Raw genomic sequence first — 42,500 nt, forward strand, 5'->3', positions numbered from 1 at the left:
AATGGCATTGCCCGGTAGCTAAGTTCGGAATCGATAACCGCTGAAAGCATCTAAGCGGGAAGCGAGCCTTGAGATGAGTTTTCCCTGGCGCTATAAGCGTCCTAAAGGGTTGTCGTAGACTACGACGTTGATAGGCAGGGTGTGTAAGTGCTGCGAGGCATTGAGCTAACCTGTACTAATTGCCCGTGAGGCTTAACCATACAACACCCAAGGGGTTTTGTGGACTCAATAGAAATACCAAACGCTTGAATGAGTTTGAAGAGAAACTTTTAAAGCTCTATTAAATAGAGAAGCAGCTTTCCGAATTTTAAAATTTGCTTGGCGACCATAGCATTGTGGACCCACCTGATTCCATGCCGAACTCAGAAGTGAAACACAATAGCGCCGATGGTAGTGTGGGGCTTCCCCATGTGAGAGTAGGACATCGCCAGGCTTTAAATTAAATCTTTAGGTTGACCAACCTGGAGATATGGACGCTCACTTAGTGAGTTGACCACTGCGGAGTGGTAGTTCAGTTGGTTAGAATACCGGCCTGTCACGCCGGGGGTCGCGGGTTCGAGTCCCGTCCACTCCGCCACTTATTCGATAACCTCGCCTAGTGCGAGGTTTTTTCGAATCTGAAGTAGTAAAAAGTTTTAGGGGTGTAGCTCCAATTGGCAGAGCAGCGGATTCCAAATCCGCGTGTTGGGAGTTCGAATCTCTCCACCCCTGCCATATCAAAGCCTCAGCAGAAATGCTGGGGCTTTTTTATATCTGTTGCTTCTACGAAGCAATGTTGTGAGCAGAATCGCCAGCCCGGTCAAATCTCCGGAGTGCCGGCCCAGTCCACCCCTGCCATATTTAAAGCTCCATCAGAAATGCTGGAGCCTTTTTGCTTTCTGTTTGTTCGATTTTTTTGTCGACAATTCCTATCTTTAACAGAACCTAGCCTGAAAAGTGTAAGTGCTTACTTATCTCAGCTTCTTTTATAAACAATCGACAGCACAAACCATACTTCTTTATGAGAATTATTCTCAATATTTTGTTACATTTTGGTCGTTATTACTAAAAGGCAACAAATATGGATATTTCCCGTCGTAAGTTTATTCAATCATCTCTCGCTATATCTGCACTAACCGTCCTACCAGCTTGCTCAATGAAGCGGTCTGTTGATGAGCAAGGAAAGTTCGTTTATGACTTAACAGCTGAGCCTTCAACCGCTGAGTTGGTGAAGGGATTTAGTACTAATGTTTTAGCCTTTAATGGACAGACTCCAGCGCCGATTATTCGCTGTCGACAAGGCGAAAAGGTAACGATTCGATTTACCAACAAGCTATTAGAACCGACCACAATTCATTGGCATGGCCTGAGAATTCCGATTGAAATGGACGGGGTTCCTTTCTTAAGTCAGCCTCCGATTATGCCCGGTGAAACGTTTGTCTATGAGTTCACGCCACCAGATGCGGGTACATTCTGGTATCACCCACACATGAACAGTGTTAAGCAACTTGGTATGGGCTTGGTCGGGCTTATTATTGTCGAAGAGAGTGCGGCAGTTCAGTTCGATGAAGAGCATGCTCTGATGCTTAAACATTGGCATATCGACAAACAAGGTCAGTGGAAAGACTTAATGATCCCTCGCCTCAGCGCTCGTATGGGCACGCCGGGAGAGTGGAGTAGCGTTAATGGAGTACATGAACCTATCTATCAATTGAAGCAGCATGCAACGACTAGGCTGCGTATCGCTAATGTTGATAACACGATTACCTATCCTATAGCCATTGAGGGGGCTGAGGCATGGGTCATTGCTATTGATGGTAACCCTGTAAAGACACCTTATAAGCTGACTCAACACAAGATTGGCCCAGGTATGCGTGTCGATCTCGGGCTGATTGCTCCCAAGGCGGGGGAGCGAGTGAGTGTCCTTCAAATGAAAGGGCGTTTTCCTTTTTCCTTGTGTGAGTTTGAGGCTGTTGATTCAACGTTAATCGAAGGCCAAACACTTCCTTTATTGCCCCTCAATCCTGTGCCTAACTTAAACCTCGCTAATGCAGAAGAAATCGATTTTGTGTTTGAGTGGGAAGGGGCGGTATCACCGGTATCTAAAGATGGGAAGTCGATGCCTAAGTTTTGGCTTACGAATAAACGTGCGTGGGAGGGAATGAGTAAAGACAGTGTTCCAGACCCGTTGGCGACTTTGGAGTTAGGTAAAACTTATATATTCGACCTCAAGAACGTCACTCAGTACCATCACCCAATTCATATTCATGGTCATACATTCACTGTATTGGAACTTGATGGTAAAAAAATAGAAGAGCCCTTCCATACCGATACTGTGTTACTTGGAAAAAACGGCCGTGCTAAAGCTGCATTTGTTGCCGACAACCCTGGCCGCTGGATGTATCACTGTCATGTTATCGAACACATGAAAACGGGTTTGATGGGATATATTGAAGTTAAGTGACACCTGTAACGTTTAATATTTGCGCATGCATTCTTAGTTTCTACCCTCGCTTTTATCGGCGTTAAAGCTAGAATATAGGGATTATTGTTTGGGAGGATTCATGGGTCAGTTATCTATTCTAGGTTTTATTGCCATCGGTGGCGCGTTTGGTGCTTGTTCACGTTACTTGATTTCAGAGTTATGCGTTGTGATGTTAGGGCGTGGTTTTCCTTACGGTACGCTGACTGTTAACGTAATTGGCTCTTTGATTATGGGATTGCTCATCGCCGCGTTTGAAAATGAGATGGTCGCGACGGAGCCATGGAGACAAATTATTGGTCTTGGTTTCCTTGGAGCCCTGACAACATTTTCTACGTTTTCGATGGATAACGTGCTTCTTATGCAGCAGGGCGCGTTCTTCAAGATGGGACTCAATGTACTGCTCAATGTGGTTCTCAGTATTTCAGCCGCATGGATCGGCTTCCAACTTTTGATAAAGTCTTAAAACTTTCTTACGATTTGTTAACAACTCGGCTTGGTTTATCCAAGCCGTTTTTATATACTCGATCGTACTTGTCGGAGTGCCATATGGCTGAGACCGTTAACTCGGGATCCGTTGAACCTGATCAGGCTAATACCTGCGAAGGGAACAAGAGTAGATATCTAACTAGAATCCTTCTAGAGATCTATCTCCAGATCACAACTGTATTTCTTACCGTGATCCCTCTTGTAGCATCTTATCCGTCAAGCATTTTTATCCCTATAAATAATGGCTAAAAGCCAAGGAAAAATGCTATGTCGAGTCGTAAACAAGCAAGACTGGAAGCGAAGAATTTCATTGATTCTTTATCCGTACAACCTTATCCAAATTCAAAAAAAGCTTACATCCAAGGATCTCGAGAGGACATTCAAGTCCCTGTACGAGAAATTTCACTCGCAGATAGCCTTGTTGGTGGTACCAAAAAAGAGCCTGTATTCGAACCTAATGAGCCTATTCATGTCTACGACACCTCCGGTGTTTATACCGATCCTACGCATGAAATAGACCTTTATAGCGGCCTTCCTAAGTTGCGAGAGCAATGGATTGAAGAGCGTGGTGATACGGAATTGCTTGATGATGTAAGCTCTGTTTACACCAAAGAACGTTTAGAAGATGAAACCCTAGACGACCTTCGTTACGGAAACCTGCCTCGAATTCGTCGCGCGACTGGCGACCAATGTGTTACTCAGCTGCACTATGCTCGTCAGGGTATTATCACACCTGAAATGGAGTACATTGCCATACGTGAGAACATGGGACGTCAGAAGTTCGCTGATGAGCAGCTTAACCATCAACACCCTGGCCATAACTTTGGTGCAAACCTGCCGAAAGAAATCACTCCTGAGTTCGTGCGTAAAGAGGTTGCTGAAGGTCGAGCTATTATCCCTTCAAACATCAACCACCCAGAATCAGAACCGATGATTATTGGTCGAAACTTCTTAGTGAAGGTGAACGCTAATATCGGTAACTCTTCAGTAAGCTCTTCGATTGAAGAAGAAGTTGAGAAGCTAGTCTGGTCGACTCGCTGGGGTGGCGATACCGTGATGGACCTTTCCACCGGCCGTAATATCCACGAGACTCGCGAATGGATCCTACGTAATAGCCCTGTACCAATTGGTACGGTTCCTATGTATCAGGCGCTTGAAAAAGTGAATGGCGTTGCGGAAGACCTTAACTGGGAAGTAATGCGTGATACCTTGATTGAACAAGCAGAGCAGGGTGTTGATTACTTCACTATCCACGCAGGTTTACTGCTTCGTTACGTACCAATGACCGCTAAGCGTGTGACTGGTATTGTCTCTCGTGGCGGTTCCATCATCGCGAAATGGTGTCTTGCTCATCACCAAGAAAGTTTCCTTTATACCCACTTCCGTGAGATCTGTGAGATCTGTGCGAAGTACGATGTTGCTCTGTCATTAGGTGACGGTTTACGCCCGGGCTCAATTGCAGATGCTAATGATGAGGCTCAATTCTCGGAGTTACGTACTCTAGGTGAGTTGACTAAAGTGGCTTGGGAATATGACGTTCAGGTGATCATTGAAGGCCCTGGACATGTACCAATGCACCTGATTAAAGAGAATATGGACGAGCAGTTAGAGCACTGCCATGAAGCGCCTTTCTATACATTAGGCCCGCTGACTACAGATATCGCACCGGGTTATGACCACATTACCTCTGGAATTGGCGCGGCGATGATTGGTTGGTACGGTTGTGCGATGCTTTGTTATGTAACGCCTAAAGAGCATTTAGGCTTACCAAACAAAGAAGATGTGAAGACCGGCTTAATTACTTACAAGCTGGCAGCACATGCTGCGGATTTGGCAAAAGGACATCCAGGCGCACAAATCCGAGATAATGCATTATCTAAAGCACGTTTTGAATTCCGTTGGGAAGACCAATTTAATCTAGCTTTAGATCCGGAAACAGCCCGTTCTTTCCATGATGAAACTCTGCCACAAGAATCCGGTAAGGTTGCTCACTTCTGCTCAATGTGTGGACCTAAATTCTGCTCGATGAAGATCTCTCAGGAAGTCCGAGAGTATGCGAAAGATACAGAACAAGTAGCCGCGGATCAGGCTATTGAGATTAGGATGCTAGATAACCCGTTGGAAGGGATGCGTCAGAAATCACAAGAGTTCCGTGATACTGGGTCTGAACTTTACCACCCTGCAATAGGTGCAAAAGAAGCTCAATTAGAGGAATAGTGACAGTGAAGATACTCATCCCATCTCAAAATATTGAGTTAACGGGAGAGGTGCAGAACTGTCTATTGGTTGCTAAGCGACAAGGCTTGGCAACCGATGCAGTTGAGTTGGGTGTAAGCCCAACTCAATACTTCTCTATCGTTGACACTCAGCAGGCGTTATCTATTGGCTTTGCTCATGATGTTGGTTCATTGGCGGAGTGTCAGTTAGCGGAACTGAACCATGTTGTTGATTACAGTAATTCAGTTGCGTTAACCGATGTTTGTGCTGCTTTGACTCAAGCTTCGAACACCGTCTATATCGGAGTCTCCGATGATTCAGCTGTGTTAGATATCTGGTCACACTTAGATGCTAATCGTGTTATCAAGAGTGAAACTACAGCTCATCAAGAATTAGATAATCGTGGCCACTTTGCTTGGTTACTTACGTTATTAGCATTAGAGTTTCCATTGGAAGATGCGTTGGTTTTGGCTCGCGCTGCATCGAATGTTTCACGTGGAACATGGCCAGCACATTATCAAAGTTTTCCTATCCCTGTCCTTGAAGATGAACGACTGAATATAAGCGTTGGTTGGGCTAACCAAGGGACATCACTTTCTTTCCCTGAGTTGACTAAGAATAGCCTCGGCTTATACCCGGTGGTTGATGATGTCGAGTGGATAGACAGGTTGCTCAAGCTCGGGATTAATACCGTCCAGCTGCGTATTAAGAACCCTCAACAAGCCGATTTAGAACAACAAGTCGCGCGATCTATCGAACTTGGTCGAGAACATAACGCTCAGGTTTTCATTAACGATTACTGGCAGCTTGCGCTCAAGCATGGCGCTTTTGGTGTACACCTGGGGCAAGAGGATATTGAAGAGTCAAATCTGTCCCAACTGAGCCAAGCGGGTATTAAGATCGGTCTGTCGACTCATGGTTATTATGAGTTGCTACGTATCGTCCAAATCAATCCAAGCTACATTGCACTAGGCCATATATTTCCGACCACGACGAAACAGATGCCATCAAAGCCTCAAGGCTTGGTGCGTTTATCTCTGTACCAACAACTAATTGATACCATCCCATACACAGAAGAACTTACTGGTTATCCGACGGTTGCTATTGGCGGTATTGACCAATCGACAGCTGCGCAGGTTTGGGAGTGTGGTGTATCGAGCTTAGCGGTTGTACGTGCGATTACGTTAGCCGAAGACCCCAAACAAGTGATTGAGTTCTTCGAAGTATTAATGGCTGACAGTTCTACAAGTGCTGCTAAAGAGATAACTCAGGAGCTAAGTCATGCTGAGTGATTTCGAATTCATTCGTTATCAACGCCAAATCGCATTGCCTGAGGTTGGTGAACAAGGACAACGAAATCTACTAAACGGTCATGTGTTGGTGATTGGTTGTGGTGGTTTGGGGAATGCTGCGGCTCTTTATCTAGCAGCGTCTGGCATCGGAAAAATCGTGTTGGTTGATGATGATTGTGTCGACTCATCCAATCTACAACGACAGGTCGCGTTCAAAGAAAGCGATCTTGGTACAGCTAAAGTCGATTCATTGAAACTACAACTGAGTGAGCTAAATGGTAGAAGCCAAGTTAGGACCATCAACAAGCGAATGGCCGAAAGCCAGTTAAAGCTTGAAGTGATGCTAGCTGATGTTGTGTTGGACTGTACCGACAACTTCGCCACACGCCAGCAAGTTAACCAAGCTTGTTTCAAAGCTAATACACCTTTGATATCAGGTTCTGCAATCGGCTGGAAAGGTCAATTTATTGTCTTTGATTATCAGAACCAGGAAGGGTGTTACCACTGCCTTTTCCCGTTCGACCACCATCCACAAACAACGCGCTGCGGTGATAGCGGCATCATTGGCCCAGTGGTTGGAACTATAGGCAACCTCCAGGCTCTCGCTGCTATTCAGCGCATTAGCAGTGGCGAGTTTAAAGTCGCGACGCATCAGCTAAAGCTGTTCGATGGCCAGGCCATGAACTGGCAAAGCCTAATGGTCACGCAAGATAGCGAATGTCCGGTTTGCAATACAGATGCGATCCAACACCTAGAAGAAGAAACACAATGAGCCAGATAACTATTTCTATAAACGAGCAACCAGAGCAGGTCGCGCAATCGTCGTCTCTTTCAGACATCATCCAAGCACTATCGCTACCTGATTTGGGATGTGTATTTGCTATCAATAATGCGGTTGTACCGCGTAGCCAGTGGCAACAAACCATCGTCAATGAAGGCGATTCTGTCTCTCTTTTTCAAGCTATTGCAGGGGGCTAACCATGTTAACCATCGCAGATAAAACATTCCAATCACGACTGTTCACTGGTACAGGCAAGTTCGCAAACAAGTATTTGATGACGAGTGCTATCGAAGCCTCAGGTTCGCAACTGGCAACCATGGCACTAAAGAGGGTCGATATTCGTTCTGAACAAGATTATATTTTACAGCCAATTATTGATGCTGGCGTTAATCTACTTCCAAATACCTCTGGTGCGAAGAACGCGAAGGATGCGATTTTCGCCGCACACTTGGCTCGTGAAGCACTAGGTACTAACTGGCTAAAACTTGAGATTCACCCGGACCCAAAGTACTTGATGCCTGACCCAATCGAGACACTTAACGCTGCTGAGCAGTTGGTGAAAGATGGCTTCGTTGTGTTGCCTTATTGCCATGCCGACCCTGTATTGTGTAAGCGCTTAGAAGAGGTTGGTTGTGCTGCGGTGATGCCACTCGGTGCACCGATTGGTTCTAATAAGGGAATCGCGTCAGCCGACTTCCTAGAGATCATTATCGACCAAGCTAATGTTCCTGTGATTGTTGATGCTGGCATTGGTGCTCCTTCACACGCGGCGCGTGCAATGGAAATGGGTGCTGACGCTGTGTTAGTGAATACGGCGATAGCTGCTTCTCAACAGCCAGTTGAAATGGCGATTGCTTTCAAGTTGGCAGTTGAAGCGGGTCGTATGGCTTACCTTGCTGGTCTCGCTGGTCAGGTATCTCACGCGGTTGCTTCCAGCCCGCTAACCTCATTCCTAGACGAGTAGTATTGCCATGACGTTTGTTGATCGATTTAAACAGCTCAACTGGGATGACATTGGTATGTCCATCTTCAGTAAAACGGCGGCGGATGTTGAACGTGCTCTGAGTAAACCTAAACGTGACTTAGAAGATTTTAAGGCTTTGATCTCTCCAGCGGCAGAACCTTACTTAGAGCAGATGGCACAACAATCGTTGGCGCTAACGCGTAAACGGTTCGGTAATACGATGTCGCTATATATTCCTTTGTACCTATCTAACTTGTGCGCGAATGCGTGTACCTATTGTGGTTTCTCGATGGAGAACCGCATCAAGCGTCGCACATTAACTTTGGATGAAATTGATGCCGAGAGCGCGGCCATCAAAAAGATGAAATTCGATAGTGTATTGTTGGTGACCGGTGAGCACGAAACCAAGGTTGGGATGAAATACTTCCGCGAGGTGCTGCCGAATATCAAAGCGCAATTTAACTACCTTGCGATGGAAGTGCAGCCGCTTGATCAAGACGACTACGCGGAGCTCAAAACGCTTGGCTTAGATGCTGTGATGGTTTACCAAGAAACCTATAGCCCAAGTACTTATGCTGAGCACCACTTGCGTGGCAACAAAATGGATTTTGAATACCGACTCGAAACGCCTGATCGTCTGGCAAAAGCGGGTATTGATAAGATAGGGGTTGGTGCTTTGATCGGCTTGGAAGACTGGCGTACCGATTGCTTCTTCGTGGCCGCTCACTTGGATTACTTAGAGCGAACTTACTGGCAAACGCGTTACTCGATTTCATTCCCACGCCTTCGTCCGTGTGAGGGTGGTTTGCAGCCTAAGTCGATTATGAGTGATAAGCAGTTAGTACAACTTATCTGTGCCTATCGATTATTAAACCCTGAAGTTGAGCTGTCTCTTTCGACTCGTGAGTCTGCAACGTTCCGCGATAACGTGTTGCCGTTAGGTATCACTAGCATGTCTGCCGCGTCAAAAACTCAACCTGGTGGTTATGCTTCGGGTGAGGAAGAGCTTGAACAGTTTGAGATAAGTGATGAACGAAGTGCGGCTGATGTTGAGGCTATGATTCGTAAACGCGGCTTCGACCCGGTGTGGCGCGATTGGCATAGCGCTTACTCAGGCTAATTAACATCTTGGCTGATGTTCCACGTGAAACATCAATGATGTGAAATCGACAAACAAAAACGGCTACCTAAGGGTAGCCGTTTTAATATCTAACTGAGGCAACTAGTTTTGGTTCAGTTACCTGCCTAGCAATGTATTAAGCGTGAGCAAGTGGTGTTGTTGATTGACGTAGCCATTCCAACGTATCACCTTCAACTAATGGGCTAACATCGTTCCATACTTTCTGGTGGTAATCGTTTAGCCATGCAAGCTCAGGTCGTGTCAGTAGATCGACGTTGATGTTGCGCTTATCAATAGGGCAACGTGTTAGCGATTCAAACGTTAGTACTGAGAAGTCACCTTGAGTAGGAAGCTCAACGACCAATTCTAGGTTCTCGATGCGGATACCAAACTCATCAGCACGGTAGTAACCCGGCTCGTTTGATAACACCATACCTTCAACAAGAGGTACGTCGATAAGCTTCTTAGAGATACTTTGCGGACCTTCATGAACACTTAGGAAATGACCAACACCGTGACCAGTACCATGATCGTAATCGAAGCCTTCTGCCCATAAGTGCTGACGCGCTAGGATATCAAGTTGGAAACCACGAGTACCTTGTGGGAAACGCGCACGTGCAATGCCTATGTGACCTTTAAGCGCTAATGTGAACTGCTGAATCATTTCGTCGCTTGGTTGGCCAATTGCGATAGTACGGGTGATGTCGGTTGTACCATCTAAGTACTGACCGCCTGAATCGACTAGGTACAGAGTATTCAGTTCTAGCTGACCTGGTTCAGGTTGGTTCTCATGGTTGTAGTGACACATAGCTGCGTTTCCGCCTGCTGCAGAAATGGTGTCAAAACTTAGGTCCATCAGCGTTGGGTCTTGCTCGCGGAACGATTGTACTTTGTCAGCCAATACCGCTTCGTTGTGTAGGTTACCTTGCGCGACTTCAGCATCAATCCAAGACAAGAACTTGGCCATCGCAACGCCATCTCGAATGTGACACGCTTTCATACCTGCAATTTCAGTTGCGTTCTTAGCAGCCTTTGGCATTAAGCATGGGTCAGCTGCTTCAATGATATGAGCGCCAGCGTTTTGTAGAACAAGCGTGTACCAAGCATTGCTTGTGCCTGAATCAACTGACACATTCTTACCTTCTAAAGAGTAAAGACGTGCTTCAAGTTCGGATGGGTGAGAAACACGAATGCCATTACCAACGTGCGCTTCAAAGCCAGCAGGGATACGAGCCGGGTCTAAGAAGAAATCGACACTTTCATCTGCGTGAATGATGGCATTAGACAAGACAACCGGCAGGCGAGACACGTCCAAACCGCGAACGTTGAGTAACCAGCAAATAGAGTCTAGTTCAGTAAGGATAGCGGCATCCGCACCTTTGGCTTTTAGTAGACCTGCAATTTCAGCGCGTTTGCTTTCACTTGATTGACCAACGGCGTCAGTAGCCATTAGGCGAACATCAGATACAACAGGCTCAGGACGATCAGACCAAAGCTCATCAATAGGGTTTGCTGTTAATGTGGTGAGTTCGACTTTATCAGCCAGTTTCGCTTGTGCGCCTTTCAACCAAGCTGCTGTATGCATCCGTGGGTCAAATGCAACCTTGCTGCCTTGGGCTAGTGAATTGATGATCCAATCTAAAGCCGGCTCTTCAATAAGGTGGCGATACTCAAATAACTCTGCTGGTACCTGTTTACGAACTTGAACGGTATAGCGACCATCAACAAAAATAGCAGCGTTTTCACGAGTGATAACCACTGCACCTGCTGAGCCAGTGAAACCAGTTAACCAGTGAAGTCGCTCGTTATGAGCTGGAACGTATTCGCCTAGGTACTCATCTTCGTGTGGGATGATAACCGCATCTAGTTGGTTTACTTCAAGCCAAGCTCGAACCGCAGTAACGCGTTCTGCAGTGATATTGTGCATCTGTGTTTATCCTTATTGTTAGGGTCCTTGTTAACACTCACAGTAGATATACATGTGAGGGGACTTATTAGGTCAATAAGCTAGCGCTTTTGTTCGTTTGCTGCAAACGCTGTACGCCATTTTTATCTAAGGTGCAGAGTTTTTTCTTTGATGATATCTCGCAACCAAGTTAACGCCGGGTCATTTTCTCTATCGCGGTGCCAAAACAGAGTGTATGCCATCGGTGGAAATTCCATCGGCAGAGGGACAACAACTAAGTCGAGTTGCTTGGCGACAAGGTAGGTGAAGTGACTTGGTGCGGTAAACACAAAGTCAGTGTAGGTGCACAGGCTTGCGGCGCTATTGAAGTCAGGAACAGAAATAGCGATATCACGTTGGTGGCCAAGGTCGGCAAGTTTGTAGTCGAGTAACCAACGATCGTTACCGTCACACCTTACTTGTACATGACGCTGTGCAAGGTAGGTTTCCAGATCCCATTTGCCACTCAGAGCAGGGTGGTTGCGTCTTAGCACACACATCTGTGCATCTCGGTAGATCTCTTGTTCGCAAATATCATCTGGCGGCAACATGGTTAAACGCGCGTCGTTGATGTCGATGTCTTTACCCGTGAGTCCGATATCCAGTTCACCAAGCTGCAATTTTTTAAAGGTTTGCTCTGTCCAAGCATGGGTGTTGATATTCACCTTAGGGGCTTGTCGAAAGATTGCAGGTAAGAAGTGAGGAAGAATCAACGGGTAGACACTTTCAACCGCTGCAATGTGAAAACTGTGGTCACTGTTGTTGGGAATAAACGTCTCTGGTTGGGTGAGCACATCAAGTTGGTTGATCAGCGTTTCTAATCTAGGTTTGAGAAAGACTGCCTTTGGTGTTGGTCGCAGACCATGAGCACTTCGCGTAAAAAGGGGGTCATTAAATTGCTCACGAAGTTTGGCCAATGACTTACTCACTGCTGACTGGCTAAGGCATAATCGATGCGCAGTGCGAGTAACACTCAGCTCTTCCATCAGTACTTGTAAGCAAACTAATAGATTTAGGTCGAGGCGCGATAGTTTCTCGATATTCATGTGAGTTTCCTATTTGGAATAATGCTAATGAGTATATGCCATTTTTGTTCATATCTTTAGTTGGTTATTATGCACCTAAATTAACTCATTCGGAGAATCTTGTGCCTTCTAACGCGCTTCCTACCCCTAGTAAACTGCAGGTTGCTTTATTGGCAATGCTGGTTCTATTTAGCCCTTTGGCTATTGATATCTACCTACCAGCTCTGCCACAAATTTCGACAGCGTTTCACGTGGAACATGCACTAGCACAAGATACGATTACTTGGTTTTTATTTGCCATGGGTGTCGGCCAACTGTTTGCTGGCCCTTTGGCTGATAAGTTAGGACGTCGAACCGTTGCATTGGGAGGTGTTAGTATCTATGCATTGAGTGCTTGCTTGGCGTGGGCAGCTCAATCGATTGATATGATGCTAATAGCTCGGCTGCTACAAGGCTTAGGAGCTTGTGCGACTTCTGTAGCAGCCTTTGCAACGGTTCGCGATCTATTTGGCCCAGAGAAGAGTGGCCGAATGATCAGTTACCTCAATGGTGCGATCTGTTTTATCCCTGCATTGGCACCAATTCTTGGCGCTTGGTTAACGCATCAATTTGGCTGGCGCTCGAACTTCAGCTTTATGGCTGGCTTCGCGGTAGTCGTTGGCAGTATCTTATTCTTCCAAATGAAAGAGTCTAACCCGGCGACAGAGAAGGTTGCTGTGTTCAAACTAGAGCGTTACTGGTCAGTGCTGAAAACACCATCATTCATCTTCCATGCGACATTGTGCTTGATGGCGATGGCAGTAATCCTTGCTTACGTTACCTCTGCACCGGTTGTGTTGATGGAGAACCTAGGTTTGACGATGAACGAGTTTACCTTCTGGTTTGGTATTAATGCGGTTATCAACATCACGGCTGCATTCACTGCACCGAAGTTCATGGACCGTTTTGGTACTTATAAAGCACTGGTTGTTGGTATTTCAACGCTGGGCTTAGCGGGTGTGATTATGTTGGTGCTTGCTGAACACGCGACTCCAATCGCGTTCATGCTACCGATCTTCTTATCGTCGGTTGGCTTTGCTTGGATTCTTGGTGCTGCGGCGGGTAAAGCTCTGGAACCTTTCGGTGACCGTGCGGGCACCGCAGCTGCGTTACTAGGCTTGTTCCAAATGAGTGGTTCAGGACTTCTTGTGGGTACCATGCAACGTCTTGATTTAACGTCGCAAGTGATGATCGCGTTGCAAATGTTCCTGATTGTTCCTGCATTACTAGTGCTTGCGAGCAAGGCGGGTAAGTCTTGGCACGCAACGTTTGCTAAGGCATAAGTTACAAGGGTGACAAAATATACAAATGGCGGTTTGCGAAACGTTAAAACATGGTATATTTGTCACTCATTGAAACGTTAGTCCCCAACGGAAAATACTGTAATGTCATTAACAACCTACGAAATGGCGCGCGTCTTAGAACAAATGGAAGATGCACCTGAAAAGGTCATGTTTGGTAAACTGCTTAAAGAGCTAGGCAACCAAAGTGAAGAGCGTATTCGCAGTGCGGCAAAACAAGTTCCAATCGATACTTTGCGAGATATCATTTACCAATTTCAGCGAGTGGTAGAGTCTCGTAAGGGAGAGCAGGTTCAGCTACTCGCAAAAGAGCTAGCCGAGCAAGGTATCTCTGCTGAAGAGCTACAAGCTTTTCTGAATAAGTAAGCCTATCCCAGTTAAAAAGAAACCACTCAATTGAGTGGTTTTTTGCGTTTTGGGCTTGCGATGAGGACTAGTTGCTAAATTGCTTCTTTAAGATTCTATCCAATGAAAATGGTCCGGCTCCCCATACCACAACGATAAGAATCATTAATCCCCACAACTGATGATCATAGAAACCTTGTTCCCACAGCACCGGGTAAGACACGACAGCTATGATGTTGAACACGAACAGCACTGCGGCCATCGGTCGTGTTAATAAACCGAGTGCTAAAAACACTGGCAGAATTAACTCAGCGGCAGTACCCATGTAAGCTGCTAATTCCCAAGGTAACAGTGGGACTTGGTATTCCAACTCAAACAAGTAAAGAGTGCTATCCCAAGTTGCTATTTTGGTTAACCCAGAATTAAAGAAGACCCACGCCACCCATAGGCGGCAAAACAGAAGTAGGACAGGAACAAAAAGTGCTTGTGATTTCTCAATCAAATTGTCGTATTGAGCCATCATGTTCGTGACTGTGTTGTTATCCATATTATGTCTCCAATTCGGCATCGATTGAAAAACCTGAGATGACGTTAAGCGCCATGACAGTATTCAGGTGTTGTAGTCGTGAAGGGTCAATCTCAGCGAGCGTTTGACCCGATTGCAATTCAGTTAATAGTTGGTGGCATTCTTCTGTCAAACAATGACTCTCAACCTGTGAATTCTCGGCTCGGATTAACACCCCAAATTCAGGTTGGTTGATGTCTAACCCGTCGAGTTGTTGCTGATAGATAGCTTGTTCAAGCGCGATAATCGTGTAACTAGAGCTAATTAGCGTTATTGAATTTTTGAGGTGAAAGACTAAAGCGCTTTGTTGCTCTGGTGGCACATCGGCTAAACAAGAAAGAGGACGTTGGTCGACATGTGATTCTGAAGCGCACCTCATCAGGTTATCTTTCTGCCATTCATACAACGCCACTTCACTGAGATAAGGTGCAGCCTCAATAACGGCAGTAAAGGCTTGGATAGTTTGTGCAAAGTGTTCACCGTAACCACTGACATCACCAGAGGTCGATGGATAACTTAAGACATGTTGACGAGCCATCTGTTGGAAGCACTCCTCTCCAACCAACATTTCAGTGAGTGGGTAGGTTGCTGCCAAAACTTCGCTCAAGCTGATGACAAAGTTATTGCGGTAAATCTGGATTCGCTGTTCATCGGTAAAATGGTCGCTCACTATGTCGCAGTGCTCACCATTGTTTTGATAGCGCAGGGCGTTAGCAAACTCCAATTGAACATCTGCTAGGGAGTGGCTCATGATGCGCAACTCCTTTGGTTGAACTTGTCGTGTTGATACAAGATGTCACTGGCTTTGGTTGCTTCAGCCAATAAAACTTGTGGCTCTGGGATATCGAGATCCCACTCAATCAAGGTATGGCGTGAACCATGTTGTGCTATCCAGTCAGTATAGAGTTTCCACACTTCGTCACAGACAGGTTTACTGTGTGTGTCTATCCAGATCTCACCTTGTTCAAGTTTCTTTTTGGTAAAACCGGCCAAGTGAATCTCTTCCACTTTGTCTGCAGGTATTCCGCTTAAGTACTCTTCACAACTAAAGCCATGATTAAAAGATGAGACGAAAATATTATTGAAATCGAGCAGTAGGCGACATTCGGTGCGCTTCTGTACCTCGGCCAAAAATTCCCATTCTGGGATGGTTGAATGCTTGAAGGCAAGGTAACTCGATGGGTTCTCAATCAGCATAGGGCGTTGCAGGTTGTCTTGAACCTCTAATACATTTCGACAAAAGACTTCCAACGCCTCTTCGGTATAAGGCAGCGGTAATAAGTCATTGAAGTAATGACCGCCGGTCTGACTCCAGCTGAGGTGGTCAGAAACCAAGAACGGCTCGATATCATCAATCAGATTTTTTAACTGCAGTAAGTGATTTGGGTTGATGCGCTCAACAGAACCTAGAGACAATCCAACACCGTGACAACTTATATTGTGGGCACTACGAATTTCTCTGAGTTGTTGACGTTGCGGTGATTGAGCTAAGAAGTAGTTCTCGCTGTGAACTTCTAACCAACTTATTAAGGTTGGATTTTGGCTAAAGAAGTCCAAGTGTGGTGTTCTAAGGCCAACCCCTGCGTTGGGGTGAAGAGTTTGAGTCACAACGATTCTCCTAACAAGAAGTGGAGGTGAGCTGTATGTCAGCCCACCATACTAAGCTGCTCAATTAAGAAGATTGAGTGCTACCACCTGATAATTTGCCACATAGCCCTTTAGGTACGACCACGAATGCATCGGATTGGTTGTCTTCTTTTGCTGTACCCGCACATGAGCTTGTTTTGGTTGCACAATCATTTTGGCCAGCTTTTGCCACGCCGTAGCATTTTTCTTTTGCTGCTGCTTCCGCAGGTGCTGATGTAAGAACTGCACCGCCGAACGCTAGTACACTTGTGATTGCAGCTGTAACAGCAAGATTAGAATTTTTCATAGTCATTCCCTCTAGGACTTAATAGTATTTTCACATCGCAGGTTAATGGCTTGTTAACTTGCTTACTAAAAAGGATAGGAACAACCGGGAAATAATTTCACGGCATTATAAAAAATATCAATATTAATGATGTTTTATCTTTTAAGTTGTTGAATTAATGATGTTAATTTTTGATGGTTTTTTCTTCTTATTATCCTAAACGCAGCCTAGTGTTTAGGTTATAATCAACTTTTATGTATAAATACCCAGTAGTGAGCATATCCAATGATAGATCCTTCGCTTTTACTCGATGGCCTAAACGATAAACAACGTGAGGCGGTCGCGGCACCTTTAGAAAACCTACTTATTCTGGCAGGTGCTGGCAGTGGTAAAACGCGAGTGTTGGTGCATCGTATCGCTTGGTTGCAAAGTGTAGAGCAAGCATCACCGTTCTCTATTATGTCGGTTACCTTCACCAACAAAGCGGCAGCAGAGATGCGTGGTCGTATTGAAGAGTTGATGATGGGCAGCTCGTCAGGTATGTGGAACGGCACCTTCCACGGTATCTGTCATCGTATTCTTCGTGCTCACTACCTAGATGCAAAACTGCCAGAAGACTTCCAGATCATTGACTCAGATGATCAGATTCGCTTACTACGTCGCTTAATCAAGGCGCAAAACCTTGATGAAAAGCAGTGGCCTGCCAAGCAAGCTTCTTGGTGGATCAATGGCAAGAAAGACGAAGGGCTGCGCCCAAGTCACATTGACGCCTACCATGATCCAATAACTCAAACGTGGTTAAAGATTTACTCTGCTTACCAAGAGGCATGTGATCGTGCTGGCTTGGTCGACTTTGCTGAGATCTTGTTGAGATCGCATGAACTATTGCGCGATAAGAAACACATCCGCGAGCACTACCAAGCTCGTTTCAAGCACATTCTTGTCGACGAATTTCAAGATACCAACAACATCCAATACGCTTGGTTACGTATGATGGCAGGCCCGGATTGCCGTGTGATGATCGTGGGTGATGATGACCAATCTATCTATGGCTGGCGCGGCGCTAAAATCGAAAATATTCAGAAGTTCTTGGATGAATTCCCAGGTGCTTCAACGGTTCGACTCGAACAAAACTACCGTTCAACCAAAACCATTCTGCAGGCGTCGAACGAGCTTATCTCGAACAACACTGAACGTATGGGTAAAGAGTTGTGGACCGATGGTAACGATGGCGAGCCAATCTCTGTGTACTCAGCATACAACGAGCTCGATGAAGCGCGTTTCACGGTTAGCAAAATCAAAGAGTGGCAGGAGAAAGGCGGTGCGTTAGAAGATACGGCAATGCTATATCGTAACAACGCACAATCGCGTGTTCTTGAAGAAGCTTTGATCCAAGCTGGTCTACCTTATCGAATTTACGGCGGCATGCGATTCTTCGAGCGTCAAGAAATTAGAGACGCCTTGAGCTACATGCGCCTAATGAGCAATCGCGGTAATGATGCGGCGTTTGAGCGTGTGGTAAACACGCCAACGCGTGGCTTGGGTGATAAAACGTTAGAAACGATTCGTCTTGCAGCGCGTGATCGTGGTGCAACTATGTGGGAAGCAAGTGTTGCTTTGATAGAAGAGCAAGTGCTACCCGGTCGTGCTGCGGGTGCATTGAGCCGCTTTATCGAGCTGATTAATGCGCTTGAAGATGACACTTTAGAACTGAGTCTGCATGAACAAACTGACCACGTGATCAAATCGTCGGGTCTGTTTGCGATGTACGAGCAAGAGAAGGGTGAGAAGTCGAAGGCACGTATTGAGAACTTGGAAGAATTGGTAACGGCAACGCGCCAGTTTGAAAAGCCGGAAGATGCGGATGAGATGAGCATGCTGACGGCGTTCTTAACTCACGCAGCTTTGGAAGCGGGTGAAGGTCAGGCCGATGAGTTTGACGATGCGGTTCAGTTAATGACATTGCACAGTGCCAAAGGCCTAGAGTTTCCAATGGTATTCATGGTGGGTGTCGAAGAAGGCATGTTCCCAAGCCAGATGTCGGCCGAAGAAGCGGGGCGTTTAGAAGAAGAGCGTCGCTTGTGTTACGTAGGCATGACCCGTGCGATGGAGAAGCTTTACATCACTTACGCAGAAATGCGTCGTTTGTACGGTCAGGACAAGTACCACAAACCATCACGTTTTATTCGTGAGCTACCAGAAACCTGTCTGGATGAAGTGCGTATGAAAGCGCAAGTCAGTCGCCCTGCAAGCAGTGGTCGCTTTAGTCAAACCGCTGTGAAAGAGAACTTCAATGAAACTGGTTTTAGCTTGGGTTCTCGCGTGAAGCACCCTAAGTTTGGCGAAGGCACTATCATCAACTTCGAAGGAAGTGGCCCACAGAGTCGAGTTCAAGTGGCGTTTAACGGTGAAGGGATTAAGTGGTTAGTAACTGCTTACGCGCGTTTAGAGCAGCTTTAATCTATTACTTCTGCATCTAATAACCGTTCATTATTGAAAACAAAAAGAGCAGCCAATGGCTGTAATGCCAGTCAGTTAAGCTGACTGGCATTTTTTCTATTTGTCGCATATTTCTTGGGTTTCAGTTTCACCCAGCGAAGATAACTTCTATCTTCTCTTCGGGGTGGCAGGATAAACATGGATATTTTCTGTAGTAGTACTTCATAGTGTTTAGGGAGTTTCCCAGGACTCGTTAAAGGTAAAGCTGCAAAGTATTGAGTCACAGCCATGGCACTACTCGTAAAGCTTAATTGATTCGGCCAGACGCTATCTAACTTACTCGCGGCCTTTGTCATAACCTGCCTTATAAGGTTATAGGCTAACAAAATCCCCCAGAGCTCCTGTCTAACCATATCTGGGCGCTTACTTCGCAATGTATATTCACTATCAAGCAAAGTTTGCTTCATTTCCCTATAGCCTAATTCGATTTCCCAACGATAGCGATAGAGCTCTACGATGTCTTCTCCAGGAAAGCGCAACCCATCACGCATTGATGTAAGCACCTGATACTCTTTACCTTTGATGACTTTCGATACCAACCTTGCTTCTATTATCTCAGGCAGGTCACTGAACTTCTTCCTTGCCTGAAGTGATGTTTTTATAGCAACGATAGCATCACTCTGGCTGTATTTATGGACAACTTCATACTGAAAGTCTTTTCTCACAGGGAGCATCCAATGCCTTTCTTGACCTACTTTGTTCCAGCGATTAAGCAGCCCTAAAGAGTAATATCCTTTGTCAAAAATAGTCAGTGATTGATCTGGCGTTTGTTCTATAAGCTCTTCTGCGAGCCGCATTTCGCTGGTGCGATAGTCAGAGAATGCACTATCGATTAGCTGATGACTTGTAAGCTCCATCAAACAAACCATACGAACCTTAGGGTAAATATTCTCAGATGATTGATTGCGCTGCGCTTTAAACTCTTGATGATTTTCGGGTGTATCTGTCGTTCTCCAAACGACACCATCGACGGATAGAAGGTTTAGCCCACACCAAGTTTCGAAGTTAGACGATTGATAGCTATGCACTGCCATCTTCTTAAAGACTTGCTTTACACCTTCTTCGCCTAATCTCTGTCTCGCTTGAACAACAGCACTTGGTGCAACAAAGCGTTGTTTGTCTGGCAGGACAATATCGAGTTGGTTAGCAATATCCCAAACAGATTGTTGACGAAAGAGACTCATTCCAACAACAGACCAAAGTACTGCTTCTAAAGGTAACCGCCTTCTTCTAACGGTTGCTACGCCAGCTTGCTCAAAGCCTTGTTGGATAAGCTCTGGACTAAGGATGTCAGAGTATTTATCAAAGTGATGGAAGGTATTACATGACCGAAAAGTATTGGCAAGTTGGCTTTCTAAAGACATAAAAAAATCCGATATTAGTTTCCTAATATCGGATTTTGAAGCCTTTTGAGGATCGGTCAAATGATCTCACAAATTTCTTAACTGATCGGCATTACAGCCAATGGCTGCTCTTTTTTATTGTGTACCGCCTTAAGCGATCACAATACATGACTGACTAGAGGGGATCTTACAGTGCTGCAAGTGCCGCTTCGTAGTTTGGTTCTTCAGTGATCTCTGCAACCAACTCGCTGTGTGTTACCACACCTTTTTCATCCACAACGACAACTGCACGCGTTGTTAGGCTTGCTAGTGGGCCTTCAGCAATCGCTACGCCGTAGTCTGATGCGAATGTAGGAGAGCGGAAAGTCGAAGCGTGTTGAACGCCTTCAATGCCTTCTAGTTCGCAGAAGCGACCCGCAGCAAATGGTAGGTCAGCAGAAATACAAACAACCACCGTGTTCTCAAGTTCTGCCGCTTTTGCGTTGAACGTACGTACGCTCGTTGCACAAGTTGCAGTGTCGATGCTTGGGAAGATGTTTAGAACCACTTTCTTGCCTGCAAGAGAAGCAAGAGTCAGTGCAGAAAGATCGCCTGCAGTCAGTGCAAAGCTTGGTGCCTGTTCGCCAGTTTGTGGGAATGTGCCAGTTAGCGGTACAGCAGCGCCTTTGAAGGTAACGTGTGACATGAATTTGTCCTTAATTTAATTATGGTTATGAAACTAGTTGAGCCTAGTAAGACTTACGTTACTCGGAAGTGGTTAAGAAGTGAATGGTTTAAATGTCAGAATTGTAATCAAAGGTCTTTGATTTATTTGTTTTAGATGAAGAAAAGGTGAGACGACAGATAAAGAAAAACCCCGAGAGCTTGCGCTCATCGGGGTCTATAGTCTTACTCGCAGCAATCCGGCTACTAAGTGTGCTCCATGCATCAAATCCATGATAGTGTGCTGTTATCCTTCAGCGTATTCCTTTCGTCGCCTTCCTAGCGGTGTCCTTGATCTTATCCTGATCTGCCAACAATCCTCGTTAGCGCGCGTCACTTGTTCCTTGAGCGGTGTCCTTTACATCATCCTGATGTTCAGTCCTTTCCTCGTCCGGAGGTGTCCATTGTCTTTCCTTAGTAGCAACCATCCTAGTTACTATTGCGTCCATTCAATGTCCATTTCGCTATCCATGCCGATTATTCATCCTGAGTAATCGAATCTTCATCCTGAAGATAACCAAGTCCTTGGTGTTTCCTGTTCCGTGTCAGCATCCTTCCGACACCATTCATATTACCGATTCCTTATTTATCAGCAATGGTGCATAAGCGAATTTCTATATAATTATTTGAATGATAAATGTACGTATCTTTTTATTTCAATTGGTTACGATATCTAGGTGACTAATTTCGTCATCAAATATCGATATTTACTCACTGCCTTGTGAGAGATCTCGCACAAGGCAGCGAGTAAAAAGGGAGGGTTATTCCCTACTGACCAATGGCTGCACCTTCACGACGAGGGTCTGCAGCGCCTTCTAAACCATCTTTTGTGATGCGAATCGCGTGTAAACCAGAGTTAAGATCGCGAACGTTGACCTCAAATCCCATCTTTTCTAGCTCAGGTTTGAAGTTTTCCGCTGATGTTCCTTTTTCCAAATCTAGCGTACCGAAACGGTTTAGGAAGTGCGGTTGGTTGATCGCTTGCTGGATATCCATGTCCCACTGGGTATGGGCAATGATCGCTTGCGACACATAACCTATGATACGGCTGCCACCCGGAGAACCAATTGCCATGTAAGGCTTATCGTCTTGCATGATGATGGTCGGTGCCATCGAAGAGCGTGGACGTTTGCCTGGTTCTAATCGGTTCGCGATAGGCTTGCCATCGTTATGAGTTTTGAATGAGAAGTCGGTCAGTTCGTTATTCAGTAGGAAGCCTCTTACCATCAGGCGTGAGCCAAATGCATTCTCAATGGTGGTGGTCATGGATACGACATTGCCATCGCTATCGACAATATTGAAGTGGCTGGTGGACGGCAATTCAATAGATACATCTTTGCTGCGCAGCATGGCATGATCCCACGGTGGGGTACCTGATGGTGCACTGTCTAGTGCCTTTCCAGCAGTAATTAACTGGGCACGTTCCTGCAAATAGTCAGTATTCACTAACCCTTGGGTTGGCATCGGAACGTAATCTTGGTCTGCCATGTACATACCACGGTCTGCAAAGGCTAGACGAGAAGCGTCCGCTAACACTTGCCAAGATCTCGCGTCGTTTGGCCCCCATGATTTAAGATCAAACTGTTCGGTCATCGCTAAGATCTGCCCAACCGTTAATGCACCTGAACTCGGTGGTCCCATTCCGCATATATCGTAACTCTCATACGCGGAACAAACCGGTTCACGTTGCTTAATTGAATACGCATCGAAGTCTTTCTGTGCCAATACGCCAGGATTACCTTTGGCGGTTTGAACTGTATTGATGATGTCAGCGGAAATTTCGCCTTGATAGAAAGCCTTAGCACCATCTTTTGAGATAGCGTTTAACGTTGCCGCGTATTCTGGGTTCTTAAGTAGCGTACCTGCAGTTTTCGGGCTGCCATCGGCATTAAAGAAGTAGGCTTTGGTTGTGGCAAAGCGGCTTAGTCTTTCTTGGTCATTTTCAATCAAGGTGGCTAAACGTGGACTGATGGTAAAACCTTTCTCAGCCAGTTGAGCGATAGGTTTGATTAGGGATGACCATTCTAATTTTCCGTATTTCTGGTGAGTGTCCCACAATAGTTGGACTGTACCCGGTGTAGCAACAGAACGACCACCAACTACGGCATCATAAAACTTAAGTGGTTGACCGTTTTCGTCTTGGAACAGACGTGGTGTTGCATCAAGTGGTGCGGTTTCACGGCCATCGTAGGTTTTGAGTTGCTTGTCCTTGCCATCAAAATAAACAAGGAACGCGCCACCACCAATACCTGATGACTGAGGTTCCACTAAGCCAAGCATAAGCTGCACAGCAACCATGGCGTCAATCGCGTTACCACCACGAGCAAGTACATCGGCTCCCGCTTGGGTCGCCAGTGGGTTAGCCGCAGTGACCATCCAGTCGTTGGCTTTAACGAGTTGTTTGGTTTCTAAACCACTACTTTGTTCGGGAGCGACGGAATCGGCAGCTTGATTTGCCCAACTGACGTGAGAGGCAAAAAGTAGGGTAGAAGTGGCGAGGGTTGTTAGTTTTGTTTTCCACTGCATGATCTTCTCCTTTTAATATGCAGAGCTAGATTGGCAGTGGAAAGATAAGATAGCCAGTATGTTGTTAACGAATTGTAATCTTGATTCGAATTTAAGCGATTAAACCAGACAACGACTGCCAAAGAATACTCAGGCCAATCAGGCTGAATACCACGCCACATAAGCCATCAATGTATACCGTTGCTTCGCTCAGCTTTTTCTGCAGTGCTTTAGTTGAAAGCATCCAAGCCAGTAGCGAGAACCAGAATAGCGAAAGGCCGAATAGGATAAGCAGAGCAAAGCCTTTACCGGATAGAGACATGTCGGCAGGTACTAGGCTCGACATCAAGCTGATAAAGAACACTAATGCTTTTGGGTTGAGAATATTGGTCGCAAAGCCTTTCGAAAATGCTTGGCGCTTGTTGGTTAGAATTAGATCTTTCGAATTGACCGTATCGTCGTCATCGTCGTGGTTCTGAATGATTTGCCAGGTTGCTTTAAGTGCACCGTAGCCTAAGTACAGCAAGTAGCTACCGCCAGCCAATTGGATAATGGCAAATATGGTTGGTTGCTGGTGGACTAGGTAACTGATTCCCGTCAAGCTCAGTAACGAATGCAGCAAGATTCCGCAAGATAAACCAAGCGCAATGTACAAGCCTGTCTGGCGCCCGTGACGCGTCGCATTTTGCACGACTAACGCAAAGTCTGGGCCGGGGCTCATCAAAGCGATGAAGTGGATAGAGGCGAGGGTGATCAGTATGGTGACTTCGTTCATGTCAGTTCTCAATAACGTTGCCGCTATTTTTAAATAAGTAATCGTATTGAGCGTAGCTTACCGTGATTTGAAATCGAGCAATTGTAAATTATCAACACTTAGTTGATTTGTGAGGGTGGTACACCGAATGTGGTTTTGAACGCCTTGGAGAAGTGTGCTTGATCATAGAAGCCCACTTGGTGCGCGACTTTGGTACCACATATCCCAGACTTAATCAGGCGCATGCTCTGCTCCATGCGTAAACGGCTCAGCCAAGCGTATGGGGTAATGCCCATCTTGTTTTTAAAGTGGCGTTGAAACTGTGTGGTGGTGAGATCGCACAATTCAGACAGCTGCTCTAGGCGTACCGGTTGGTCGAGGTTTGCCATCAAATAGTCTTTTAGCGTGTTAACCGACTGAGTACCAAGTTGCACCTGAGTTTTCGATCCAAACTGAGCGTAACGATCAACTATTGTCGAGAATCCTTCGAACGGTAGGCAATCTTGAGCGAGTTGGCTGATGTTTGGATTGATAAGTAGCCCATGAAGGTTGCACAATTGTAAAAAAGTCGCTTGATCGGAGAGGATCAACTCCGAGAAGCCTAAAGCGTGACCATTTCCGCTGTGATCGGCAAGATCGCCCAACCATTGCGGCGAGACAGCAAACACACTCACTTGGTAGCCAGATTCTAGCTTTGAATGGCCATCGTGCAGTTCATCAGGTGGCATGATAACAACTTGGCCAGCACCAACATGGTGGCTCGTCCCTTTATAGGCGAATTTTTGCTGCCCTTGGGTAATCAAACCGATGTGAAAGTCCAAATGATAGTGGCGCTGAAAGGCAAACTCTTGGTATTGAGCTTGGATCAGGCTGATATCTTGGCTAGGTGTCGAATAGTAGTGGACTTTATCCATGGCATAAAAAAGCTTGGTTAAATTATCATCAATTCAACCAAGCTTATCTTCGTATTCAGCGATTGTCTTGTAAAAAACGATCAGTACTAGTGGTTTCTGACAGAGTTTTTATAGGGTCGATCCTTTAAAGAGAAAGAGAATAAAAGCTTTTTCTGATTATTGAAGTGTCGTGATACTAATAACCGACCACTTTGAGTTCTTGGAAGTTATTCCATAGAACTAAGCTTGAAACATCGCCATTATTACCGTTACAAGTGAGGCGAATAAACTTAACCGATGCTCTATTAACGGCTTGTTCCACCAAATTGGTTGTGGTTCCAGGCGTCAAGACGTTGGTTACCAGACCGAAGTTGATGCCATCGCTACTCACTTCGAGATCAAATAGGTATTGTCGAACATCCCCTTTAGCTTGAGAGTAGAGAAGCTTAGTGACGTTCGCTGCCGTGCTAAGTTCAATTAGATATTGAATACCTTGCCCTTTCGCCGTCCACTTGGTTGTACTGTCTCCGTCTACGGCCATTTGCGGTGTATGGTCGACGCGAGTTTCAGTGGCACTGACGTTGGCAATGGATAGTTCGTTTTCCTGTCCTTCCTGATGATAGTCTCCCAGAACGCCAAGATATCGACTAGCAAATGGATTGCTGTTGGCTGGCGAAAGCGAAGGGAAAATGACATCCACACCTTGTTCACTCAACCCCATCCAACGACATAAGGTCGCAGCAAGTTGTTCTGAGGATTGGCTCGGGATAAATTTATTGCCCCAAGCATCTTGACCATCTTTGATAAATTCGGGGTATCGCCCATAGCTGTTACCTCCATTGACGGCATTACCGACCACTAGTTGATTACTTCCCCAACCATGGTCGGTGCCTGATTTACTGTTGTTTTCTATGGTTCGCCCAAAATCTGACATGGTCGATGTCACAACACTGTCTTCCAAGCCAAGTTCAGCAAGAGAGGCATGGAAAGCGCTAACGGCTTGGTCGATGGTAGAAAGAAGCCCATCATGGCGTCCTCGTTGGTTGCTGTGATTATCAAATCCACCAATATTAACAAAAAAGACCTGACGGCTATGACCGAGATCGGATGATGCTTGGATCATTCGTCTGACCATTTTTAGCTGTGAGCCTAATGAGCTACTTGGAATGGAGCCGTCTTCTGGGTATGAATCGAGCACGAGTTGGATTTCCTGCTGGAAATCTAATATGCCTTTCAGCCGTTTTGTATACTCTTGTTTGAACGGTGAACCGTAAGGTGCATTAACTAATTTGATGAAGTTATTGTTTATTGCACTTGAATGCCCAAGAGCATCCATAGCTCTTACACCACCAGAAGACATTGAGATATCTTTAGAATTTGCGCCAGTTAATAGTTCATTTCCAGCAAATGAAATGGAGTCGGAAATGATCGCTGTTTCACTGCGAAGGACATCCATCATCATTCCTGCCCAACCGTAGCTATGGTAACCATTATCTCCCCAACTCGACTGCCAAGCGGCTTGTTGTTTATTGTGGGCCCCAAGATTCGATGGCTTCCTGACATCGTAAAGGTTGGATTTGTTGGTTGGCTCTACTAATGGTCCTACGTTAACTATGGCTGCGGCTTGGCCTGAACTCATCATGCTGGCAAGGTTAGACATGCTGGCGTTGATGCCAAGCGCTTGCCCAGATTCTGTGCTTGGAATAGCTAAGATTTCAGAGCTGGCGAGTTGGATGTTTGGTCTCGCGGTTTGGTAGTTACTTTGGTTGTTAGCGTCGGTAGGCACGATCATATTGAACGAGTCATTTCCGCCATGTAAGAAAAGACAGATTAACGCTTTATATCCACCTTGTTCATTAGCAAAGGCGCTGCTGACTGGGATGGATAAAGAGAGTGGGACCATCCCAGATACGGCTGTACCTGAGGCACCTTTGAGAAAACTTCTGCGTGTAATTGACATAATCTACTCCTGAACCATGAAATCGGGTGAAATGAACGCCATGAACAGCATCTTGGGTACTGCGTAATATTTGTTCCCATGACCGTGATAGATAGTGGATAGTAGGTCAGTAATTTCCTGGGATGCTTGTCCATTGAGAATGCGTAAATTAATCGCTTGAATAAGCTCAGTTTCATTTTCTGCCCTCGCTAAATCTTCTAAATCAGAAGGAGCAATATAGAGCTCTTTATTGTTGTTGCTATTTCCACGGTTCTGCCCAAAGTCTTTGAGTGTTCTGTAAAAAATGTTGTTCATGTCGATAAGTTGATTCCAGTCAATAATCTCTAACTCGGGTGCTGTTAGGCCTGCATCTGCAAGCGCGCCTTGTGGGCTGTGACTCGGCTGATAAAAATTAAATACCGAATTAGACCCAAGTGGGTACTGATTAAAGCTTTCTTTATAGTTCATTGGGTCATAAACAATATCTCCGCTGCCACCTACGTACGCTTCCATTGCTCTATAGAGATAGGTCATCGCTAGGATAGGCTCTCTGACTTTGGTGACATTGATATCACTAGTTTTGAGTAACTCTGAGTCGGTTAAAATTGCTTTGATCACCGAGCCTAAATTTCCACCTGAATTAATAAATTCAGCGGATACGCGAGAAACGTACGCTTGAGTTGGGTTGGAGGTCGTTAACTGTTTAATCAGCATTATTGAAATAAAAGGCGCGACATTGGTATGGGTGGTGATTTGGGCAATGAATTGGTCAAGATCTTCTTCAGCAGTTTGGCCGGGAGGGTAATACTGACCAAGTACCCATTTTTCATCCATGTCATGCAGTGAGTTGTCTGCAGTCATGGGTTCAAGCGTATTGTTATTGGTGATATCCCAACCGGTACAGACTCTTGCAGCACCTTCTACATCGACATCATCATACGTCTCGATAACGCTACCATCTGGGTAAGTGGCTTGAGTTCCATCTTGGTTTAACTCATAAAGCCCAATGGTAAAGAGTTGCATGACTTCTCTGGCGTAATTCTGATCGGGCGCTTGTCCGGTCACGCTTTCCGGTTTATTACCATTCATGGTGAGATACTGTCCCATAGCAGGAGAGAGAGTGATGTGCTTAAGTAGCGTAGCAAATGATTCAAAGGCATTGTCGGCAAGCAAATCATAGTAATTTGCTAACGCTTCTGGATCGGTAGCAAGGTTGGCATCTTTTTCACTGACTACAAATATTTGACTTAGCGCGAACGCGATCCGTTGACGTAGTTGTGCTTCGTCCCATAACGCAGTGTCAAACCATGCCCCTACACGACACTCCTGATTTGGGTTGGTGAGATTCCTTCGGTTCGCTTGATGATAAGTTCGCTCAAGATGGCGCATGTAGGGTTTAGCAATTTGTTGATCTATCCAATAAGAACGATCGTCTTGTTCTTTAAACGCATTTAACTCCGATTGACGAACCCCCATGGTTGCCAAGTCTAAGAATCGAGAAGCCTGTTGGTGAGTTAAGTTATCCATATGATTTCCTCTAGCCAAATAGTGATCCCCAGAAAATGAATAGCTGGTTTCCAGTTATATTTCTGGTGTATTAAGGATTAGTTGCTAGAAGGAGGTGAATCTAGTCAGAAGTTGAGGGCTTCCCGAGAGTGTGAACCTGTGTGAAAACCCCAATGAAATGCTCGGTGTTTCATATTAAAATGTTGAAGTGGAATGCTATCTATGTGTATGAATTTACTGGATAGATCAATTCGGTGAATGTCACTTAGAGTTACTTTGAGTCATTTGTTGTGAGTGGGCTGTAGCAGGGCTTATAGCTAAAGGGGGGCGAGCTTGGTGTGATTACCAAGCTCTGATTTGATGTTTAGGTTGATTATACGCTTGAGGTTAGAGCTGCTTTTTGCTCTTTTTATTCGCTCGATACGCATCAAAGGTAAAGACAAGCAGCGCGCCCCAGATAAAGGCGAAGGTGACTACTTTATCTTGGGTGAATGCTTCTCCATAAATCAGCACGGCCAGCAGTAGCATCAAGCTTGGGCCTATGTACTGGAAGAAACCGAGTGTCGATAGCTTCAAGCGAGTTGCAGCGCCAGTAAAACACAGCAGTGGAATGGTTGTAATAACACCTGCAGCAATCAGTAATAGGTTGAGTTGCATCGGGTTTATTGATAAGTCTGAAGTTGGGCTATCAGCAATAAACAGTAAGTAGGTAGCTGCGAGAGGTAGCATCACCAGAGTTTCAATGAACAATCCTGTTTGCGCTTCTAAGCTGACTTTCTTACGTAGCAAGCCATAAAAACCAAAGCTGAAGGCTAGGGCAATGGCGACGATCGGCACTGAGCCAAATGCAATCAGTTGGACTAATACACCAATGGCAGCCAGAGCAACCGCAAACCATTGTAGTTTACGCAAGCGTTCGCCTAGGAAGAGCATACCGAGCAACACGTTAATCAGCGGGTTGATGTAATACCCTAAACTGGCATCAAGCATGTGATTGGAGTTGACCGCCCAGATAAAGATCAGCCAGTTGGCACCCACTAAAGTAGAGGTCGCCACCAAATAGAGCATTTTTGGTTTTGATGTCAAGGTGTCGCGAACTTTACGCCAGCTGCGGCCAATGTGTAGTAAAAAAGCGAGTAGGAAAAAAGACCATACTACACGGTGGCTAAGGATCTCTAACGGGGAAACGTCACTTAAAGATTTGAAATATATAGGGGCGATACCCCACATGGTGTAAGCACCGACAGCAAGCAAAATACCTTGGCGCGTACGTTGTTGTTCTTCTGGAGTCATGCATCTTTCTCTAGCACAGAGTGCTTATTAATAAGATTTATAAGAGAGTTGGTCAGTATAGGAGCGATAACCCTTTTCACCTAACAATTTGCGGTTTAATTCACCAGCGTTCCCCTCTACAATGTGCGACTTGCTTGCCGAAGATGCTTGCTGATTTCATACCTCGATTAGGAACCACAATGACCGCCACTCTGATTGCTGAGCAAATACCAACTCCCGCGAATGATGCGCAAACCATCTTACAAGATGTGTTTGGCTATCAAAGCTTTCGCGATGGTCAGCAAGAGGTCATTGACCTGGCCGTTGAAGGCAAAGACAGCTTGGTGATAATGCCAACCGGTGGTGGTAAATCACTGTGTTACCAAATCCCCGCCTTGGTTCGTGAAGGTCTGACTCTGGTTATCTCACCGCTGATCTCGCTGATGAAAGACCAAGTCGACCAACTGAAGGCCAATGGTGTTGCAGCTGAGTGTATTAACTCTTCCATGCCCCGTGACCAGTTGCTGAATGTGTTCAATCGTATGAATTCAGGCCAATTGAAGATGGTTTACGTATCACCAGAGCGTGTGTTGATGCGTGACTTTATCGAGCGTCTGCAAGGTTTACCGCTTTCGATGATTGCGGTAGACGAGGCGCACTGTATCTCTCAATGGGGACATGACTTCCGCCCGGAATACGCATCATTAGGTCAACTTAAGCAATATTTCCCGCATGTGCCTTATATGGCGCTGACGGCAACCGCTGATGATGCAACACGTAAAGACATTATTTCGCGTCTGCAGCTGGTGGATCCACATACCTACTTGGGCAGCTTCGACCGTCCTAACATTCGCTACAACCTCGTCGAGAAGCATAAGCCCGTGTCACAGGTGGTTCGCTACTTAGAAACACAGAAAGGCAATTGCGGCATTATCTATTGTGGTAGCCGTAAGAAAGTGGAGATGGTGACTGAGAAGCTGTGCAACAACGGTATTCGCGCCGCGGGTTATCACGCTGGTATGGACACCGATGAGCGTGCTTACGTTCAAGAAGCCTTCCAACGTGATGATATTCAGATCGTTGTCGCGACTGTAGCTTTCGGTATGGGTATCAACAAACCCAATGTGCGCTTTGTGGTGCACTTTGATATCCCGCGCAACATTGAATCTTACTATCAAGAGACAGGCCGTGCGGGTCGTGATGGCTTGCCTGCTGAAGCTATGATGTTGTTTGATCCGGCTGATATGGGTTGGCTACGTCGTATGCTGGATGAGAAGGAAGAAGGCCCACAAAAACAAGTTGAGATGCACAAGCTAAACGCGATGAGTGCCTTTGCTGAAGCACAAACCTGTCGTCGTCAGGTTCTGCTTAACTACTTTGGTGAATATCGTGAGAAGCAATGTGGCAACTGCGATATCTGCCTCGATCCACCCAAGCATTTTGATGCGACCCAAGAAGCGCAGAAGGCATTGTCTTGTGTGTACCGTGTGAATCAGTCGTTCGGTATGGGCTATGTGGTTGAAGTGATGCGCGGTATGCAGAACATCCGTGTCCGCGATAATGGTCATGACAAGCTCTCTACCTATGGCATTGGCCGCGACCACAGCCATGATTACTGGATCAGTATCTTCCGTCAGTTAATCCATAAAGGTTTGTTGTTCCAGAACATCACCCGTAATTCGACTTTACAGTTAACAGAAGAAGCGCGTCCGCTACTGCGTGGTGAGATGTCTTTGGAATTGGCGGTGCCTCGTTTGGATACGGCGGTGCGTAATGCTAAGTCCGATAAACTCAGCAGCAAGAATTACGATAAGAAGTTGTTTGCCAAACTGCGTAAGCTGCGTAAGTCGATTGCTGATGAAGATGGTTTGCCACCTTATGTGGTATTCAGTGATGCGACCTTGATTGATATGGCTGAAGTACTGCCTACCTCATACGGTGAGATGCTGGCGGTTAACGGTGTTGGTCAGCGTAAACTCGATAAGTACGCAGACCCATTCTTAGATTTGATTCAAGAACACATCACGACACACGGCTAATTTTCAGGATCGTTTTCAGATAAGTCATAGTTTATAAAAACGATTGGATCATAGAACAAGAATAAGGTTGATAGGGACATGACGACACCAACAGAATTTGGCTTAAGAGAGTATTTGGCTGAGGAAGGACGTTTATTGATTACGTCTCCAAGTTTTGATTTTGATTCTTATGAAGTATTAGGTGAAAAGCTAGTGGCATTGTTATCTGCTTCTGTGGTTGAAAAACAATGGGACGCTGACATGCACTCTTGGTTGATTGATTTTGAAGATTGTCGGATGTTCTTAAAGTCTGAGCATTACAGTGAATCAATCTGGTTTGAGTCGCTAAACGCTGAAGAAAGCAGAGAAGAGTTTGATTATCTCGCGACGCTTTTCAAACGCGGTTTTTAACTTCGCTCACCAATAAAAGTGAGAATAAACGTTTGCGTCTGTTCTCACCATTGCAGCCAATATTGATTAATGTATAATCGCCCGCCGCTCGATAGAGCAAATTTTAGAAACATTTTAAATTCACATTATTGGTAAGAGCTTTCTTAGTTTATTCGAAGAAATGACTCGATTTGGGTTCCCTCACCCCCAAACCAAACTAAAAAGGTACAGCATGAGTAACTTTACCCCTGCGCAACAGCGCAAAGCCCTAGCACTATTAGTTTTGTTCCATTTAGTCATCATTGCGTCAAGCAACTATCTGGTTCAGCTACCTTTTACCGTTTTCGGTATGCACACCACTTGGGGTGCTTTCACTTTCCCGTTTATCTTCCTAGCGACTGATCTGACTGTACGCATTTTTGGTGCGCAGCTTGCTCGTAAAATCATTTTCTTAGTGATGCTACCTGCACTGGCAGTTTCTTACTTTTTGTCAGTGGTGTTCTTTGAAGGTTCATTCCAAGGGTTTAACCAACTAGGCGAGTTCAACCTGTTTGTTGCACGTATCGCCGCGGCGAGCTTCATGGCTTACCTGCTTGGTCAGATTTTGGATGTGCATGTTTTCAACCGCTTACGTCAGCTTAAACAGTGGTGGGTTGCCCCAACGTGTTCAACGTTGTTCGGTAATGCGATTGATACCATCGCTTTCTTTGCGATTGCTTTCTACCAAAGCCCAGATCCATTCATGGCTGAACACTGGACTGAGATTGCACTGGTTGATTACGGCTTCAAACTTATCATCAGCTTAGGTTTATTCGTTCCGATGTACGGCGTGCTTTTGAACTACATCGTTAAAAAGCTGACGGCGGTAAACCCAGACTTTAAAGCGACAGGCGTGAACGTTTAAGGATTCAGGTTAGAAACGCATTAATGCCAAGATAAGAAAAAGCCCAAGTTAGTCTACTAACTTGGGCTTTTTTAATGTCTAGCGTCAGATATTAATATCAGAGGCATTCAATATTCAGTGGCCAGCCAATATCGGTTTGTCTATTCGACTCGATATCTAGTTCTGCAGCAGTAAGCGGGTTATCTGCTAACCATTGCTTAGAAAGCGTTAAAGTTAGATTGTTATCATCCGTCGTCAGCTTGAACTCAGGTTCTAGCGCTGGATTACGACGGTGAGTCAACAAAATAGCCAAACGCAGAATACGTAAGATACGTTTGCTACTCGTTCCTGAGATTGCGTGCTGCTCTGGCAATGAGGTTAACTGCTCGCGGTAGCGACGAGTTAACTCACCCAAGTAGTGCTTTTGCGCTCGAGTAAAGCCTGGTAGGTCTAAGTTCTGCAGTAGGTAAGCGCTGTGCTCGCCGCCTTTTTTGAAATCGATGGTTAAACCAATCTCATGAAGCTTAGCTGCAGTTTGCAGTAGGACACCAGCTTGAGGTTCTGAAACCCACGCTTCGGCGCCCGCTTGATCTAACAGCGTTTGTGCAACTACAGCAACTTGTTCACCGTAGCTTACGTCCATTTGATAGCGCGATTGAACACTCTTGATGGTACGTGCACGGATGTCTTCTTGGCGCAGCTCATCAACCATCTCGTAGGCTAGGCCTTCACGGAGTGCACCGCCTGCGAGTGTCATTGAATCTATTTCAAGCAACTCAAAAATAGCAATAAGAATAGAAAGGCCACTCGGGAACACTAATGCGCGTTCAAGAGTCAGTCCTTCGATTTCTAGCTCTTCCAAGCGCTCAGTAATCATGGCTTGTTTTTGTAGGCGCTTAAGTTTGGCATGAGTAATTACTTCATCCATGCCTTGAGCCAACATGATTTCTTGCAGTGCCTGAACAGTACCACTGGCACCCACACACACATCCCATCCGATATCAGTGTAGCTATCGAGGATAGGAGCTAACGTCGACTTCGCCGCTTCAATGGCGTTGTTAAAGTTAGTTGCGGTTAATTGGCGATCTTTAAAGTGGCGCTCAAGCCAAGTAACACAGCCCATCTTTAGGCTGGTTAGTGCTTTCGCTGAGAAGCCTTCACCAATGATCATCTCGGTGCTTGCGCCACCAATATCAACAACCAGTCGGCGGCCGCTGCCACCAGAAGTGTGCGCTACGCCTTTATAGATAGTCGCAGCTTCTTCTTCACCAGAGATAACATTGATGTCGTAACCAAGGATCTGGTTCGCTTTCTTTAGAAAGATATCCACATTGATAGCGGTACGTAGGGTCGCTGTACCGACAATGCGGATATTTTCTTTCGGAATATCTTGCAGTCGCTCTGCAAAGAGACTCAAACAGTCCCAACCGCGCTGCATGGCTTCAGTACTAAGCGCATTATTTTCATCTAAGCCTGCAGCTAAACGCACTTTGCGCTTAATTTTAGCCATGGTTTGTACGCTGCCATCGATATGACGCACAACGAGCATATGAAAACTGTTCGACCCGAGGTCGATTGCAGCGTAAAGCGGGGGTGACACTGTTTGACTCATAAGCGACTAAGCTTCCTTGTTATGACGCGGTTGGCGTGGGCGACGGTTTTGGTTTGGCTTACGGTTACCGTTGCGTGGGCCATTGTTGTTTGAACGGCGCTGTTGCGGGTTACGTGTGCGTAAGCGCAATGGTGCTGGTAGATCTTCTAGTAGTGCAGAAGAGTCGTAGTCAGACACAGGGATAGCGTGCTCAATGTATTCTTCGATTGGTGGCAAGTTGATTGCGTAATCTTCACAAGCAAAGCTGATCGAGTGACCACTTGCGCCAGCACGACCTGTACGGCCGATACGGTGAACGTAATCTTCACAGTCGTCTGGTAGGTCGAAGTTGAATACGTGTGTTACTTGAGGAATGTGTAGGCCACGTGCTGCAACGTCGGTTGCGACAAGCAGGTCAACATCACCTTTAGTGAATTGCTCAAGAATCTTTTCACGTTTCTTTTGAGGAACATCGCCAGTTAGCAGGCCAACGCGGTGACCATCTGCAGCTAGGTGACCCCAAACAGACTCACACTTGTGTTTAGTGTTAGCGAAGATGATAGCGCGCTCTGGCCATTCTTCTTCAACTAGCGTCTGTAGCAGTGCCATTTTGTGTTCGTTTGATGGGTAGAATAGCTCTTCCTGAATACGGTGACCTGTTTTACGCTCTGGCTCAACAACAACATGCTCTGGGTTGTGCATGTGTTCGAACGCTAGTTCTTGTACGCGGTAAGACAATGTCGCAGAGAACAGCATGTTCAGGCGATCTTTTGGCTCAGGCATACGGCGGAACAAGAAGCGGATGTCTTTGATGAAACCAAGATCGAACATGCGATCGGCTTCGTCAAGAACAACAGCTTGAATGTGGTTAAGGTTAAATACCTTTTGCTTGTAGAAATCGATGATGCGGCCAGTCGTACCAATTAAGATATCTGCGCCTTCTTCGATCTTACCTAGTTGCTTGTCGTAGCTTTCGCCACCGTAAGCAAGTGCTGCCTTGATACCTGTGCTTTCAACCAGAGAGTCAGCATCGTTGTAGATCTGAATCGCGAGTTCACGCGTTGGTGCCATAATAATCGCACGTGGCTGGTTAGGCTTACGCCCTTCATGCTCAGGTGTTTTTAGCAGGTGGTTAAAAGTAGCAGTAAGAAACGCAAGCGTTTTACCAGTACCCGTTTGGGCCTGGCCTGCAATGTCTTGGCCGGTGAGCAGTACCGGGAGCGCCAAGGCTTGGATAGGGGTACAATAATCGAACCCTTTTTTCTCCAATCCTTCAATGACTTGCGGAAGTAAATCCAAGTCGGCGAACTTTTGCTCTGTGATATGCGTCTTTTTCATTGCTATAGAATATCAGCTTAAGCTTGCAATACGAAAGTAAATACATTCCAATAGGGCATCTATTTACTGGTTATCATCCAACCAGTTCTAAAAAACACATTGGAGTGGAAGATGAGTGATAAGATTTTGCAGCTAACTGATGACGGTTTTGATAACGATGTAATCAACGCTGCAGGCCCTGTTCTTGTTGATTTTTGGGCAGAATGGTGTGGTCCATGTAAAATGATTGCGCCGATTCTTGACGAAATCGCAGACGAGTACGAAGGCAAGCTCACAATCGGTAAATTAAATATCGACCAAAATGCTGGTACTCCACCAAAATTTGGTATTCGCGGCATTCCAACGCTACTTCTTTTCAAAGATGGCGGCGTAGCAGCGACTAAAGTTGGTGCATTATCTAAAACTCAACTTAAAGAGTTCTTAGACGCTAACCTTTAATCAGGTCAGCATTTGAAAAGAAACCGTGCAGTTAACAAATGCGCGGTTTTGTTTTTTCTAAGCTATGGACTAGTCTTAGTTTTAGTGCTAATTTATCGCACGTTAATTGAACGAATTTCTCTTCTTGGTCGATCCTGTGACCAAATCCTTCTTAACTTAAGAAAACAGATCCTATTTTGACTAAACAAACTTCCACCACTATGAATCTTACTGAACTGAAGAACAGACCTGTGTCTGAGCTTGTTAAACTTAGCGAAAGCTTAGGTCTTGAAAATCAAGCTCGCCTAAGAAAACAAGACATTATCTTCTCCATCCTTAAAGCGCATGCAAAAAGTGGTGAAGACATCTTTGGTGATGGTGTTCTAGAAATTCTTCAAGACGGTTTTGGTTTCCTACGTAGCGCCGACAGTTCATACCTGGCTGGCCCAGATGATATCTACGTATCTCCAAGCCAAATTCGTCGTTTTAACCTTCGCACAGGTGACTCTATTGGCGGTAAAATCCGTCCACCTAAAGATGGCGAACGTTACTTTGCACTGCTTAAAGTAAACACGGTTAACTACGACAAGCCAGACAACGCTCGTAACAAGATTCTTTTCGAAAACCTTACTCCTCTTCACGCCAACGAACGTATGGTGATGGAAGCGGGTAATGGCGCAACTGAAGATATTACGGCTCGTATTCTTGACCTTGCATCTCCGATTGGTAAAGGTCAGCGTGGTCTGATTGTTGCTCCGCCTAAAGCGGGTAAGACAATGCTTCTGCAAAACATTGCTCAAAGCATTGCTCGTAACCACCCTGAGTGTGAACTAATGGTTCTGCTTATCGATGAGCGTCCAGAAGAAGTAACGGAAATGCAGCGTCTAGTTAAAGGCGAAGTAGTTGCTTCAACATTCGATGAGCCAGCATCTCGCCACGTACAAGTTGCAGAAATGGTTATCGAGAAAGCGAAACGCCTTGTTGAACACAAGAAAGACGTAGTTATCCTACTGGATTCTATTACTCGTCTAGCTCGTGCTTACAACACTGTGATCCCTTCATCAGGTAAAGTTCTTACTGGTGGTGTTGACGCGAATGCTCTACATCGTCCAAAGCGTTTCTTCGGTGCGGCACGTAACGTAGAAGAAGGCGGTAGCTTAACGATCATCGCAACAGCACTGGTTGATACTGGTTCTAAGATGGATGAAGTTATCTACGAAGAATTCAAAGGTACAGGTAACATGGAACTGCACCTTAACCGTAAGATTGCTGAAAAGCGCGTATTCCCAGCTATCGACTTCAATCGTTCTGGTACTCGTCGTGAAGAGCTTCTTACCAAGAACGATGAACTACAGAAGATGTGGATCCTGCGTAAGATTGTTCACCCAATGGGCGAAATCGATGCAATGGAATTCCTTATCGACAAGCTAGCAATGACCAAAACGAACGATGAGTTCTTTGACGCAATGCGTCGTCAGTAATATTGATTAGCTGATCGTTATTTAATAAGCGCTGCCCTCGGGTGGCGCTTTTTATTTGCATTTTGTAGCGGTAGCTTGCAGAATGAGCAAAAGTGTTACAAGGAAGTTAAAATGCAACATGGACTGTTGTCATCATTACTCTTGTCTACTTCACTGTTATTTTCACCGGTTGGTATGAGTTATGCCACCGAGATGTCTCCACTTACAGTAGAGTCTTGGCTTGAGAATGATCAAGTAAAACTGAAAACTGCTGAACTAATCGAGCTTGTCGTACGTGACGAAGTCAATTCACTACGCTTTGCGCTTGAGCGCCTGACATTTCCCCAGCAAGAGGTGGCTCGTTACCAACTCTTGAAGAAGCTTGAACAGCAAAAAATCGTACTCACACCCAAGATGTCTATCTTCATCGAGCAGCAACTCGCTATCACGCCCACTTATCAAGTATTAGAGCGTGGAGATGGTTACGAGTTTACGGTACCTGCCTTTAATTATCCTTCAATTGCTAATCGTCTCATCAAGCAGTGGCGTCAAGATCAGAAGACACTGGTGTTTGTGCTAGATGCAGAGAAGCAGGACCTCGACTTAAAAGAGTGGTTATCTGGATCTGAACATCAAGTTCAAACGCGAGAAGCGCTGCTCATTAGAGAGCTAGATAGTTTGTCTCCTGAAGCGGTTGGTTATCTAACTAAGCAACTCACCGCATCTTCTATTGTTAGCTGGTTACCTTCCACTGAGGTGGTGGTTCGATTAGCGCAAGTGAGCGAAGATCCAGAGGCCTATAAGATTTTATGGCGAATGAAGGCCGATTATCATAGCCAAGCTGAGCTAGTTCGCCTTGCTGACACCAAACAAGCGTTCGCGTTAGAACAAGTAATGGCTGCGACTAAAAATCCGCGTTTGAAAGATGAAGCGATTACCTTGCTCACTAAGGTTAACCCGTTATCAGAAGAGGTGAAGCAGTTTCTTGTCTCTAGGATGGCGATTGCCGATGAAGCCCCATTAGTCGCGCGTGAACTCGCCAAACAAGGTCATACGCGATGGTTGCAAGATCTCGTCAATGATAACCCTCAGGTGAAGAGCTCTTTGATCGAGCAAGCATTACCGTAAAGTGGATTTTGCCTCTCAATAACCACACTAAAAAGGGGGATCTCAGTGTCACCCTTTTTGATATACTGAGCGCAGAATAATCAGCATGTAGAAGTCCTATGAGTTTTAAAGATTTACGTGATTTTATCGACCATCTTGAAAGTATTGGTCAGTTGAAACGCATTTCTCACCCAGTCGATCCAGACTATGAAATGACCGAGATTAGCGACCGTACTCTACGTGCTGGTGGCCCGGCTCTTTTGTTTGAAAATCCAGTAGGCTATGACATGCCTGTTTTGACTAATCTATTTGGTACACCTAATCGGGTTGCTATTGGTATGGGGCGTCAGGAAGTCAAAGAACTGCGCGAAGTGGGTAAGTTGCTTGCTTACCTAAAAGAACCAGAGCCACCAAAAGGCTTTAAAGACGCTCTTGATAAACTGCCTGTGTTTAAGCAAGTCTTAAACATGCCAGCTAAACGCCTTCGCAAAGCGGCTTGCCAACAAGTGGTATGGCAACGCGATGACGTCGACTTAGATAAAATCCCCGTGATGAGCTGTTGGGCTGACGATGTCGCGCCATTGCTAACGTGGGGATTAACGGTTACTCGTGGTCCGAACAAGAAACGCCAAAACTTAGGTATCTATCGTCAGCAGAAGATCGGTAAGAACAAAATCATCATGCGTTGGTTAGCCCACCGTGGTGGCGCGCTGGATCTACGCGATTGGATAGAAACCAACCCAGGTAAACCATTTCCGGTATCGGTAGCATTTGGTGCCGACCCTGCCACCATTCTTGGTGCGGTTACGCCAGTGCCGGATACTTTATCTGAGTACGCGTTTGCAGGCTTACTACGTGGTAGTAAAACTGAGGTCGTTAAATCAATCAGCAACGACTTAGAGGTTCCTGCAAGTGCGGAAATCGTGATGGAAGGTTACATCGACCCGAATGAATTTGCGGATGAAGGGCCTTACGGAGACCATACTGGTTACTACAACGAGAAAGAAAAGCACCATGTGTTTACTATTACTCATGTAACTATGCGCGAAAACCCTATCTATCACAGCACCTATACTGGCCGTCCACCTGATGAGCCTGCGGTATTGGGTGTTGCACTAAATGAAGTGTTTGTGCCTATTCTTCAAAAGCAGTTCCCAGAGATTGAAGATTTTTATCTACCGCCTGAAGGTTGTTCGTACCGAATGGCAGTCGTGACCATGAAGAAGCAATACCCAGGTCACGCCAAGCGAGTGATGATGGGTGTATGGTCTTTCTTACGCCAATTCATGTACACCAAATTTGTATTGGTGTGCGATGAAGATGTCAATGCACGCGATTGGTCTCAAGTAACCGCAGCGATGTGCGAACATATGGATCCGTCACGCGATAGCTTGATGATAGAGAACACGCCGATCGATTCATTGGATTTCGCATCGCCCGTGGTTGGGTTAGGTTCTAAGATGGGCCTAGATATCACTAAGAAGTGGGATGCAGAGTTAGCGCTATCTCCAGATATTCAATCAGCACCTACAAATAGTGAACATATAGAGGGTAGCTTGGCTGAGTTAACTAAGGCTCACCCTGAAATTATTGATATTCACCTACAGAACGACAACGCCAGTATGGTTGTGGTGTCTATTGATAAGCAAGCTACAGGTAATGGTAAGAAAATCATGGAAGCAGTTTGGTCTCAATTTGATGAAAACAAGTTTGTTATCGTGTGTGACGGCGATGTCAACGTGAGTGATTGGAATGACATTATTTGGGCGGTAACGACAAGAATGGATCCGGAGAGAGATACGTTATTCCTACAGAATGAAAATGGACACTCCAAAATGGGTCTCGATGCGACCAATAAGTGGGAAGGTGAATGCCTTCGTGAGTGGGGTGTACCAATCACAAAAGATCCTGATGTCGTCAAAAAGATTGATAGCATCTGGGAACAGCTAGGAATTTCATGAGCTACCAAGTAGTCTTATACCCAGAAAACATCAGTTTCACCGTAGAAAAAGGGCAAACGGTCTTGGATGCTGCGCTCAACAGCGATATCTATTTCCCAAACCGTTGCCAAGTTGGCGCATGCGCAATGTGTATGTGCAAAAAATTAGAAGGGCAAGTGAGTTACCACCTTGAACCCATGCTCACAGAGAAAGAGCAGCAACAAGGCTGGATTTTTGCTTGCCAAGCATTTGCAGAAAGTAATTTAGTTCTAACCTTTGCCGATTAAGGGTTAGTAAGAGGAAGAACATGACTATTAAATGTAAAGTGAAGTCTATCGAGCCTTTGGCTTGTAATACTTACCAAATCCTACTTCACCCAGAAACACCCGTCGCTTTTAAAGCGGGTCAGTATCTGATGGTTGAAATGGGCGAGAAAGATAAGCGCCCATTCTCTATCGCAAGTAGCCCTTGCCGTCACGAAGGTGAACTTGAACTACACATAGGCGCTGCTGAGCACAATGCTTACGCACTAGAAGTGGTTGAAGCGATGAAGAAGGCACAAGCTGAAAATGGCGATATTGCTATTGATGCTCCACACGGAGATGCTTGGATTAAAGAAGAAAGCGATCGCCCTCTATTATTGATTGCTGGTGGTACTGGTTTCAGTTACGTGCGTTCTATTCTGGATCATTGCATCGCACAAAATAGCTCGAAAGAGATCTACCTATATTGGGGCGCGAAAGATGAGTGCCAGTTATATGCGAAAGAAGAGCTGGTTGGCATTGCAGAAAAGCATAGCAACGTACATTTTGTACCAGTAGTAGAAGAAGCACCGGAAGTGTGGCACGGTCAAACAGGTAATGTGCTTGAGGCTATCACGCAAAGTTTCGAATCATTAGCTGATTTTGATATCTATATTGCAGGTCGTTTTGAAATGGCGGGTGCTGCAAGAGACCTATTTACTCAGAATAAAGAAGCAAAGCGTGCTCATATGTACGCTGATGCTTACGCATTTATCTAACAATACCTTTAGATTTTGAGTAAAAAGAGAGCAGAAATGCTCTCTTTTTTACGTTTAGGTGAACTATTAGGCAGTTAACCCCTATTTATTCATTTTTTATGAAAAAGTAGTTGCTAAGCTGAGAGGGTTCCCTATAATGCGACACCACTGAGACGGCAGACGCCACAAGGCTTCAGCAAGAATCAGTAAGACGGAAAGCGACAAAAAATTAATTTTCAAAAAGTGTTTGACACTGAATGTTAATTCGCTAGAATGGCCGTCCACTTCGAGAGGCTCCTTACTTAAAAGGAACGCTTAAGAAGTTAAGCTCTTTAACAATTTAAACCTATCAATCTGTGTGGGCACTCGTTGATGAATATCAAAACGTTATTACTTAGGTAGTAACAGTTACTTCGGTAACAACATTGATTTCAATGAACTGAGTGACCAATACAAATAACCTCGGTTATTTGGCACAGTCAATTCA

General features: G+C 45.5%; 36 protein-coding genes, 2 tRNA genes, 2 rRNA genes and 1 riboswitch. Of the genes, 24 read left to right on the forward strand and 16 right to left on the reverse strand.

Features of this window, described 5'->3' with window-relative positions:
- The 12 genes from CWO27_RS22035 to thiH form a co-directional block, all read left to right on the forward strand.
- Positions 1 to 200, forward strand: a 23S ribosomal RNA gene (locus CWO27_RS22035); the annotation flags it as partial.
- A 117-nt stretch (positions 201 to 317) separates the two neighbouring features.
- A 5S ribosomal RNA gene (rrf, locus tag CWO27_RS22040) occupies positions 318 to 433 on the forward strand.
- 67 nt (positions 434 to 500) lie between these two features.
- Positions 501 to 577: transfer RNA gene (locus CWO27_RS22045), tRNA-Asp, on the forward strand.
- Positions 578 to 637: 60 nt separating this feature from the next.
- Positions 638 to 714, forward strand: a tRNA-Trp gene (locus CWO27_RS22050).
- Positions 715 to 1,060: 346 nt separating this feature from the next.
- Positions 1,061 to 2,443: a multicopper oxidase family protein gene (locus CWO27_RS22055; RefSeq protein WP_102433018.1), complete on the forward strand. Its 1,383-nt coding sequence runs from the start codon at positions 1,061 to 1,063 to the stop codon at positions 2,441 to 2,443.
- Positions 2,444 to 2,543: 100 nt separating this feature from the next.
- A complete protein-coding gene (gene crcB, locus CWO27_RS22060; protein WP_004736665.1) occupies positions 2,544 to 2,927 on the forward strand; it encodes a fluoride efflux transporter CrcB in 384 nt (127 codons plus the stop codon).
- Between the two features lie 62 nt (positions 2,928 to 2,989).
- A riboswitch (TPP riboswitch) is annotated at positions 2,990 to 3,088 on the forward strand.
- A gap of 129 nt (positions 3,089 to 3,217) precedes the next feature.
- Positions 3,218 to 5,167 (forward strand): phosphomethylpyrimidine synthase ThiC, encoded by a 1,950-nt coding sequence (gene thiC, locus CWO27_RS22065; protein ID WP_102433019.1) that lies wholly within the window; start codon positions 3,218 to 3,220, stop codon positions 5,165 to 5,167.
- Positions 5,167 to 6,459 carry a thiamine phosphate synthase gene (locus CWO27_RS22070; protein ID WP_107899501.1) on the forward strand — a complete coding sequence of 431 codons (1,293 nt, stop codon included), beginning with the start codon at positions 5,167 to 5,169 and terminating at the stop codon, positions 6,457 to 6,459. The genes thiC and CWO27_RS22070 overlap by 1 nt, the downstream gene beginning before the upstream one ends.
- Positions 6,449 to 7,231, forward strand: coding sequence for a HesA/MoeB/ThiF family protein (locus CWO27_RS22075; RefSeq protein WP_102433021.1), 783 nt, complete (start codon positions 6,449 to 6,451; stop codon positions 7,229 to 7,231). The genes CWO27_RS22070 and CWO27_RS22075 overlap by 11 nt, the downstream gene beginning before the upstream one ends.
- A complete protein-coding gene (gene thiS, locus CWO27_RS22080) occupies positions 7,228 to 7,437 on the forward strand; it encodes a sulfur carrier protein ThiS (protein ID WP_102433022.1) in 210 nt (69 codons plus the stop codon). Before CWO27_RS22075 ends, thiS begins: the two co-directional genes overlap by 4 nt.
- Before the next feature lie 2 nt (positions 7,438 to 7,439).
- Positions 7,440 to 8,204 carry a thiazole synthase gene (locus CWO27_RS22085; protein WP_102433023.1) on the forward strand — a complete coding sequence of 255 codons (765 nt, stop codon included), beginning with the start codon at positions 7,440 to 7,442 and terminating at the stop codon, positions 8,202 to 8,204.
- 7 nt (positions 8,205 to 8,211) lie between these two features.
- A complete protein-coding gene (thiH, locus tag CWO27_RS22090; RefSeq protein WP_102433024.1) occupies positions 8,212 to 9,324 on the forward strand; it encodes a 2-iminoacetate synthase ThiH in 1,113 nt (370 codons plus the stop codon).
- A 136-nt stretch (positions 9,325 to 9,460) separates the two neighbouring features.
- Here the strand turns inward: thiH and CWO27_RS22095 are convergent, their stop codons facing one another.
- Together CWO27_RS22095 and CWO27_RS22100 are read right to left on the reverse strand one after the other, a co-directional pair.
- Positions 9,461 to 11,251 (reverse strand): aminopeptidase P family protein, encoded by a 1,791-nt coding sequence (locus CWO27_RS22095; protein ID WP_102433025.1) that lies wholly within the window; start codon positions 11,249 to 11,251, stop codon positions 9,461 to 9,463.
- 122 nt (positions 11,252 to 11,373) lie between these two features.
- Positions 11,374 to 12,315, reverse strand: coding sequence for a LysR family transcriptional regulator (locus tag CWO27_RS22100; RefSeq protein ID WP_012605070.1), 942 nt, complete (start codon positions 12,313 to 12,315; stop codon positions 11,374 to 11,376).
- A gap of 101 nt (positions 12,316 to 12,416) precedes the next feature.
- On the opposite strand from CWO27_RS22100, the gene CWO27_RS22105 reads away from it, so the two are divergent.
- The gene (locus tag CWO27_RS22105; RefSeq protein WP_198591316.1) at positions 12,417 to 13,616 is read left to right on the forward strand and encodes a multidrug effflux MFS transporter; all 1,200 of its coding nucleotides are present in this window, start codon (positions 12,417 to 12,419) and stop codon (positions 13,614 to 13,616) included.
- Between the two features lie 102 nt (positions 13,617 to 13,718).
- Complete coding sequence (tsrA, locus tag CWO27_RS22110) at positions 13,719 to 14,000, forward strand: H-NS-like global regulator TsrA (RefSeq protein ID WP_009848181.1); 282 nt, start codon at positions 13,719 to 13,721, stop codon at positions 13,998 to 14,000.
- A 67-nt stretch (positions 14,001 to 14,067) separates the two neighbouring features.
- Here tsrA and CWO27_RS22115 read toward each other — a convergent pair whose 3' ends face one another.
- The 4 genes from CWO27_RS22115 to CWO27_RS22130 all read right to left on the reverse strand — a co-directional run bounded on the left by CWO27_RS22115 (position 14,068) and on the right by CWO27_RS22130 (position 16,477).
- Complete coding sequence (locus CWO27_RS22115; RefSeq protein WP_048661185.1) at positions 14,068 to 14,526, reverse strand: DoxX family protein; 459 nt, start codon at positions 14,524 to 14,526, stop codon at positions 14,068 to 14,070.
- Between the two features lies 1 nt (position 14,527).
- Positions 14,528 to 15,295, reverse strand: coding sequence for an HvfC/BufC N-terminal domain-containing protein (locus tag CWO27_RS22120; RefSeq protein ID WP_102433027.1), 768 nt, complete (start codon positions 15,293 to 15,295; stop codon positions 14,528 to 14,530).
- On the reverse strand, positions 15,292 to 16,152 hold the full coding sequence (bufB, locus tag CWO27_RS22125; protein WP_107899502.1) for an MNIO family bufferin maturase: 861 nt from the start codon (positions 16,150 to 16,152) through the stop codon (positions 15,292 to 15,294). Before bufB ends, CWO27_RS22120 begins: the two co-directional genes overlap by 4 nt.
- A 64-nt stretch (positions 16,153 to 16,216) precedes the next feature.
- The gene (locus CWO27_RS22130; RefSeq protein WP_060983713.1) at positions 16,217 to 16,477 is read right to left on the reverse strand and encodes a BufA1 family periplasmic bufferin-type metallophore; all 261 of its coding nucleotides are present in this window, start codon (positions 16,475 to 16,477) and stop codon (positions 16,217 to 16,219) included.
- Positions 16,478 to 16,741: 264 nt separating this feature from the next.
- On the opposite strand from CWO27_RS22130, the gene uvrD reads away from it, so the two are divergent.
- Positions 16,742 to 18,916 (forward strand): DNA helicase II, encoded by a 2,175-nt coding sequence (gene uvrD, locus CWO27_RS22135; RefSeq protein WP_102433029.1) that lies wholly within the window; start codon positions 16,742 to 16,744, stop codon positions 18,914 to 18,916.
- A 71-nt stretch (positions 18,917 to 18,987) separates the two neighbouring features.
- Here uvrD and CWO27_RS22140 read toward each other — a convergent pair whose 3' ends face one another.
- The 8 genes from CWO27_RS22140 to rarD form a co-directional block, all read right to left on the reverse strand.
- Entirely contained in the window at positions 18,988 to 20,319 is a 1,332-nt protein-coding gene (locus CWO27_RS22140) for an IS4 family transposase (RefSeq protein ID WP_107899503.1), read from the reverse strand.
- Between the two features lie 166 nt (positions 20,320 to 20,485).
- A complete protein-coding gene (gene tpx / locus CWO27_RS22145; protein WP_017069608.1) occupies positions 20,486 to 20,983 on the reverse strand; it encodes a thiol peroxidase in 498 nt (165 codons plus the stop codon).
- 785 nt (positions 20,984 to 21,768) lie between these two features.
- Positions 21,769 to 23,526 (reverse strand): gamma-glutamyltransferase, encoded by a 1,758-nt coding sequence (gene ggt, locus CWO27_RS22155; protein WP_102433030.1) that lies wholly within the window; start codon positions 23,524 to 23,526, stop codon positions 21,769 to 21,771.
- A 91-nt stretch (positions 23,527 to 23,617) separates the two neighbouring features.
- Entirely contained in the window at positions 23,618 to 24,280 is a 663-nt protein-coding gene (locus CWO27_RS22160) for a LysE family translocator (protein WP_048662855.1), read from the reverse strand.
- A gap of 98 nt (positions 24,281 to 24,378) precedes the next feature.
- A complete protein-coding gene (locus CWO27_RS22165; RefSeq protein WP_102433031.1) occupies positions 24,379 to 25,173 on the reverse strand; it encodes a helix-turn-helix transcriptional regulator in 795 nt (264 codons plus the stop codon).
- A 175-nt stretch (positions 25,174 to 25,348) separates the two neighbouring features.
- Positions 25,349 to 27,112 (reverse strand): DUF1501 domain-containing protein, encoded by a 1,764-nt coding sequence (locus CWO27_RS22170; protein WP_102433032.1) that lies wholly within the window; start codon positions 27,110 to 27,112, stop codon positions 25,349 to 25,351.
- A gap of 3 nt (positions 27,113 to 27,115) precedes the next feature.
- Positions 27,116 to 28,618: a DUF1800 family protein gene (locus CWO27_RS22175; protein WP_102433033.1), complete on the reverse strand. Its 1,503-nt coding sequence runs from the start codon at positions 28,616 to 28,618 to the stop codon at positions 27,116 to 27,118.
- Between the two features lie 366 nt (positions 28,619 to 28,984).
- The gene (gene rarD, locus CWO27_RS22180) at positions 28,985 to 29,890 is read right to left on the reverse strand and encodes an EamA family transporter RarD (RefSeq protein ID WP_102433034.1); all 906 of its coding nucleotides are present in this window, start codon (positions 29,888 to 29,890) and stop codon (positions 28,985 to 28,987) included.
- A 179-nt stretch (positions 29,891 to 30,069) separates the two neighbouring features.
- On the opposite strand from rarD, the gene recQ reads away from it, so the two are divergent.
- The 3 genes from recQ (at position 30,070) to CWO27_RS22195 (ending at position 33,181) form a co-directional block, all read left to right on the forward strand.
- Entirely contained in the window at positions 30,070 to 31,908 is a 1,839-nt protein-coding gene (gene recQ, locus CWO27_RS22185; protein ID WP_055319881.1) for an ATP-dependent DNA helicase RecQ, read from the forward strand.
- Positions 31,909 to 31,986: 78 nt separating this feature from the next.
- A complete protein-coding gene (locus CWO27_RS22190) occupies positions 31,987 to 32,298 on the forward strand; it encodes a DUF3630 family protein (RefSeq protein ID WP_009848192.1) in 312 nt (103 codons plus the stop codon).
- A 211-nt stretch (positions 32,299 to 32,509) separates the two neighbouring features.
- A complete protein-coding gene (locus tag CWO27_RS22195) occupies positions 32,510 to 33,181 on the forward strand; it encodes a 7-cyano-7-deazaguanine/7-aminomethyl-7-deazaguanine transporter (protein WP_055319880.1) in 672 nt (223 codons plus the stop codon).
- Between the two features lie 97 nt (positions 33,182 to 33,278).
- Here the strand turns inward: CWO27_RS22195 and gppA are convergent, their stop codons facing one another.
- A complete protein-coding gene (gene gppA / locus CWO27_RS22200; RefSeq protein WP_102433035.1) occupies positions 33,279 to 34,772 on the reverse strand; it encodes a guanosine-5'-triphosphate,3'-diphosphate diphosphatase in 1,494 nt (497 codons plus the stop codon).
- A 6-nt stretch (positions 34,773 to 34,778) separates the two neighbouring features.
- Entirely contained in the window at positions 34,779 to 36,089 is a 1,311-nt protein-coding gene (gene rhlB, locus CWO27_RS22205; protein WP_019820068.1) for an ATP-dependent RNA helicase RhlB, read from the reverse strand.
- A 111-nt stretch (positions 36,090 to 36,200) separates the two neighbouring features.
- Between rhlB and trxA the strand changes: the two genes are divergently transcribed.
- The 6 genes from trxA (at position 36,201) to fre (ending at position 42,034) form a co-directional block, all read left to right on the forward strand.
- Positions 36,201 to 36,527, forward strand: coding sequence for a thioredoxin TrxA (trxA, locus tag CWO27_RS22210; protein WP_010440700.1), 327 nt, complete (start codon positions 36,201 to 36,203; stop codon positions 36,525 to 36,527).
- Positions 36,528 to 36,727: 200 nt separating this feature from the next.
- Complete coding sequence (rho, locus tag CWO27_RS22215; RefSeq protein ID WP_017062978.1) at positions 36,728 to 37,987, forward strand: transcription termination factor Rho; 1,260 nt, start codon at positions 36,728 to 36,730, stop codon at positions 37,985 to 37,987.
- Between the two features lie 111 nt (positions 37,988 to 38,098).
- Entirely contained in the window at positions 38,099 to 39,094 is a 996-nt protein-coding gene (locus tag CWO27_RS22220; protein ID WP_102433036.1) for a hypothetical protein, read from the forward strand.
- Positions 39,095 to 39,192: 98 nt separating this feature from the next.
- Complete coding sequence (ubiD, locus tag CWO27_RS22225; protein ID WP_102433037.1) at positions 39,193 to 41,034, forward strand: 4-hydroxy-3-polyprenylbenzoate decarboxylase; 1,842 nt, start codon at positions 39,193 to 39,195, stop codon at positions 41,032 to 41,034.
- Positions 41,031 to 41,300, forward strand: coding sequence for a 2Fe-2S iron-sulfur cluster-binding protein (locus tag CWO27_RS22230; RefSeq protein ID WP_008224727.1), 270 nt, complete (start codon positions 41,031 to 41,033; stop codon positions 41,298 to 41,300). The genes ubiD and CWO27_RS22230 overlap by 4 nt, the downstream gene beginning before the upstream one ends.
- Positions 41,301 to 41,320: 20 nt before the next feature.
- Positions 41,321 to 42,034 carry an NAD(P)H-flavin reductase gene (fre, locus tag CWO27_RS22235; protein ID WP_048661170.1) on the forward strand — a complete coding sequence of 238 codons (714 nt, stop codon included), beginning with the start codon at positions 41,321 to 41,323 and terminating at the stop codon, positions 42,032 to 42,034.
- Positions 42,035 to 42,500 lie beyond the last annotated feature (466 nt).

The sequence above is a fragment of the Vibrio sp. 10N.286.51.C3 genome (assembly GCF_003050065.1).
GTDB classification, from domain to species: domain Bacteria; phylum Pseudomonadota; class Gammaproteobacteria; order Enterobacterales; family Vibrionaceae; genus Vibrio; species Vibrio crassostreae.

Coding starts and splice junctions, on each gene's coding strand:
- CWO27_RS22055 (WP_102433018.1), top strand. CDS start 1,061: ATGGATATTTCCCGTCGTAAGTTTATTCAATCATCTCTCGCTATATCT.
- crcB (WP_004736665.1), top strand. CDS start 2,544: ATGGGTCAGTTATCTATTCTAGGTTTTATTGCCATCGGTGGCGCGTTT.
- thiC (WP_102433019.1), top strand. CDS start 3,218: ATGTCGAGTCGTAAACAAGCAAGACTGGAAGCGAAGAATTTCATTGAT.
- CWO27_RS22075 (WP_102433021.1), top strand. CDS start 6,449: ATGCTGAGTGATTTCGAATTCATTCGTTATCAACGCCAAATCGCATTG.
- thiS (WP_102433022.1), top strand. CDS start 7,228: ATGAGCCAGATAACTATTTCTATAAACGAGCAACCAGAGCAGGTCGCG.
- CWO27_RS22085 (WP_102433023.1), top strand. CDS start 7,440: ATGTTAACCATCGCAGATAAAACATTCCAATCACGACTGTTCACTGGT.
- thiH (WP_102433024.1), top strand. CDS start 8,212: ATGACGTTTGTTGATCGATTTAAACAGCTCAACTGGGATGACATTGGT.
- CWO27_RS22095 (WP_102433025.1), bottom strand. CDS start 11,251: ATGCACAATATCACTGCAGAACGCGTTACTGCGGTTCGAGCTTGGCTT.
- CWO27_RS22100 (WP_012605070.1), bottom strand. CDS start 12,315: ATGAATATCGAGAAACTATCGCGCCTCGACCTAAATCTATTAGTTTGC.
- tsrA (WP_009848181.1), top strand. CDS start 13,719: ATGTCATTAACAACCTACGAAATGGCGCGCGTCTTAGAACAAATGGAA.
- CWO27_RS22115 (WP_048661185.1), bottom strand. CDS start 14,526: ATGGATAACAACACAGTCACGAACATGATGGCTCAATACGACAATTTG.
- CWO27_RS22120 (WP_102433027.1), bottom strand. CDS start 15,295: ATGAGCCACTCCCTAGCAGATGTTCAATTGGAGTTTGCTAACGCCCTG.
- CWO27_RS22130 (WP_060983713.1), bottom strand. CDS start 16,477: ATGAAAAATTCTAATCTTGCTGTTACAGCTGCAATCACAAGTGTACTA.
- uvrD (WP_102433029.1), top strand. CDS start 16,742: ATGATAGATCCTTCGCTTTTACTCGATGGCCTAAACGATAAACAACGT.
- CWO27_RS22140 (WP_107899503.1), bottom strand. CDS start 20,319: ATGTCTTTAGAAAGCCAACTTGCCAATACTTTTCGGTCATGTAATACC.
- tpx (WP_017069608.1), bottom strand. CDS start 20,983: ATGTCACACGTTACCTTCAAAGGCGCTGCTGTACCGCTAACTGGCACA.
- ggt (WP_102433030.1), bottom strand. CDS start 23,526: ATGCAGTGGAAAACAAAACTAACAACCCTCGCCACTTCTACCCTACTT.
- CWO27_RS22160 (WP_048662855.1), bottom strand. CDS start 24,280: ATGAACGAAGTCACCATACTGATCACCCTCGCCTCTATCCACTTCATC.
- CWO27_RS22165 (WP_102433031.1), bottom strand. CDS start 25,173: ATGGATAAAGTCCACTACTATTCGACACCTAGCCAAGATATCAGCCTG.
- CWO27_RS22170 (WP_102433032.1), bottom strand. CDS start 27,112: ATGTCAATTACACGCAGAAGTTTTCTCAAAGGTGCCTCAGGTACAGCC.
- CWO27_RS22175 (WP_102433033.1), bottom strand. CDS start 28,618: ATGGATAACTTAACTCACCAACAGGCTTCTCGATTCTTAGACTTGGCA.
- rarD (WP_102433034.1), bottom strand. CDS start 29,890: ATGACTCCAGAAGAACAACAACGTACGCGCCAAGGTATTTTGCTTGCT.
- recQ (WP_055319881.1), top strand. CDS start 30,070: ATGACCGCCACTCTGATTGCTGAGCAAATACCAACTCCCGCGAATGAT.
- CWO27_RS22190 (WP_009848192.1), top strand. CDS start 31,987: ATGACGACACCAACAGAATTTGGCTTAAGAGAGTATTTGGCTGAGGAA.
- CWO27_RS22195 (WP_055319880.1), top strand. CDS start 32,510: ATGAGTAACTTTACCCCTGCGCAACAGCGCAAAGCCCTAGCACTATTA.
- gppA (WP_102433035.1), bottom strand. CDS start 34,772: ATGAGTCAAACAGTGTCACCCCCGCTTTACGCTGCAATCGACCTCGGG.
- rhlB (WP_019820068.1), bottom strand. CDS start 36,089: ATGAAAAAGACGCATATCACAGAGCAAAAGTTCGCCGACTTGGATTTA.
- trxA (WP_010440700.1), top strand. CDS start 36,201: ATGAGTGATAAGATTTTGCAGCTAACTGATGACGGTTTTGATAACGAT.
- rho (WP_017062978.1), top strand. CDS start 36,728: ATGAATCTTACTGAACTGAAGAACAGACCTGTGTCTGAGCTTGTTAAA.
- CWO27_RS22220 (WP_102433036.1), top strand. CDS start 38,099: ATGCAACATGGACTGTTGTCATCATTACTCTTGTCTACTTCACTGTTA.
- ubiD (WP_102433037.1), top strand. CDS start 39,193: ATGAGTTTTAAAGATTTACGTGATTTTATCGACCATCTTGAAAGTATT.
- CWO27_RS22230 (WP_008224727.1), top strand. CDS start 41,031: ATGAGCTACCAAGTAGTCTTATACCCAGAAAACATCAGTTTCACCGTA.
- fre (WP_048661170.1), top strand. CDS start 41,321: ATGACTATTAAATGTAAAGTGAAGTCTATCGAGCCTTTGGCTTGTAAT.